The 57,671-nt window shown below is 33.3% G+C and carries 58 protein-coding genes and 1 riboswitch (1 of these 59 only partly in view); of the genes, 50 read left to right on the top strand and 8 right to left on the bottom strand.

The window, feature by feature from the left end:
- The first annotated feature begins 58 nt into the window (after positions 1-58).
- The 13 genes from TD29_RS18275 (at position 59) to TD29_RS13200 (ending at position 13,252) form a co-directional block, all read left to right on the top strand.
- On the top strand, positions 59-223 hold the full coding sequence (locus tag TD29_RS18275; RefSeq protein ID WP_084203479.1) for a DUF2061 domain-containing protein: 165 nt from the start codon (positions 59-61) through the stop codon (positions 221-223).
- A 9-nt stretch (positions 224-232) separates the two neighbouring features.
- A complete protein-coding gene (locus TD29_RS13255) occupies positions 233-853 on the top strand; it encodes a phosphoadenosine phosphosulfate reductase domain-containing protein (protein WP_040281229.1) in 621 nt (206 codons plus the stop codon).
- Positions 854-864: 11 nt separating this feature from the next.
- Entirely contained in the window at positions 865-2,949 is a 2,085-nt protein-coding gene (locus tag TD29_RS13250; RefSeq protein WP_040281228.1) for a HEPN domain-containing protein, read from the top strand.
- Positions 2,950-2,965: 16 nt separating this feature from the next.
- Entirely contained in the window at positions 2,966-3,730 is a 765-nt protein-coding gene (cobA, locus tag TD29_RS13245) for a uroporphyrinogen-III C-methyltransferase (protein WP_040281227.1), read from the top strand.
- Positions 3,731-3,741: 11 nt separating this feature from the next.
- Positions 3,742-4,317 (top strand): precorrin-2 dehydrogenase/sirohydrochlorin ferrochelatase family protein, encoded by a 576-nt coding sequence (locus TD29_RS13240; protein WP_040281226.1) that lies wholly within the window; start codon positions 3,742-3,744, stop codon positions 4,315-4,317.
- Position 4,318: 1 nt separating this feature from the next.
- Positions 4,319-5,368, top strand: coding sequence for an NAD(P)/FAD-dependent oxidoreductase (locus TD29_RS13235; protein WP_040281225.1), 1,050 nt, complete (start codon positions 4,319-4,321; stop codon positions 5,366-5,368).
- A gap of 19 nt (positions 5,369-5,387) precedes the next feature.
- Positions 5,388-5,681 carry a rhodanese-like domain-containing protein gene (locus tag TD29_RS13230; RefSeq protein WP_040281224.1) on the top strand — a complete coding sequence of 98 codons (294 nt, stop codon included), beginning with the start codon at positions 5,388-5,390 and terminating at the stop codon, positions 5,679-5,681.
- A 64-nt stretch (positions 5,682-5,745) separates the two neighbouring features.
- Positions 5,746-5,853: riboswitch (SAM riboswitch) on the top strand.
- A 57-nt stretch (positions 5,854-5,910) separates the two neighbouring features.
- Positions 5,911-6,909, top strand: coding sequence for a homocysteine S-methyltransferase family protein (locus tag TD29_RS13225; protein ID WP_040281223.1), 999 nt, complete (start codon positions 5,911-5,913; stop codon positions 6,907-6,909).
- A 32-nt stretch (positions 6,910-6,941) separates the two neighbouring features.
- On the top strand, positions 6,942-7,301 hold the full coding sequence (locus tag TD29_RS13220) for a four helix bundle protein (RefSeq protein WP_040281222.1): 360 nt from the start codon (positions 6,942-6,944) through the stop codon (positions 7,299-7,301).
- Between the two features lie 2 nt (positions 7,302-7,303).
- Positions 7,304-10,033 carry a methionine synthase gene (gene metH / locus TD29_RS13215; protein WP_084203481.1) on the top strand — a complete coding sequence of 910 codons (2,730 nt, stop codon included), beginning with the start codon at positions 7,304-7,306 and terminating at the stop codon, positions 10,031-10,033.
- A gap of 172 nt (positions 10,034-10,205) precedes the next feature.
- Positions 10,206-11,162 (top strand): methylenetetrahydrofolate reductase [NAD(P)H], encoded by a 957-nt coding sequence (gene metF / locus TD29_RS13210; RefSeq protein ID WP_040281221.1) that lies wholly within the window; start codon positions 10,206-10,208, stop codon positions 11,160-11,162.
- Between the two features lie 243 nt (positions 11,163-11,405).
- Entirely contained in the window at positions 11,406-12,503 is a 1,098-nt protein-coding gene (locus TD29_RS13205) for an acyloxyacyl hydrolase (RefSeq protein WP_040281220.1), read from the top strand.
- Complete coding sequence (locus tag TD29_RS13200) at positions 12,500-13,252, top strand: head GIN domain-containing protein (protein WP_040281219.1); 753 nt, start codon at positions 12,500-12,502, stop codon at positions 13,250-13,252. The genes TD29_RS13205 and TD29_RS13200 overlap by 4 nt, the downstream gene beginning before the upstream one ends.
- Before the next feature lie 76 nt (positions 13,253-13,328).
- Here TD29_RS13200 and gldA read toward each other — a convergent pair whose 3' ends face one another.
- Entirely contained in the window at positions 13,329-14,222 is an 894-nt protein-coding gene (gldA, locus tag TD29_RS13195; RefSeq protein ID WP_040281218.1) for a gliding motility-associated ABC transporter ATP-binding subunit GldA, read from the bottom strand.
- Between the two features lie 378 nt (positions 14,223-14,600).
- Here gldA and TD29_RS13190 point away from each other — a divergent pair, with 378 nt between their 5' ends.
- The 4 genes from TD29_RS13190 to TD29_RS13175 all read left to right on the top strand — a co-directional run bounded on the left by TD29_RS13190 (position 14,601) and on the right by TD29_RS13175 (position 18,699).
- Complete coding sequence (locus tag TD29_RS13190) at positions 14,601-15,428, top strand: prephenate dehydratase (protein ID WP_040281217.1); 828 nt, start codon at positions 14,601-14,603, stop codon at positions 15,426-15,428.
- Complete coding sequence (locus TD29_RS13185) at positions 15,425-16,570, top strand: pyridoxal phosphate-dependent aminotransferase (RefSeq protein WP_040281216.1); 1,146 nt, start codon at positions 15,425-15,427, stop codon at positions 16,568-16,570. The genes TD29_RS13190 and TD29_RS13185 overlap by 4 nt, the downstream gene beginning before the upstream one ends.
- A gap of 88 nt (positions 16,571-16,658) precedes the next feature.
- Entirely contained in the window at positions 16,659-17,510 is an 852-nt protein-coding gene (locus tag TD29_RS13180) for a prephenate dehydrogenase (RefSeq protein WP_040281215.1), read from the top strand.
- A 106-nt stretch (positions 17,511-17,616) separates the two neighbouring features.
- Positions 17,617-18,699, top strand: coding sequence for a bifunctional 3-deoxy-7-phosphoheptulonate synthase/chorismate mutase type II (locus TD29_RS13175; protein WP_040281214.1), 1,083 nt, complete (start codon positions 17,617-17,619; stop codon positions 18,697-18,699).
- Between the two features lie 36 nt (positions 18,700-18,735).
- On the opposite strand, the gene TD29_RS13170 is transcribed toward TD29_RS13175, so the two are convergent.
- On the bottom strand, positions 18,736-19,188 hold the full coding sequence (locus tag TD29_RS13170) for a hypothetical protein (protein WP_040281213.1): 453 nt from the start codon (positions 19,186-19,188) through the stop codon (positions 18,736-18,738).
- Positions 19,189-19,268: 80 nt separating this feature from the next.
- Between TD29_RS13170 and rsgA the strand changes: the two genes are divergently transcribed.
- The 9 genes from rsgA (at position 19,269) to rlmN (ending at position 29,294) form a co-directional block, all read left to right on the top strand.
- On the top strand, positions 19,269-20,219 hold the full coding sequence (gene rsgA, locus TD29_RS13165; RefSeq protein ID WP_040281212.1) for a ribosome small subunit-dependent GTPase A: 951 nt from the start codon (positions 19,269-19,271) through the stop codon (positions 20,217-20,219).
- Between the two features lie 63 nt (positions 20,220-20,282).
- A complete protein-coding gene (gene dtd, locus TD29_RS13160; RefSeq protein WP_040281211.1) occupies positions 20,283-20,735 on the top strand; it encodes a D-aminoacyl-tRNA deacylase in 453 nt (150 codons plus the stop codon).
- Positions 20,735-21,256: a metal-dependent hydrolase gene (locus tag TD29_RS13155; protein WP_040281210.1), complete on the top strand. Its 522-nt coding sequence runs from the start codon at positions 20,735-20,737 to the stop codon at positions 21,254-21,256. The genes dtd and TD29_RS13155 overlap by 1 nt, the downstream gene beginning before the upstream one ends.
- 86 nt (positions 21,257-21,342) lie before the next feature.
- Entirely contained in the window at positions 21,343-23,247 is a 1,905-nt protein-coding gene (locus TD29_RS13150; protein WP_040281209.1) for a DUF3857 domain-containing protein, read from the top strand.
- Between the two features lie 3 nt (positions 23,248-23,250).
- Positions 23,251-25,260 carry a DUF3857 domain-containing protein gene (locus TD29_RS13145; RefSeq protein WP_040281208.1) on the top strand — a complete coding sequence of 670 codons (2,010 nt, stop codon included), beginning with the start codon at positions 23,251-23,253 and terminating at the stop codon, positions 25,258-25,260.
- Between the two features lies 1 nt (position 25,261).
- Positions 25,262-25,588 (top strand): nucleotide pyrophosphohydrolase, encoded by a 327-nt coding sequence (locus TD29_RS13140; RefSeq protein ID WP_040281207.1) that lies wholly within the window; start codon positions 25,262-25,264, stop codon positions 25,586-25,588.
- 50 nt (positions 25,589-25,638) lie between these two features.
- On the top strand, positions 25,639-26,865 hold the full coding sequence (locus TD29_RS13135; protein ID WP_040281206.1) for a 3-phosphoshikimate 1-carboxyvinyltransferase: 1,227 nt from the start codon (positions 25,639-25,641) through the stop codon (positions 26,863-26,865).
- 120 nt (positions 26,866-26,985) lie between these two features.
- Positions 26,986-28,035, top strand: a complete 1,050-nt coding sequence (gene queA, locus TD29_RS13130; protein WP_040281205.1) for a tRNA preQ1(34) S-adenosylmethionine ribosyltransferase-isomerase QueA — start codon at positions 26,986-26,988, stop codon at positions 28,033-28,035.
- 218 nt (positions 28,036-28,253) lie between these two features.
- Positions 28,254-29,294, top strand: coding sequence for a 23S rRNA (adenine(2503)-C(2))-methyltransferase RlmN (gene rlmN, locus TD29_RS13125; protein ID WP_040281204.1), 1,041 nt, complete (start codon positions 28,254-28,256; stop codon positions 29,292-29,294).
- A gap of 65 nt (positions 29,295-29,359) precedes the next feature.
- Here rlmN and TD29_RS13120 read toward each other — a convergent pair whose 3' ends face one another.
- Positions 29,360-30,187: a T9SS type A sorting domain-containing protein gene (locus TD29_RS13120; RefSeq protein WP_040281203.1), complete on the bottom strand. Its 828-nt coding sequence runs from the start codon at positions 30,185-30,187 to the stop codon at positions 29,360-29,362.
- A 22-nt stretch (positions 30,188-30,209) separates the two neighbouring features.
- On the opposite strand from TD29_RS13120, the gene TD29_RS13115 reads away from it, so the two are divergent.
- The 7 genes from TD29_RS13115 to dnaG all read left to right on the top strand — a co-directional run bounded on the left by TD29_RS13115 (position 30,210) and on the right by dnaG (position 38,796).
- A complete protein-coding gene (locus TD29_RS13115) occupies positions 30,210-30,458 on the top strand; it encodes a hypothetical protein (RefSeq protein WP_040281202.1) in 249 nt (82 codons plus the stop codon).
- Positions 30,448-33,057, top strand: a complete 2,610-nt coding sequence (locus tag TD29_RS18015; RefSeq protein WP_052467114.1) for an alkaline phosphatase family protein — start codon at positions 30,448-30,450, stop codon at positions 33,055-33,057. Before TD29_RS13115 ends, TD29_RS18015 begins: the two co-directional genes overlap by 11 nt.
- 50 nt (positions 33,058-33,107) lie before the next feature.
- The gene (locus TD29_RS13105; RefSeq protein ID WP_040281201.1) at positions 33,108-34,085 is read left to right on the top strand and encodes a polyprenyl synthetase family protein; all 978 of its coding nucleotides are present in this window, start codon (positions 33,108-33,110) and stop codon (positions 34,083-34,085) included.
- 106 nt (positions 34,086-34,191) lie between these two features.
- A complete protein-coding gene (locus TD29_RS13100) occupies positions 34,192-34,758 on the top strand; it encodes an RNA polymerase sigma factor (RefSeq protein ID WP_040281200.1) in 567 nt (188 codons plus the stop codon).
- Entirely contained in the window at positions 34,745-35,578 is an 834-nt protein-coding gene (locus TD29_RS13095) for a hypothetical protein (RefSeq protein ID WP_040281199.1), read from the top strand. The genes TD29_RS13100 and TD29_RS13095 overlap by 14 nt, the downstream gene beginning before the upstream one ends.
- Positions 35,579-35,604: 26 nt before the next feature.
- Positions 35,605-36,678 carry a hypothetical protein gene (locus TD29_RS13090; protein ID WP_040281198.1) on the top strand — a complete coding sequence of 358 codons (1,074 nt, stop codon included), beginning with the start codon at positions 35,605-35,607 and terminating at the stop codon, positions 36,676-36,678.
- 144 nt (positions 36,679-36,822) lie between these two features.
- Complete coding sequence (dnaG, locus tag TD29_RS13085; protein ID WP_040281197.1) at positions 36,823-38,796, top strand: DNA primase; 1,974 nt, start codon at positions 36,823-36,825, stop codon at positions 38,794-38,796.
- On the opposite strand, the gene TD29_RS13080 is transcribed toward dnaG, so the two are convergent.
- Both TD29_RS13080 and nadE read right to left on the bottom strand, forming a co-directional pair.
- Complete coding sequence (locus TD29_RS13080; RefSeq protein ID WP_040281196.1) at positions 38,793-39,422, bottom strand: response regulator; 630 nt, start codon at positions 39,420-39,422, stop codon at positions 38,793-38,795. The genes dnaG and TD29_RS13080 overlap by 4 nt on opposite strands.
- A gap of 135 nt (positions 39,423-39,557) precedes the next feature.
- Entirely contained in the window at positions 39,558-40,346 is a 789-nt protein-coding gene (gene nadE, locus TD29_RS13075) for an NAD(+) synthase (protein ID WP_040281195.1), read from the bottom strand.
- Between the two features lie 300 nt (positions 40,347-40,646).
- Here nadE and gldB point away from each other — a divergent pair, with 300 nt between their 5' ends.
- From gldB to TD29_RS13060, 3 genes are all read left to right on the top strand, one after another.
- Complete coding sequence (gene gldB / locus TD29_RS13070; RefSeq protein WP_040281194.1) at positions 40,647-41,606, top strand: gliding motility lipoprotein GldB; 960 nt, start codon at positions 40,647-40,649, stop codon at positions 41,604-41,606.
- On the top strand, positions 41,606-41,941 hold the full coding sequence (gene gldC / locus TD29_RS13065; protein WP_040281193.1) for a gliding motility protein GldC: 336 nt from the start codon (positions 41,606-41,608) through the stop codon (positions 41,939-41,941). Before gldB ends, gldC begins: the two co-directional genes overlap by 1 nt.
- Positions 41,942-42,126: 185 nt before the next feature.
- Positions 42,127-42,741: a DUF4230 domain-containing protein gene (locus TD29_RS13060; RefSeq protein WP_040281192.1), complete on the top strand. Its 615-nt coding sequence runs from the start codon at positions 42,127-42,129 to the stop codon at positions 42,739-42,741.
- Here TD29_RS13060 and TD29_RS13055 read toward each other — a convergent pair.
- Positions 42,736-43,056 (bottom strand): rhodanese-like domain-containing protein, encoded by a 321-nt coding sequence (locus tag TD29_RS13055; RefSeq protein ID WP_241485277.1) that lies wholly within the window; start codon positions 43,054-43,056, stop codon positions 42,736-42,738. The genes TD29_RS13060 and TD29_RS13055 overlap by 6 nt on opposite strands.
- A gap of 32 nt (positions 43,057-43,088) precedes the next feature.
- Between TD29_RS13055 and TD29_RS13050 the strand changes: the two genes are divergently transcribed.
- The 13 genes from TD29_RS13050 (at position 43,089) to TD29_RS12990 (ending at position 55,989) form a co-directional block, all read left to right on the top strand.
- On the top strand, positions 43,089-43,658 hold the full coding sequence (locus TD29_RS13050) for a TetR/AcrR family transcriptional regulator (RefSeq protein WP_040281191.1): 570 nt from the start codon (positions 43,089-43,091) through the stop codon (positions 43,656-43,658).
- Between the two features lie 68 nt (positions 43,659-43,726).
- Entirely contained in the window at positions 43,727-44,800 is a 1,074-nt protein-coding gene (locus TD29_RS13045; RefSeq protein ID WP_040281190.1) for a 2Fe-2S iron-sulfur cluster-binding protein, read from the top strand.
- 250 nt (positions 44,801-45,050) lie between these two features.
- The gene (paaA, locus tag TD29_RS13040) at positions 45,051-46,007 is read left to right on the top strand and encodes a 1,2-phenylacetyl-CoA epoxidase subunit PaaA (protein WP_040281189.1); all 957 of its coding nucleotides are present in this window, start codon (positions 45,051-45,053) and stop codon (positions 46,005-46,007) included.
- A 135-nt stretch (positions 46,008-46,142) separates the two neighbouring features.
- A complete protein-coding gene (paaB, locus tag TD29_RS13035; protein WP_040281188.1) occupies positions 46,143-46,427 on the top strand; it encodes a 1,2-phenylacetyl-CoA epoxidase subunit PaaB in 285 nt (94 codons plus the stop codon).
- Positions 46,428-46,466: 39 nt separating this feature from the next.
- A complete protein-coding gene (locus TD29_RS13030; RefSeq protein ID WP_040281187.1) occupies positions 46,467-46,817 on the top strand; it encodes a four helix bundle protein in 351 nt (116 codons plus the stop codon).
- A 58-nt stretch (positions 46,818-46,875) separates the two neighbouring features.
- Positions 46,876-47,628: a 1,2-phenylacetyl-CoA epoxidase subunit PaaC gene (gene paaC / locus TD29_RS13025; protein ID WP_040281186.1), complete on the top strand. Its 753-nt coding sequence runs from the start codon at positions 46,876-46,878 to the stop codon at positions 47,626-47,628.
- 84 nt (positions 47,629-47,712) lie between these two features.
- A complete protein-coding gene (paaD, locus tag TD29_RS13020) occupies positions 47,713-48,213 on the top strand; it encodes a 1,2-phenylacetyl-CoA epoxidase subunit PaaD (protein WP_040281185.1) in 501 nt (166 codons plus the stop codon).
- Positions 48,214-48,367: 154 nt separating this feature from the next.
- Positions 48,368-49,147 (top strand): enoyl-CoA hydratase-related protein, encoded by a 780-nt coding sequence (locus TD29_RS13015; protein ID WP_040281184.1) that lies wholly within the window; start codon positions 48,368-48,370, stop codon positions 49,145-49,147.
- Positions 49,148-49,243: 96 nt separating this feature from the next.
- Positions 49,244-50,416: a 3-hydroxyacyl-CoA dehydrogenase NAD-binding domain-containing protein gene (locus TD29_RS13010; protein WP_040281183.1), complete on the top strand. Its 1,173-nt coding sequence runs from the start codon at positions 49,244-49,246 to the stop codon at positions 50,414-50,416.
- A 78-nt stretch (positions 50,417-50,494) separates the two neighbouring features.
- On the top strand, positions 50,495-50,902 hold the full coding sequence (locus tag TD29_RS13005) for a PaaI family thioesterase (RefSeq protein WP_040281182.1): 408 nt from the start codon (positions 50,495-50,497) through the stop codon (positions 50,900-50,902).
- A gap of 147 nt (positions 50,903-51,049) precedes the next feature.
- On the top strand, positions 51,050-52,261 hold the full coding sequence (pcaF, locus tag TD29_RS13000) for a 3-oxoadipyl-CoA thiolase (protein ID WP_040281181.1): 1,212 nt from the start codon (positions 51,050-51,052) through the stop codon (positions 52,259-52,261).
- 348 nt (positions 52,262-52,609) lie between these two features.
- Entirely contained in the window at positions 52,610-55,147 is a 2,538-nt protein-coding gene (gene paaZ, locus TD29_RS12995) for a phenylacetic acid degradation bifunctional protein PaaZ (RefSeq protein WP_040281180.1), read from the top strand.
- Between the two features lie 89 nt (positions 55,148-55,236).
- A complete protein-coding gene (locus TD29_RS12990; protein WP_040281311.1) occupies positions 55,237-55,989 on the top strand; it encodes an enoyl-CoA hydratase/isomerase family protein in 753 nt (250 codons plus the stop codon).
- 8 nt (positions 55,990-55,997) lie between these two features.
- Here the strand turns inward: TD29_RS12990 and TD29_RS12985 are convergent, their stop codons facing one another.
- Complete coding sequence (locus TD29_RS12985) at positions 55,998-56,288, bottom strand: hypothetical protein (RefSeq protein ID WP_040281179.1); 291 nt, start codon at positions 56,286-56,288, stop codon at positions 55,998-56,000.
- Positions 56,289-56,394: 106 nt separating this feature from the next.
- On the opposite strand from TD29_RS12985, the gene TD29_RS12980 reads away from it, so the two are divergent.
- Positions 56,395-56,991 carry an acyltransferase gene (locus TD29_RS12980; protein ID WP_040281178.1) on the top strand — a complete coding sequence of 199 codons (597 nt, stop codon included), beginning with the start codon at positions 56,395-56,397 and terminating at the stop codon, positions 56,989-56,991.
- 2 nt (positions 56,992-56,993) lie between these two features.
- Here TD29_RS12980 and TD29_RS12975 read toward each other — a convergent pair whose 3' ends face one another.
- A protein-coding gene (locus TD29_RS12975; RefSeq protein WP_040281177.1) for an AraC family transcriptional regulator crosses the window boundary here: on the bottom strand, positions 56,994-57,671 show its 3' portion. 222 nt of this gene lie beyond the right edge of the window; the window shows 678 of its 900 coding nt (coding positions 223-900); the start codon falls outside the window, past its right edge — the gene reads right to left on this strand; the stop codon is at positions 56,994-56,996.

Genomic DNA, 57,671 nt, shown 5'->3' with positions numbered 1-57,671 from the left:
TTTGCATTATTATCCTACTAACCCGATAGGGTATTAGAAAAATAATTAAATATATTTTATGAATACAATTTTAAATAGAAGTAAAGTTGCCTCTGTAGAAGAACAAACATATGAAGCAATTGGAGATAAAATAAAGAAAATACTGGTGAAAACCATCAGCTGGAGAGTTTTAGGTGCCTTAGTAACAATAGTTATTACCTATTTCATTACTAGAACAAAATAAAACGGGAAGATGATAGATATAGATATTGAGCAATTAAATAAGGAACTTAAATATAAATCACCAAATGAAATTATTGAGTGGGCTTTAACCTTATCAGAGAAAAGAATCGTAACCACAAGTTTTGGCAAGTATTCTGCCATTTTATTAAGTACGATGGCTAAACATGATAAAGACATCAATGTGATTTGGTGTGATACGCTCTACAATCAACCAAGTACGTATAAACATGCTGAGGATTTAATTAAAAATTACAATCTAAATATCAATAAATACCAATCTCTTAAAAGTAAAGCAGAGATAGACGCAACTATTGGTTTACCAAGTATTGAAGACGATAATCATGCTGAATTCTCTGAAGTAGTAAAACTAGAACCTTTTAGAAGAGCATTACAAGAGCACAATCCTGAGATTTGGTTTACTAACATTAGAATTCGCCAAACAGAACTTAGAAATAAGAAAGATATTTTAAGCTATAGTAAGGATGGGATTTTAAAAATTAGTCCGTTTTATTATTGGACAGATGACGATTTAGATAAGTATTTAAATACGCATGATCTCCCTAAAAACTTTGACTATTTTGATCCAATAAAAGCCTTGCAAAATAGAGAGTGTGGTATCCATTTGCAATAAATAAAAAAAGTATGCAAAGTTTTAGAACCGAAATAGAAAATCCTGTTGTTGAGCAAGACATCATAGAATTAGCAAATAAAATTGCATTGTTTCATGATGGCAAAATTGATGAAGAGAAATTTAGAAGCCTTCGTCTCGCTAGAGGTGTTTATGGACAACGTCAACAAGGCGTGCAGATGATTCGTATTAAATTGCCCTACGGAAAAGTGCTAAGCAACCAATTACGTAGAATTGCAGACGTCTCTGATGAGTATTCACGAGGACGTTTACACATCACAACAAGGCAGGATATTCAAATTCATTACGTAGATTTAGATCGTACGCCTCAACTTTGGGAAGAGTTAGAACGCGATAACGTAACACTACGTGAAGCTTGTGGTAACACCGTAAGAAATGTTACCGCAAGTGAAACTGCAGGCATTGATGTTAATGAGCCTTTTGATGTCTCACCTTATGCAGATGCGCTATTTCGTTTCTTTTTACGTAACCCAATTTGTCAAGAAATGGGACGTAAGTTTAAAGTGTCATTCTCAGCTTCTAATGAAGACACGGGTTTGTCATACATCCACGATTTGGGTTTTATCGCTAAAATCCAAAATGGAGAACGCGGTTTTAAAGTGCTATTAGGTGGCGGATTAGGGTCTCAGCCTAGACATGCAGATTTACTTTATGACTTTTTACCTACTAATAAAATCATTCCAGTTATGGAAGGTGTTTTGAGAATTTTTGATCGTCATGGTGAACGTAAAAGTAGAGCCAAAGCCCGAATGAAATTTTTAATTAAAAATATTGGTTTGGAGGCTTTCAAAACATTGGTAGAATACGAGCAACAGGCCATAGAATTTAAAACGGTAGAGATTGATTCTAGCAATTATCCTGTGTCTATTCCTGTTTCCGTAGAAACACCAAAAATTGATATTGATAATGCTATTGATTTTGAATTATGGAAATCTACCAACATCATTCCTCAAAAACAAAAAGGTTTTGTAGCTATTGGAATTAAAGTGTTGTTGGGCGATTTTTACACCGACAAAGCAAGGTTATTAGCAAATTTAGTAGAACAATATGCTGCAGGAGAAATTAGATTGAGTCTTAGGCAGAACATCTTAATTCCGTTTGTAAAAGAAGATTTATTACCTCTTTTTTATACCGAATTAAAAAAATTAGGCTTCACAGAGCTTGGCTATAATAAAGCAATAGATATTACAGCTTGTCCAGGAACAGATACCTGTAATCTTGGGATTTCTAGTAGCACAGGAATTGCAGAGGAGCTAGAACGCGTTATAAAACAAGAGTATCCGCAATACTTAAAAAATGAAGATTTAGTCATAAAAATTAGTGGCTGTATGAATGCGTGTGGTCAACATAATATGGCAAATATTGGTTTTCAAGGTATGACCATTCGAACAAAAGACAAGCTAATCGCACCAGCACTTCAAGTATTGTTAGGTGGCGGAAATAAAGGAAATGGATCAGGTGTTTTTGCAGATAAAGTGGTTAAAATACCTAGCAAACGAGGACCAGAAGCACTACGTAGAATTTTAGATGATTTTGAGACCTATGCAACCAATCTAAAATTTGAAGATTATTACGCTCAAAAAGGCGAAAAGTATTTTTATGAACTCTTAACAGACTTATCAAATAGCGACAATTTAACGCAAAATGATTTTATAGATTGGGGAAGTGATGAGGCTTATGTGAAAGCCATTGGTGTTGGAGAATGTGCAGGTGTTGTCATTGATCTAATAGCAACTTTATTTCTAGAAAGTGAAGAGAAAATTGAAGCAGCAACAATTGCTTTTTCAAACCAAGTTTACTCAAGCGCTATTTATTTTGCTTACAGTTCTATGGTCAATTCTGCTAAAGCAATTTTACTATCATTAGATGTGAAAACAAACACGCAAGCAGGCATCATTAAGCAATTTGATGAGCGTATTGTAGATACTCAAAAGTTAAATTTGGCAGTTTCATTTTCAGATTTAGTATACCAAATAAAAGTGCATGCTCCAACCAAAAAATTTGCAAAAGCTTACATCAAAAACGCTGAAGAATTTTTAACCATAGTAAGAGGTTTAAGAGCAAAAGACCTTCAATAATTAAAAAGATAAAGCCATGAAACCCATAGCAAAATTAACAGTAGTTGGCGCAGGACCAGGAGATGAAGAATTAATTACTTTAAAAGGAATTAAAGCTATTGAGTCGGCAAATGTAATTTTGTATGATGCACTTATAAATACATCTCTATTAGAATATGCTCAGCCAGAAGCAGAACTCATCTTTGTAGGGAAACGTAAAGGTTGTTATGCATATCAACAAGATCAAATTAATGAACTTATTGTGAATAGAGCAACATCTCATGGTCACGTTGTGAGGTTAAAAGGAGGTGATTCTTTTGTCTTCGGAAGAGGAGCAGAAGAGATCGATTACGCCAAAAAGTTCAATATAGAAACCTACGTAGTACCAGGGATTTCATCGTCAATTGCAGTGCCAGCATATCAAGGTATTCCATTGACAAAACGTGGTGCTTCAGAAAGTTTTTGGGTCATCACAGGAACAACAAAATCTCATCAAATTTCTAAAGATATTGCATTGGCTGCGCAATCGTCGGCAACCGTAGTCATTCTTATGGGAATGGGTAAACTAGATGAAATTGTTCAAATTTTTTCTTCGGAAAATAAAAGTGACACAGCTATTGCGATAATTCAAAATGGTACCACACATCGAGAACAAGTTGGTATAGGGTCTATATCAACCATAACATCTATTGTTACTAAAAAACAACTCTCATCACCAGCAATTATTGTTATTGGTGAAGTTGTAAACCAACGTGTAGCACTAAACTCAATCAAGCAAGAAGTCATAACGCAATACGTTTAAATACACCAACTATGGAAAGAAACAATTTATATCCAATTTTCTTAAAAATGCACGAATTACAAGTGCTAATCGTTGGTGGCGGAAATGTAGCTTTAGAGAAATTAACATTTTTATTAAAGTCTAGTCCAACTGCTAATGTAACTATGGTTGCGCCTTTTTTTAGAGAAGATGTAAAAGCGTTAGCACAAACATTTGATATAAAAATGTACAATATGGCGTATCAAGAATCATTTTTATGTGATAAGGATTTGGTGATCGTGGCAACCGATAAATTAAGCGTAAACCATCAAGTTTACAATGACGCAAAACGAAGACATTTATTAGTTAATGTTGCAGATACTCCAGACTTGTGCGATTTTTATTTAGGCGGAATTGTCACTAAAGGCCATGTTAAAATAGCCATTTCAACAAACGGGAAATCACCAACTACAGCAAAACGATTACGACAGTTTTTTGAGTCTGTCATACCAGAGGATATCAATCAAATGGTGAAAAACTTAAACGTTTATAGAAAAACATTAAAAGGCGATTTTGAAGATAAAGTTACTGCCCTAAATAAAATTACCGAAAATCTAATACAAAAGTAAAATGATACAAACAGATATATTAATTATTGGAGCAGGACCAACAGGTTTATTTACAGTTTTTGAAGCAGGTTTATTAAAATTAAGATGTCATTTAATTGATGCGTTACCACAACCTGGTGGACAATGCTCAGAGTTATACCCCAAAAAACCAATTTACGATATACCAGGTTTGCCAGAAATTTTAGCTGGTGATTTAACTAAAAACCTATTAGATCAAGGTAAGCAATTTCAACCAGGTTTTACCTTAGGTGAACGCGCTGATACGATAGAAAAACAAGATGATGGGAGTTTTATTGTAACCACAAATAAAGGCACCAAACACCAAGCGCCAATAGTTGCAATTGCAGGAGGTTTAGGGAGTTTTGAACCAAGAAAACCGCTTATAGAAAACATTGCAAATTATGAAGATAAAGGAGTCGCCTATTTTATTAAAAACCCAGAGGTATATCGAGATAAACGCGTCGTCATTTCTGGAGGAGGAGATTCTGCTTTAGATTGGAGTATTTTTTTAGCAGACATCGCTTCAGAAGTCACCTTAATCCATAGAAGAAATGAGTTTAGAGGCGCTTTAGATTCCGTAGAAAAAGTACAAGAATTAAAATTATTAAATAAAATTAATTTGATAACACCTGCTGAGGTTACTGGCATTCATGGAGATCATCATGTAGAAGCAATCACGGTTAAAAAAGGTGAAGAGGAGTTGTATTTAGAAACCGATTTTTTCATTCCGTTATTTGGGTTATCACCTAAATTAGGTCCAATAGGAAATTGGGGTTTAGACATTGAAAAAAATGCTATTAAAGTGAATACCTTAGATTATCAAACTAATATTCCAGGCATTTTCGCAATTGGAGATGTAAATACCTACGAAGGGAAATTAAAACTTATTCTTTGTGGTTTTCATGAAGCAACGTTGATGTGCCAATCTGCTTATAAAATATTAAATCCAGGAAAAAAGTATGTTTTAAAATATACAACCGTTAGTGGAATAAATGGATTTGATGGCACACGAAAAGAAGCCGAAAAAGCAGTAGTAAAAGCTATCGTTTAATTATAATAAGTATTTAAATATGAGTAATCAAAACCCTGAATTTGGAAATATTAAAGCTTACCTTGATAAAGGCGCTATTGTATTGGATGTTAGAACCGAAGTAGAATATAATCAAGGTCATGTTAAAAATGCGGTTCATATTGTTTTAGATCAGTTAGAATACGAAATAGACCAATTAAAAGCATTGCAAAAACCAATTATCACCTGTTGTAGAAGTGGTGTAAGAAGTGAACACGCTAAAGATTTACTGCTTAACGAAGATGTTGATGCAATAAATGGAGGTTCATGGCAAAATGTAGAATATTATATTTAATAAATAATATTTTTTTATTATAAATTTAATGCGTTAATTTACGTTATCGTTCATATTATTATTGATGTTATCATGAAAGGCAGAGGGAATAGACCCATTGAAGCCTTAGCAACCCTTTATCTTAAAGAAGGTGCTAAATTCTACCAAAAATTATTTTTTGGACAGATAAACAATACACAAGTAAATTCTACTTTACTTTCGTGATGACATTTTTATAAAACAGTATAAAATGTCAGATATTTTAGAAGCCTTACAAAACAGAATTTTAGTACTCGATGGTGCCATGGGAACCATGTTGCAACGTTATAATTTTTCCGAAGAAAACTTTAGAGGAGAACGTTTTAAAAACTACCCAACATCATTAAAAGGAAATAACGACCTATTATCCTTAACACAACCGCAAGCCATTGCTGATATTCATAAACTCTATTTTGAAGCTGGAGCAGATATTATAGAAACAAACACATTTTCTGGCACAACAATAGCTATGGCAGATTATGATATGGAAGATTTGGTTTACGAATTAAATTACGAATCTGCTAAAATTGCCAAATATGTGGCTACAGAATTTACTAATAGAAATCCTAAAAAACCTCGATTTGTAGCAGGTAGTATTGGTCCAACCAATAAAACGGCGAGTATGTCGCCAAATGTTAATAAACCAGAATATAGAGCCATCACTTTTGAGGAGTTACGAATAGCGTATAAACAACAAGTAGAAGCGCTAATTGATGGAGGTGTTGATGTGCTTTTAGTAGAAACCATTTTTGATACGCTCAATGCCAAAGCAGCATTATTTGCTATTGAAGAAGTGAAAGAAGAACGTCAAATTGATATTCCCATTATGGTGTCTGGCACTATAACAGATGCTTCAGGAAGAACATTATCTGGTCAAACTGTTGAGGCCTTTCTAACCTCAATTTCTCATATACCATTATTAAGTGTTGGGTTTAATTGTGCACTTGGAGCAGAACAACTCAAACCGTATTTACAGCGTTTGTCTCATGAAACCGAGTTTCATACCTCTGCACATCCAAATGCAGGTTTACCAAATGCTTTTGGGGAATATGACCAATCACCAAAAGAAATGCAAACTCTAATTGAAGCGTATCTAAAAGATGATTTAATCAATATTATTGGTGGTTGCTGTGGCACAAATCCTGAGCACATTAAAGCCATTGCAGATGTTGCTCAAAATTATAAGCCACGATTGGTTGTTGGTGTTTAGTATTTGGTTGATAGAAAAAATTGAAATTTAGCATGAAGAATTATACAGAGTTAGAAGTTTGGAAGTATTCAAGAAAATTAGTGAAATCAGTATATCAATTAACAAGTGATTTTCCGAATTCCGAATTATATGCTTTAACGAGTCAAATCAATAGATGTGTGATTTCTGTTCCTTCTAATATTGCAGAAGGAATTGGAAGACAAACAAATAAAGATACAATTCATTTCTTGCATATATCCAGAGGTTCTCTTTTTGAATTGGAAACTCAACTTTTCCTTTCTTTAGATTTAAATTATATAACCCAATCGCAATTCGAAATAATATTTGAAGATATAACATCATGCAAAAAATTGCTTAACGGATTCATTAATTATTACAAAAACAAAAATTAATGATGAGTGAAACTAAACCCAATATACCAAAAACCAAACACCAAAAGTATCTAACATTATCAGGATTAGAACCGTTAGTAGTAACTCCAGAAAGTAACTTTATTAACGTTGGAGAGCGAACTAATGTAACAGGATCTAGAAAATTTTTAAGATTAATAAAAGAAGAAAAGTTTGATGAAGCCTTGAGTGTTGCCAGAGATCAAGTAGAAGGTGGTGCTCAAATTCTAGATGTCAATATGGATGAAGGCATGCTCGATGGTAAATATGCCATGGTGAAGTTTTTAAACTTAATTGCATCTGAGCCAGATATTGCGCGTATTCCGTTGATGATTGATAGCTCAAAATGGGATATTATTGAAGCTGGATTACAAGTTGCACAAGGTAAATGTGTGGTTAATTCTATTAGTTTAAAAGAAGGTGAACAAGAGTTTAAACGCCAAGCAAAACTCGTAAAACGCTATGGAGCTGCAGTGATTGTGATGGCTTTTGATGAAAAAGGTCAGGCAGATACTTATCAGCGACGCATAGAAATTTGTAAACGTTCGTATGATATTCTAGTTCATGAGATTCACTTCCCAGCTCAAGACATCATTTTTGATCCTAATATTTTCCCTGTAGCCACAGGTATGGATGAGCATCGTTTAAATGCCTTAGATTTTTTTAATGCCACAAAATGGATTCGCGAAAATTTACCGCATGCAAATGTATCTGGAGGTGTGAGTAATGTCTCTTTTTCTTTCCGCGGAAATAATACCGTACGGGAAGCTATCAACGCTTCATTTTTATATCACGCTATACAACATGGCATGAATTTAGGAATCGTAAACCCAACCATGTTGGAAGTTTATGATGAAATCCCTAAAGATTTATTGCAGCACGTCGAAGATGTTTTATTTAACAGGAGAGACGATGCAACCCAGCGTTTATTAGATTTCGCAGAGACAGTTAAAGGAGACAAAAAAGAAGATGCTACCAAGGTTTTAGAATGGCGAAATGAAGCATTGCAAAATAGAATAACTCATAGTTTAGTTAAAGGAATAGATAAATTTATAATAGAAGACGTTGAAGAAGCAAGGTTAGCTGCAACAAAACCCATAGAAGTCATTGAAGATAATTTAATGACTGGAATGAATGTTGTTGGCGACCTTTTTGGTAGCGGAAAAATGTTTTTACCGCAAGTGGTAAAATCTGCTCGCGTTATGAAAAAAGCAGTGGCTTATCTGCAACCATTTATTGAAGCAGGAAAACACGGTAAACAAGAATTTTCAGGTAAAATCTTAATGGCAACCGTAAAAGGTGATGTGCATGATATTGGTAAAAATATAGTGAGTGTTGTACTAGGTTGTAACAACTACGAAATTATAGATTTAGGAGTTATGGTGCCTCCAGAAAAAATTATTGAAACTGCTATTAAAGAAAATGTAGATGTAATTGGTTTAAGCGGTTTGATTACACCATCACTCGATGAAATGGTTTATGTCTCTCAAGAAATGGAAAAGAAAAATCTAAACATTCCATTAATTATTGGTGGAGCAACTACTTCTCGTGCGCACACGTCTGTGAAAATTGCACCAAAATATAATAACACTGTGGTGCATATCAATGATGCCTCACGAGCAGTCACCGTCGTTGGTAATTTGCTGCAAAAAAACAATAAAATTTACAAAGCGCAAATACGTGAAGAGTACGATAAATTTAGAACACAATTTTTAAAACGAGGCAAACAAAAAGATTACATCTCTATTGATGATGCACGAAAAAATAAATTTAAAATAGATTGGAGTACTTCGGAAATTGTAAAACCCAAAAAACTAGGCATCCAAATTATAGATGATTTTAACATTACAGCATTAGAGCCTTTTATTGATTGGAGTCCGTTTTTTAGAAGTTGGGACCTTCATGGGAAATATCCAGATATTTTAACAGATGAGGTTGTTGGTACACAAGCTCAAGAATTATTTAAAGATGCGCAGGAGTTACTCAAACGTATATTTGATGAGAAATTATTAAAAGCAAAAGCTGTTTTCGGCTTGTTTCCTGCTAATACAATTAATGACGATGATATTGAGATTGTACTATCACCTCAAGCAGAATCGAGAGATCACATTGAAGATAAAAGAGTTACTTTTTTAACCCTTCGTCAACAATTAAGTAAAAGAGAAGGCGTTCCAAATTTGGCGTTATCAGATTTTGTAGCACCAAAACAATCTGGAGTGCGAGATTATATGGGAGCTTTTTGTGTGTCTACAGGTTTTGGTACCGCAGCTTTAGCAAAACAATTTGAAACGAATCATGATGATTATAATGCTATCATGATTAAAGCGCTGGCAGATCGTTTGGCAGAAGCCTTTGCTGAATACTTGCACAAAGAAGTGCGCACAAAGTTTTGGGGCTATGCTTCCGAAGAAAACTTAACAAACGACGATTTAATTAAAGAAAGTTATAAAGGCATTCGTCCTGCTCCTGGTTATCCTGCATGTCCAGATCATTTAGAAAAGAAAACTATTTGGAAATTACTTAATGTTGAAAAAAATATAGGTGTAATACTAACAGATAGTTTGGCCATGTGGCCAGCAGCTAGTGTGAGTGGTTATTATTTTGGACAAACAGAAGCCAAGTATTTTGGACTCGGTAAAATTTCCGAAGATCAACTAAAAGATTATGCAAAACGTAGGCGTATTAGTGAAGATGAAGCTAGAAAATGGCTAAATCCTAACTTAGCAGAAACTTAACAATTTCTTAGAATAGACAACATAAATAATACACAGTTAAATAGTAATCTTGCGCTATATTTTAAAACCAAGATTATGAAAAAATATAAAGAAGAAATAAGGTTTGCTTTTCATTTATTCCTGTTAACAACAGTGTCTTTATTAGCAGCTTATTTCGTATCAACATGATACTATGAAAGTAACAGATCATATAAAAAATGCGAATGGAAAAACGTTGTTTTCTTTTGAAATGATTCCACCAAAAAAAGGAAATAACATTCAAGAATTGTATAATAATATCGATCCCTTAATGGAATTTAAACCACCATTTATTGATGTAACAACATCAAGAGAACAATATGTGTATATTGATAAAGGTAATGGTTTGTTAGATAGAAAAATTACAAGAATGCGTCCTGGTACGGTTGGTATTTGCGCAGCAATTAAGCATAAATATGATGTTGATACAGTTCCTCATGTATTGTGTGGAGGTTTTTCTAAAGAGGAAACAGAATACCTCTTAGTAGATTGCCATTATTTAGGTATTGATAATGTAATGGCTTTGCGAGGTGATGCGATGAGCCATCAAAAGTATTTTGAAGCTACAAATGGTGGTCACCAATATGCTAGCCAATTAGTGGGTCAAATACAAAATCTAAACTGTGGTAAATATTTGCATGATGTTCTAGAGGCAGATCATAAATCAGATTTTTGTATTGGTGTAGCTGGCTATCCAGAAAAACATATTGAAGCCCCTTCTTTACAAACAGATTTAAAACGTCTGAAAGAAAAAGTAGAAGCTGGCGCAGATTATGTGGTTACTCAAATGTTTTTTGATAATGCCAAATATTTTGAATTTGTAAAAGCCGCAAAAGATTCTGGAATTCATGTGCCTATAATTCCTGGTATTAAACCAATAGCCGTAAAACGTCATTTGCAATTACTACCACAGGTTTTTAAAATTGATTTACCAGAAATCTTAATAGATGAAATAGAAAAATGTGACAATAATGCTAAAGTAAGACAAGTTGGGATTGAATGGGCCATACAACAATCTAAAGAGCTATTAGATGCAGGTGCTCCTGTGTTACATTATTATTCTATGGGAAAAAGTGATAATATTGAGGCGATTGCTTCAAAGTTGTTTTAATTTTAGCTTAAATGTAGCGGTACTGTAGTCTCAAAAAATGTTATTAAACGTTGTTGTAGTTCTATATCATTGTAATAATTGTACTTCCAATCTCGATGATGACGATACACAAGTATCGTTTTGTACTTTAGAAAAACACATATTGCAAATTAGGCTATTGCAGTTAAAACTAAATATTTGATTTTTGCGTATAGATTTTAAGTTGTAATTGGTAATACATACATTTACGCACTAACTAAATTTATGAATCGTTTTTTAGCCTACATGTTTTGTCTGTTTTGTGTAACTGCATTTGCACAAGAGGAAGATCCTAATCTTTTTACTTTAGATACCGATGTTTTCTACGGAACAATTTTAGAACACAATCCAGATATTTCTCATTTAATTACAGGTCATCCTAGCGGATTAATTTTAAGCTACAATAAAAAAACCTACGGATTTAAAGACTGGGAAAGTAGATTTAATTATCCAGATTGGGGTTTTTCATTCATTTATCAAGATATGAAAAACACGTATTTAGGAGAAAATTATAGCTTATACGCTCATTACAATTTTTATTTCCTAAACCGAAATCTTAACTTTAGAATTGGTCAAGGTATGGCTTATACTACCAATCCTTACGATAAAAACACCAACTTTAGAAACAATGCCTATGGGTCAGATTTGCTGAGTTCTACGTATTTAATGTTGAATTATAAAAAAGAGAATATCATAAAAGGCTTTGGTTTGCAGGCAGGTATTTCGGTTATTCACTATTCTAATGCCAATTTTAGAGCGCCAAACACATCTACAAACACCTTTGCATTTAATGTTGGAGCAAACTATATGTTTAATTCAGATAAAGAACCTGAGTATATACCAACTTCCGAAGAAAAAAAATATAAAGAACCCATTGCATTTAATTTCGCATTTAGAAGTGGTGTTAATGAAAGTGATATTATTGATGTTGGTCAGTATCCTTTCTATATTATTTCGGCATATGCAGACAAACGCATCAATAGAAAAAGTGCTATTCAATTAGGAACAGATGTTTTCTTTTCTAAATTTTTAGAAGAATTGATTCATTTTTATGCGGTTGCATTTCCAGAACTTAATGTTAAAGGTGACGAAGATTGGAAACGAGTAGGTGTTTTTGTAGGTCATGAGTTATTTATAAATAAAATGTCATTTGTAACACAATTAGGTTATTATGTCTATTATCCTTACGATTTTGAAGGACAAGTTTATAATAGAATTGGGTTAAAACGTTATTTTGGTGATAAAATCTTTGGAGCCATAACACTAAAATCACATGGTGCGAAAGCAGAAGCTGTAGAATTTGGAATAGGTGTAAGATTATGAGAAAATTAATAGGTGTCATATTTACAATGGTGTTGTTGTCGTGTAATGGCGAGCATGTGCCAGACTGTTTTCAAAACGCAGGAGACCTCATTGAAAGAGAATTTGAAGTTGATGTATTTACCCAAATAACTGCTTATCCTAGAATTGAATTAATTATTACAGCAGGAGAAACTCAAAATGTTATGGTGCAAACAGGTGAATATTTAATGAATGATATTGAGGTGAAAGTCGTCAATGGTCGCCTCGAATTGTACAATAATAATGGATGCAATTTAACTCGCGATTATGCACTTACTAAAGTTTTTGTAACGACGCCTAATCTTAGCGAAATTAGAAATGGATCAGGACGAACCGTAAGTAGTCTAGGGGTTTTAAATTTTGATAATTTAACATTGATTTCAGAAGATTCTAACGACGAAGATGCTTTCTCTACAGATGGAAATTTCGACCTAGAAGTCGATGCTAACTTTTTGAGAGTTGTTGTTAATAATCTTTCAAATGTAGTTGTTGATGGAGAAGTTAACAATTTAAAACTCGAATATTATTCTGGTGACGCACGTTTTGAAGGTCGAGACCTCATGGCTCAAAACGTTACTATTTTTCAGCGTAGTAGTAATGATATGATTATAAATGCACAGCAATCTATAACCGGAGAAATTAGAAGTACAGGTGATGTTATTCTAGTCCATACACCTCCAATCATTGATGTTGAGCAGTTTTATACAGGACAACTTATTTTTGAGGATTAATACTTCGGAAATCTTAAGTTTAAACCTTTTACATAGTTTTACAGCACATAGAACTTTATAGATTGATCACTTAAAACTAACTCGTCAACTCCCTAAACAAACTCTCTAAACTTGCATTTTTTTGATTCAACTGAAGAATCTTTAATTCATTATCATGTGCAAAATCAAACACATGAGAACGCATATCTTCTCCTGTAGAGAATGTGATTTCATAAATAAAATCGTGTGTGTTTTTAACGGTTTTGGCGTTAGGAAGTTTCAGTAAAAAAGCATCTTCAACACGATAATCAAACTCTACAACTACCGTTTGTTCTTTCTCGTCTCGTAAATCTTTAAGTTTTTTATCTGCAACAATTTCCCCTTTATTAATAATAATCACACGGTCACAAATAGCCTCAACTTCTTGCATAATATGGGTTGATAAAAACACTGTTTTATCTTTGCCAATATTTTTAATTAAATGTCTAATATCTACTAATTGATTAGGATCTAAACCTGTAGTAGGTTCATCTAAAATTAAAACCGAAGGGTCATGAAGCAACGCATTAGCCAAACCTACACGTTGTCTATAACCTTTAGATAACTCACCAATTTTTTTGTGAGACTCTGGTGTTAAACCCGTAAGTTCAATAACATCATCGATTCTAGTTTTTGACGTTTTATAAATACCTGCATTAAAAGTAAGGTATTCTTTAACATACATTTCTAGATATAATGGGTTATGCTCAGGCAAATAACCAACACTTTTTTGTACGTCTTGTTTATGAGTTTCAACTTGAAAACCACTAACCTTAGCAATACCTTCTGTAGCATTAATGTAGGTGGTTAAAATTTTCATTAACGTAGATTTTCCTGCACCATTAGGTCCCAAAAATCCAACAATTTCTCCTGTATTTACTGAAAATGAAATATTGTTTAGCGCTTTTTGCTCGCCATAAACTTTAGAAATGTTTTCAACTTCGATAGACATAAATCAATTTATTTATTCAAAAATAGTAATAATTGCTAATGCCTTAGTTTAAATTGTGAAATCTTTAATTCTGAAATGTAAAACCTAAAAAAATTGTCTAACAATTTTGATTTATTAAAAATATAAGTACATTAGCATCATAATAACGACATGAATACATCAAATCATACATATTTTAACTGGTTTTATTTCTTTTTTAGCGAAAAGAACGAGGCATTGTATGTATAATTTATAGTAATAAATATAATATGAGTCTCGATGAAAATCGAGACTTTTTTTTTGATTTAATATTTTGGTAAGTACTTAATAATCATATTGAAATAATACATTGAATTGGTCCTAAATAGGTTTTGGGATGTCATAATTAAAAAGAAAAAATTGATAAAATCAGTAGCCATACAAGGAGTTAAAGGATCATTTCATCACATTGTGTCACAGCAATATTTTGATGAGCGTGTGTTGGTAGATGAATGTATGACATTTGATGCTGTAATTGAAAGTATTTTAAACCGTAATTGTGATGCAGCTATAATGGCTATTGAGAATTCTATAGCAGGTTCTATAATTCCAAATTATGCATTGATTGATACTCATAATTTACATATTGTAGGAGAACATTATCTAGATATTCAACACCATTTAATGGCATTGCCAAACCAAACTATAGATGATATTAAAGAAGTATATTCTCATCCTATGGCATTATTACAATGTAAATCGTTTTTTAAACACTATCCTCATATTAAATTAATTGAAGATATTGATACTGCTCAAGTAGCCCAGAGGATTCAGGAAAATCAAACAAAAAATGTTGCAGCTATTGCATCGCGTTTAGCTGCCCAATTGTTTGAGCTAGATATCATTTCAGAAAGCATTCAAACCATCAAACACAATGAAACACGTTTCTTTATTGTAAAAACTAAAAATGCTGAAATACCAGTACATGAAATCAATAAAGCATCAATAAAATTTGAATTAGACCATAAAAGAGGAAGTTTAGCGACTATTTTAAACGTATTAAGTGATTGTAAGTTAAATTTAACAAAGATTCAATCTCTTCCTAAAATTGAAACACCTTGGAAATATGCCTTTTTTGTAGATGTGACTTTTGAGTCGTTTAAAGACTATGATAAAGCTAAATCCATAATGAAAATTATGGCACAAGACTTTAAGGTTTTGGGAGAATATAAAAACGCAAGACTATGATTAAGGTTGCCAACCGTTTACAAAATGTAGAAGAATACTACTTTTCAAAAAAGTTAAGAGAAGTGCGATTGCTTAAATCTCAAGGTAAGCCCATTATCAATTTAGGTATTGGAAGTCCAGATTTGCATCCTCCAGAAGCTGTGCTAAATGCACTAGTTGAGACTTTTGAAGACGAAACAGTACATAAATATCAAAGTTATCAAGGGATACCTGAGTTGAGAGAAGCTATTGCCAATTTTTATAAATCTCATTTTGATGTCAACCTTAGTGCGCATACAGAAGTGCTTCCATTAACGGGAAGTAAGGAAGGGATTTTACACATTTCTATGGCATTTTTAAATCCAGGAGATGAAGTTTTAATCCCTAATCCTGGCTATCCAACTTATAAATCGGTTACCAATTTGGTAGGAGCCGTTCCTGTTTTTTATGATTTAACGCAAGCGTCTAATTGGTGTCCAGATTTGATAGCTCTAGAAAAAAGAGGCGTTGAAAATGTGAAAATTATGTGGGTGAATTATCCACATATGCCTACTGGAGAAAAAGGCTCGGTTAAATTATTTGAAGACTTAATTAAATTTGGAAAACGTCATAATATTCTAATTGTTAATGACAATCCCTATAGTTTTATTCTTAATCGCTTCCCTAGAAGTATATTAAAATATAAAAATGCCAAAGATGTATGTTTAGAGCTAAACTCTATAAGTAAAACTTTTAATATGGCAGGTTGGAGAGTAGGTATGTTGCTAGGTAAGCATGAATATATAGATGCAGTATTACGTGTAAAAAGTAATATGGATTCTGGAATGTTTTTAGGCCTCCAAAAAGGAGCAATTGAAGCATTAAAATGTTCAGACATGTGGTTTTCGAGTTTAAATAGCGTGTATGAACAGCGTCGTAAAATTGTATGGAAAATTGCAGATGCACTTAAGTGCACCTACAATAAAGGAGCCTCAGGATTGTTTGTTTGGGCTAAGTTGCCTGAACATATTAAAGCAGAAGATTATATCGATTTAATACTAAAAGAAAAATCAATTTTTATCACTCCAGGAACCATTTTTGGTAGTAATGGAATTGGCTATATACGGTTTTCGCTTTGTGCATCTATTGATGAATTAGAGGAAGCATTGGAGAGATTAACATAAAAACTATCTTTTTTTTGATAGACCGTAAGTGGTTGGGAAGAATAGAAATGAATGAATTATAAAATTTCCGTAGAAACGGAATATAAACATGAATAACATACACATCATAGGCATTGGATTAATTGGAGGAAGTTTAGCAATAGACATCAAGTCTAAATACACAAATGCTAAAATTTTTGGGATAGATTCTAACGACAAACACTTAGATGAGGCTTTAAATTTGAATTTAATTGATGCCAAAGCAACGTATGATGATTTGCAACAGGCAGATGTAGTCATCCTTTCTATTCCTGTAGATAAAGCCATTGTTGAGCTGCCTAAAGTTTTAGATAAGATTGGAGACCAAACACTAGTGATAGATGTAGGATCTACGAAATTACCGGTTTGTAAGTCGGTAGAAAATCATAAAAAGCGTCGTAATTTTTTAGCAACACATCCCATTGCAGGAACAGAGTTTTCTGGTCCAAAAGCAGCAATAGCTCATTTGTTTGAAAAAAAAACGAATATCATTTGTGAGGTAGAAAAAACAACTTTTAAACTTCAAGAGAAAGCTTTGAAGCTTTTTACAGACTTAGGAATGCGTATTCGATATATGAATCCTGAAGCTCATGACAAGCATATCGCTTATGTGTCTCATTTGTCACATATTAGCTCGTTTATGTTGGGTAAAACCGTAATTGAAAAAGAGAAAAATGAGCGCGATATTTTTGATATGGCTGGAAGTGGCTTTGAGAGTACTGTGCGCTTAGCAAAAAGTTCACCAGCCATGTGGACACCAATTTTTAAGCAAAATAGAGATAATGTGATTGAAACTTTAGATGAATATATAACCAATCTCAAGCAATTTAAAGCTTTGATGGAAGCCGATGATTTTAATGCCATTTATACCGAAATGGAAAATACAAACCACATCAAAGACATATTAAAAGGATTGATTTAAGTGTAAAACAAAATAAGTAAAAAGAGGAGACTAATAATTCCTTCCCTTTTTTTGGGGAAGGTGGATTTTGATGAGAATTAAAATTCGGAAGGATAAAAAAAGTATTATGGAAAACAAAAAAGAAATGAGAACATGGTTAGATAAATTAGGGTTAAATCACCCATTAGTTATCGCAGGACCATGCAGTGCAGAAACTGAAGAGCAAGTATTAAAAATAGCACACGAGCTAAAAGATACTGATGTTAACTATTACAGAGCTGGTATTTGGAAGCCGAGAACACGTCCAGGAAATTTTGAAGGTGTTGGTGCTCTAGGTTTAAAATGGTTGCAAAAAGTAAAAGAAGAAACAGGTATGAAAACCTGTACTGAAGTTGCTAATAGAAACCACGTAGAATTAGCTTTAGAACATGATGTAGATTTATTATGGATTGGTGCACGATCTACGGTAAGCCCTTTCATTATGCAAGAAATTGCAGATGCTCTTAAGGGAACAGATAAGGTAGTTTTAGTTAAAAATCCAGTCAATCCAGATTTAGCCTTGTGGTTAGGTGGTATAGAAAGATTATATAGTGCAGGAGTTAAAAATCTAGGTGCAATTCATAGAGGATTTTCAACCTATGAGAAAACGAAGTATAGAAACATTCCAGAATGGCAATTAGCTATTGAGTTTCAAAATAGATTTCCAGACCTACCATTAATTAATGACCCATCACATATAACTGGAAAAAGAGATATGATTTTTGATGTATCACAAACTGCATTAGATCTAAATTTTGATGGTTTAATGATAGAAACTCATTTTGATCCAGATAATGCATGGAGTGATGCTGCACAACAAGTTACTCCTAAAACTTTGGTTAACATTATGGAAGATTTAAAAATTAGAAAAGAATCTGATCCTGAAGCCGAGTATAACTCAGAGCTTAATAATTTAAGAGCTCAAATAGATGTTGTAGATAGCCAACTTATAGAGTTATTAGGAAAACGAATGAAAGTTGCCGATGGTATTGGGAGTCTTAAAAAACAAAAAAATGTTGCTGTTTTACAAAGCAAACGTTGGAACGAGATCTTAGGTAAAATGGTTTTAGATGGTGATGAAAAAGGACTAAGTGAAGAGTTTATTTTACGCATGTTTAAGGCTATTCACCAAGAATCTATTAATCATCAAGAGAAGATTATAAACGGATAAAAAAAAAGACCATCAATTGATGGTCTTTTTTTTAGTTTATTTAGTTCTTTTAAAAATAAATCGGGTTATAAAAATACCATTGTTGTCACCTTTGCCTGCGCTTTCTACAGCACTAGTCACAAAGGCTAATTCCCAACCTTCTTGAATCATTGTGTTTACTTTTGAAGTAATAACAGCGTCATTAGCAGCAATGTTTTGAAAACGTATTCCTCCTAAATTGAAAAAATTTAAAAGTTTAGTCTCTTCAAAATTCTTAACTCTTATCTCACTTCTGTCTGATTTATTTCGTTTATCTTCTTTTTTATCCTCACTTCTAACAGAGGTGAATTCTTTATAATCACGCTCGTCTGAAGCAGAAATAAGCCTTGAGCGTCCCAAACCATTTGGCACAATAGATTCTACACTTGTAATGATTTTATATTCTACTTGAGCAAAGGCATCAGTAAGTGTTAAAAAAACTACGGCAAATAAGAGTACTAATTTTTTCATGTTGTTATATTTTAAAATTTAAGTTAGCAATTTAAGATATCATAAAAATTAAAATCGTTATTTTGTTAAATATTTTTTCAATGACAGGACTCGTTTACAAATCTACAGGAAGCTGGTACACAGTTAAAACCGAATTAGGTAAAACTTACCAATGCAGAATTAAAGGTAAATTTAGATTAAAAGGAATTAAAAGCACTAACCCAATTGCAGTAGGAGATCATGTAGATTTTGAAATTGAAACCAATAATGATAATGAAACAGGTGTTATTCACAATATTCATGAACGTACCAATTATATTGTTCGTAAATCGGTTAACTTATCAAAACAAACCCATATCATAGCCTCCAATGTAGATCAAGTATTTTTACTTGTAACCATTGATAATCCTCCAACATTTACAAGTTTTATAGATCGTTTTTTGGTCACTGCCGAAGCCTATCAAGTCAAAACCATACTACTATTTAATAAAGTAGATACCTATAGTGAAGAGACTTTAGATGAAGTGCGTTATTTAGCTCACGTCTATAGAAAAATTGGGTATGATTGTATTGGTATCTCTGCGGAAACAGGAAAAAATGTAGATAAAGTAAAAGCTTTAATGACAAACAAGGTGAGCATGTTCGCAGGGCACTCTGGCGTTGGAAAATCAACATTAGTAAATGCCATAGAGCCTGGTTTAGATCTAAAAACTAAAGCCATTTCGTCTCAGCATAGTCAAGGACAACATACAACGACATTTGCCGAAATGTTTGATTTAAGCTTTGATGCAAAAATCATTGATACACCTGGTATTAAAGGCTTTGGTATTGTAGATATGGACAAAGAGGAAGTTGCAGATTATTTTCCTGAATTTTTTGAACTTAAACAAGACTGCAAATTCAATAACTGTTTGCATACCGAAGAACCTAAATGTGCAGTAAAAACCGCCTTAGATAATGATGAAATATCTTACTCGAGATATCGTAGTTATCTGCAAATTTTAGAAGGCGAAGATGAACATTATCGAACCGATAATTGGGAAGAGAAATAACATAATCTTCCAGTGTGTAGTCTTTAATTTTAAGTCACTTTAACTATTAAATTTTAAACTATTTTGAAAGCAGTCATTCAGCGTGTCACAAAAGCATCAGTTACTATTGAAGGAGAAAAAGTAGCTCAAATCAATTCTGGATTGCTAGTACTTCTTGGGATTGTTAATGAAGATACACAAGAAGACATTAAATGGTTGTCTAACAAAATTTCTAATCTTCGTATATTTTCAGATGACGATGGTGTGATGAACACCTCATTACTTCAAAACCAAGGGGATGCCATTGTTGTAAGCCAGTTTACACTTCAAGCAAGCACAAAAAAAGGAAATCGCCCTAGTTATCTACTAGCAGCCAAACCAGATGTTGCCATTCCGCTATATAAAACATTCGTTAAACAGCTAGAAAATGATTTAGGTAAAACAGTGCAAACAGGTCAATTTGGAGCAGATATGAAAGTAGAATTACTCAACGATGGTCCTGTTACTATAATTATAGATACTAAAGATAAAAAGTAATGGCTTCAATTTTTAGTCATGGTTTGGTAGCTTACACATTAACTAAAGTTGTAGATGCTAAGTCTAGTAAATTATTAGTTTTTCTGGCTATTGGGTCTTCAATGCTGCCAGATTTAGATGTTATTGGCTTTGCCTTGGGTATCGATTATTTAGATCCTTTTGGGCATCGCGGTTTTTCACATTCTATTGTGTTTGCCGTAATTTGGACGACATTACTTACTTTTTTCTTCGGAAATTCTAGAAAACTAGTAGTTGCTGTTGTATTATTTTTATCAACCATATCTCATGGTATATTAGATGCCATGACAAGTGGAGGAAAAGGCGTTGGGTTTTTTATACCATTTGATAACTCACGATATTTCTTCCCTTTTAGAGGGATTAAAGTATCACCAATTGGCGTTGAGAAGTTCTTTTCAGAATGGGGAATTAGAGTTATTATGAGTGAGATTCAGTACATCGCTATGCCATGCATAATCATTTTATTACTACACTATTTTATGTCAAAAAAATCTGACGTCTAATTAATTATCATGTTTTGAGGTTTTTATAGTAAGCTATAGAGTAAAAATACTATATTTGATAACCAACTTAACTAAATCGCTTTCAAATGCCTATAAAACCATACATTATAGTGTTCATGCTATGCTGTGTTTTTAATCTCCATGCTCAAGACGAAGCACTCCTTAAATCATCAACAGTACCTTTACAATTAAGAGTTAAAGCTAATGCAGTAGTTCGGTACGATCATACACTCATAGAGGTTAAAGCATACAATAATTTTATATATAGAAATAAACGGATCGTAACCGTTTATAATGAAAATGGAATTTCAGATCAAGGTGCAGTTGCAGGTTATGATGATAACAGAAAAATTAAATCGTTAGAGGCCCGAATTTATGATAGCAATGGTAAAGAAATAAAGAAATTTAAAGCAAAAGATTTTGAAGATGTAAGTGCAGTAAGTGGAGGAACGCTTTATGATGATAATCGTGTGAAATACCTCAATTATACACCAACAAGTTATCCTTATACTATAGTTTATGAGGTAGAAGTAGATTTTAAAACCACAGCATTCGTACCATCTTGGAGACCTATAAGTGGTTTTTATGTAAGTACAGAGAATTCAGAATATAAAATCGTTAATAACTCAAAGACTCAAGTTAAAATAAAAGCGATCAATCTAGACGATTTTCCAATTGAAAAACATAATGATTTTCATTATACCGCTAAAAACATAAAATCTATAAAACCAGAAGCGTTTAGTCCGTCATTTGAAAGCTATGCGCCAAAAGTAAGAGCAGCATTAATAAATTTTGAAATGGAAGGCGTTATAGGTTTAAATAATAACTGGGAAGATTTTGGGAAATGGATGCATGATGAACTTTTAATGGGTACAGAAATTATTCCAGAGCATATAAAAGAAGAAGTTAAAAACTTAACAGCACACGCCAGTACAGATGCCGAGAAAGCTAAAATTGTCTATAACTATATGCAAGAGAAAACACGCTACATTAGTGTGCAAGTTGGTATTGGAGGTTGGAAACCAATGTTGGCAGATGATGTAGAGCGTTTGGGTTATGCAGACTGCAAAGGCTTATCTAATTATACAAAAGCACTATTAGATGAGGTTGGTGTCGTATCACATTATGCTGTGATTTATGGAGGTCGAGATATTACAAGTTTTGATACAGAGTTCTCAGCTACAGAGGGTAATCATGCTGTAATTTGTATTCCTAATGAGACTAAAGATATTTGGTTAGAGTGTACAAGTCAAACCAATCCGTTTGGTTTTATAGCTGGTTTTACTGATGATAGAGATGCGCTTTTAATTACTCCAGAAGGTGGTAAAATAATTCACACTACAGTATATGAAACAAACGATAATTTAAAAACCACCAATGCAACTATAGCGATTGTAAACGATGGATCAATTGCCGCAGATGTAACAATTAAAACTCATGGTTTTCAATATGCAATACATGAAGGTATTCAAACTAAGCCTTTACGAGAGCAAGAATTGTATATTAAAGATTATTGGGACTATATTAATAACATTTCCGTAGAAAATATACAATTCATAAATGATAAAGATGCTGTTGTTTTTACTGAAAATGTAAAGGTTAAAGCCGCTAGTTTTGCTACAAAAAGTGGTAAACGTTTATTGTTTCAGCCTAATGTTTTTAATAAAGTAACCCGAATACCTACGCGCTATAAAAAACGAACTCTAGATTTTGAAATCGATAGAGGTTATAAAAATGTTGATGAATTTGTGATCACCATAGATTCAAATTTTCATATTGAAGCGATGCCAAATGCAGTTGAGATTACTAATAAATTTGGAAGCTATTCATTTACCATTAAAAAATTATCTGACACTAAATTAGTGTACAAGCGAACACAAATTTTAAATAAAGGCTTCTATCCAAAAGAAGCGTATGACGATTTTAGAACCTTTATGTCTACTATGGTAAAACATGATGAGTCTAAAATTGTATTGATTTCTAAAACCTAAACTATGAGAATTATTATTGCAGTATTTTTACTTTTTATGTCCTTTAATGTACAGGCTCAAAATTTTAAATTTGGTAAAGTTTCAAAAGAAGAATTAGCAGAGAGCGTACATCCTAAAGATGCATCAGCAAATGCAGCCGTTTTATTTAAAAGAGAAAGTGTGCGATTTGTATACCGACAAGGAGAAGGGTTTATTCAAAATAGAACCATACACGAACGTATAAAAATATATAATAAAGATGGGTTTGATTGGGCAACAAAGCGAGTAAAAACCTACACTGGTAGTTCTAGTAAAGAACAAATAAATAATTTAAAAGCCTATACTTATAATTTAGTTAATGGTAAAGTAACAGATGATAAGCTTAAAAAAGATGGTATTTTTGAAGAGGAAGCTAATAAATATTGGGATATTACGTCTTTTACAATGCCAAATATAAAAGCAGGATGTATTGTGGAATTCTCATATATGATTTCATCTCCTTTTTTAGCCATTGATGATTTGGAACTTCAATATACTATTCCTATTAATGTTTTAGAAACAAAAATAAGCACACCAGAGTATTTTATTTATAATAAACTCTTAAACCCTAAAGCGAGTTACCTGCCAAAATTTGAGTCGTCTAAAGATAATAGAGTTACAGTGATTAGAAGTAAATCTAGATCTGGTACTTTTTCTGTAAATAAAACAGAGTTTAGTCAATCTAATCTAGATTTTGTTGATAATGTATACAAGTCTAATGAAGTGGATATTCCTGCTTTAAAAGATGAACCATTTATAGATAATTTGAGTAATTATCAAGCCAAGCTAGAACTAGAATTAACAGCAGTTAAATATCCTGATGAACCCTATAAAAATTTAGCAAATACATGGGATAACGTAACCAAAACAATTTATGAGTCTGATGGTTTTGGAACTCAATTAAAAAAATCGGGTTACTATGAAGATGATATTAATGCATTAATTAGTGATTTAGATAGTGATGCTCAAAAGGCATTTATGATTTATAATTATGTAAAACGAAAAGTAAAATGGAATGGTTATAATGGCTATTCTACAGAAGCTGGTGTAAGAAAAGCATATAAAGAAGGTGTAGGTAATGTAGGCGATATAAATTTGATGCTGGTGTCTATGCTAAGGTATGCTGGGATAAATGCAAACCCTGTATTAATTAGTACAAAAAGCAATGGAATACCATTATTTCCAACTCGTAAAGGCTTTAATTATGTGATTTGCTTTATCGAAAATCAAGACATCATGTCGTTGTTAGATGCCACAGATAAAAATGCAACATTTAATACATTACCTGTAAAAGATTTAAATTGGCAAGGTCGTGTAATTAGAGAAAACGGTAGTTCTTCATGGATAGATTTAGCACCTCGTTCATTATCAAAAGATATAATAGGTTTAAATATTAAAATAAATCCTGATTTATCTGCGGAAGGAAAAGTGAGGTCTCAAAAGTTTGATTACGTGGCAAAACGCTATAGAGATAAGTATGGTGATGTTAGCCCAGAAACTTATATAAAAGCTATCGAAAAAGATAAAGCCGATTTATTAATTTCTAATTTAAAAGTTGAAGGTGAAGATAATTTATTGGAGCCTATTAAAATAACCTATGAATACACAATGGACAATGCCATTGAACAGATTGGTGATAATTTATATTTTTCGCCATTACTCTTTTTAAGTTCACAAGAAAATCCGTTTAAACAAGATGAACGTACTTTACCTATTGATCTTATGTACCCAATGTCTGATAAATATATGATTTATATTATGCTTCCAGAAGGTTATGATGTAGACACATTACCAGAAAATAAAGCGTTAGATTTTTCTAATAAAACAGGAGAATTTAAATATATGATAAATCAAAACGGACGCTTTTTACAAGTCAATGTAGAGTTAAATATTAATTCTTCTTTTATACTTTCTGAAAATTATGCGTTCTTTAAGGAGTTTTTTGCTCAAGCCCTTGAGAAACAAACAGAAAAAATAGTACTTAAAAAGATTTAAAATGGATATTAAAAACGCACAATTAGAAGTTGACACTTGGATTAAAGAACATGGTGTACGTTACTTTAACGAACTTACTAATATGGCACAACTTACTGAAGAAGTTGGAGAAGTCGCTAGAATAATTGCCAGACGCTATGGTGAGCAAAGCGAAAAAGAAAGTGATAAAAATAAAGACTTAGGAGAAGAGCTAGCAGATGTGGTTTTTGTAATTTTGTGTTTAGCAAACCAAACAGGTATTGATTTGCAAAGTACCTTTGATAAAAAATTAGATTTAAAAACTAAAAGAGATCACGATAGGCATCACAATAATGATAAATTAAAATAAAACTTACGTTTTTGAATGATTAACATTTCAAAACGTGGTTGTCACTAGTTATGACCATACAACTTCACAAATCTACAATACAAAAACTATCAAACATTACAATTACGGGTTCTAAAAGTGAATCTAATAGATTGTTGTTACTTCAGGCTTTATATCCAGAACTAGAGGTCGAGAATGTGTCTAATTCAGATGATTCTAAAGTCATGCAAAGGGCTTTAGCCTCCAAAGCGCCTATAATAGATATACATCATGCAGGTACTGCAATGCGTTTTTTAACAGCGTATTTTGCAAGTAAAGCAGGTCGAGATGTGGTGCTAACAGGTTCTAGCCGTATGAAAGAACGACCTATAGAGATTTTGGTAGAGGCTTTAAACCAATTAGGAGCAGAGATTACTTATAAAGAGTCACACGGTTGTCCACCAATTAATATAAAAGGGAAAACACTTTCCAAGCATAAGGTGACTTTAAATGCTAATGTGAGTAGCCAGTACATTTCAGCATTATTGTTAATAGCATCTCGTTTAGAAAACGGATTAGAATTAACCCTTGATGGTAAAATAACATCTGTTCCATATATCAATATGACGCTAGATTTGTTAAATCAGGTAGGTATTCAAACAACGTTTAAAGGTCAAGTGATCACTGTAAGTACAAAACAGGATGCGCTTAAAACAAATAAGCTTACAGTGGAGTCAGATTGGTCATCGGCATCTTATTTTTATAGCATTGTGGCATTAAGTGCTGTAGGTACAGAAGTTAAATTATCATCATATAAAGAGAAATCATTACAAGGTGATTCTGTTTTAGCAGAAATTTATAAATCATTTGGAGTAGAAACAGTGTTTCAAAATGAGTCTATGGTAATACAAAAAACCGAAGATTCATTAACTGATTCCGTAGAATTTCAGCTTAATAATTCGCCAGATATTGCACAAACAATTGCAGTAACTTGTTTAGCTTTGGGTATAAAGTGTCATCTTACGGGTTTACATACACTTAAAATTAAAGAAACAGATAGATTAGTTGCGCTTCAAAATGAACTTCAAAAACTTGGAGGTCAAATTGATATAACAGGAGATACATTAACAGTTAATAAAACACCAAAGCTTATCAAAAACGTTGCTATAGCTACATATAATGACCATAGAATGGCTATGGCTTTTGCACCATTAGCTCTAAAAACCGATCTGTTTATTGAAGATTATATGGTGGTTTCAAAATCATATCCTACATTTTGGGACGACTTAAAAACACTAGGTTTTAAAATTTCTAAATAAATACTGCGTTTTACTTGACAAGGCCTATGTTGAGATTGTATATTTGCGACTTGTAAAAACGAAAGCAATGTTATAATGTATAAACCGCTTTCAGCATAAAAAATAAATAAAAAATCACTTATGAAATTATCACACTTCAATTTTGACCTTCCAGATGAATTATTAGCAGAGCATCCTTCAGAGCATAGAGATGAGTCTAGACTAATGGTTTTGGATAGAAAAAATCAAACTATCGAGCACAAACTATTTAAAGATGTTATCGATTATTTTGAAGAAGATGATGTGATGATTTTAAATAACACCAAAGTGTTTCCTGCACGTTTATTTGGTAACAAAGAAAAAACTGGTGCAAGAATTGAAGTATTCTTATTAAGAGAATTAAATGAAGAGCAACGTCTTTGGGATGTTTTAGTTGATCCAGCACGTAAAATTAGAATTGGTAACAAATTATACTTTGGTGATGATGAAACATTAGTGGCAGAGGTTATTGATAATACAACATCAAGAGGTAGAACATTACGTTTTTTATATGATGGGTCTTACCATGAATTTAGAAGAAAATTAACCGAACTCGGTCAAACACCACTTCCAAAATATATTCAAAGAGACGTAGAGCCAGAAGATGCAGAGCGTTACCAAACTATATTTGCTAAAAATGAAGGTGCAGTAGCAGCTCCAACAGCAGGATTACACTTTTCTAAGCATTTACTAAAACGTTTAGAAATAAAAGGAGTTGAATTACCAGAAGTAACACTTCATGTTGGTTTAGGTACGTTTAACCCAGTTGAAGTAGAAGATTTATCTAAGCATAAAATGGATAGTGAAGAAATTTATGTCACTAAACCAGCAACCGATATTATTAATAAAGGTATTGCCGAAAAAAGACGTATTTGTGCTGTAGGTACAACTGCAATGCGTGCTGTAGAAAGTTGCGTATCGTCTAGCGGAACATTAAATGAGTTTACAGGATGGACAAATAAATTTATTTTTCCACCTTACGATTTCAGTATAGCAAACAGTATGATTACTAATTTTCATACGCCAAAATCTACACTATTAATGATGGTTTCAGCATTTGCAGGTCATGATTTCATGAAAGAAGCATACGAACAAGCGGTTAAAGAAAAGTACCGTTTTTACACCTATGGTGACGCCATGTTGATAATATAACACAGCATTAAAAAATAGAAATGGAAGCCTTATGTCACAATAAGGCTTTTTTTTGTTTTGGGCATTACCCTAAAGGGTCGTGCTTTCCGTTATATCTTTTGTAGCTAAAAAAAAGCTACAAAAGGATGCCACTTCAATCACTAATGCAACCTCAGAAATTTTAAAATCATGAGGTAAAATTGATTAACAATCACCCTTTCATTACCTTTGCAAAACTTATGGATATTAAAAAGAAAGACATACGAGCATTAACAAAAGAACAATTAAGAGCATTTTTTGTTAAAGAAGGCGACAAAGCATTTCGTGGTAACCAGGTTTATGAGTGGTTGTGGAGTAAAAGTGCCCATACGTTCGAAGATATGACTAACATCTCTTTAGAAACAAGAAATATGTTAGAGCAAAACTTTGTTATCAATCATATCAAAGTAGATCAAATGCAAAAAAGTAGTGATGGCACTATTAAAAATGCTGTGCGACTCCACGATGGTTTAATTGTAGAGTCCGTTTTAATTCCTGCTAAAAATAGAACAACAGCTTGCGTATCCAGTCAAGTAGGATGTAGTTTAGACTGTAGATTTTGTGCCACAGCAAGGTTAAAACGTATGCGTAACCTAAATCCAGATGAGATTTATGATCAAGTCGTTGCCATTGATAATGAAAGTCGATTATATCACAATAGACCATTAAGTAATATCGTGTTTATGGGTATGGGAGAACCACTCATGAATTACAATAACGTGCTCAAAGCCATAGATAAAATTACATCACCAGAAGGTCTGGCAATGTCGCCAAAACGAATTGTTGTGTCAACATCAGGAGTGCCAAAAATGATAAAAAAAATGGCAGATGATGAGGTGAAGTTTAAACTCGCAGTCTCTTTACATTCTGCAATAGATGAGATTAGAACTTCCATAATGCCATTTAATGCCACATTCCCTTTAGCCCATTTAAGAGAAGCTTTGGTGTATTGGTATGAGAAAACTAAAAATAGAATTACCTATGAGTACGTTGTTTGGGATGGTATTAATGATACTAAAAACGATGTGGAAGCCTTAATACAATTTTGCAAATTTGCACCAAGCAAAGTAAATTTAATAGAATATAACCCAATTGATGATGGCGAATTTCAGCAAGCAAGTTCAAAAGCCATTGATATGTATGTGTCTATGCTAGAGAAACATAATATAACTGTAACGGTAAGACGATCGCGAGGTAAAGATATTGATGCAGCTTGTGGGCAATTAGCAAATAAAACATAAAAAAAGCGACCATTTGTTACTGTACGTAATCAAAGTATGGTCGCTTTTTTTTAAGTATATTTTAATTATTGTTTTATAATCTTTATGGTTTGTGTCTGTCCTTTAACAGATACTTTTGCTATGTACATACCATCTTGTAAATTAGACATTCCAATAACTTCATTACTCTGAGATAAAGATTGATTGATCACGCGTTGTCCAAGAATATTAAACACTTCAATACTGCTTAATGGTAATGACGAGTTCAATGTTAAGTTATTCGTGTCTTTGTTGTAAGAGTGAGTAAACGTGTTGTTTGCAAATTCATCAACACTTAAAAGACCATCACCAGCATTTATTGATGCATCAGCCGTTTGCTCATAAGCAAAATCCTTAACGGTGAAGTTTGAACTACTAGAGCCCATTTCAAGTCTTACCCAACCATAATGAGTACTTCCACTAATATCAAAAGCTACGCCTACATATGAATCAGCTGTTGTGCCGCAAAAACCACTGTTGGTGTATCCGCCTGCTTGGCACATATCTCCAAAAGATGCAACTGTTGTTGTAGAACCTATTGCAGATCCATAAGGGACATTAACACCATAGGTGTAGTTTCCTACAATGTTCGCTGCAATACCATTGCCTACGGGAGCTATTGCTCTCATAAGTTGTATGTTGCCACCACCAGAACTAGAAAAACTTGTTTGTTCAATGACTGCATCAACAATCGTATCACCATTAAAATCCACATCAAAAGAGCTTTGAAGCGTACCAACAAAGTCAGGATCTACATCAGTATATTGAATTTGACCATTAGCTTCTGAAACACCAGCAATTGCTAATGAAAGAACCCCATATTGAGCCAATCTTTTACTTAAATTATTAGAATGTTTTAAAGTAGTTTTTTTCATAATATACTAGGTTTTGATTAATATGTTTTGTTGTTTTACATCACATCCTGAAAAAGGAAACGTGCAACAAGTTATTAATTATTGCTTTGTAAAACAAATTACACTTCTTAAAATGACGAATAAAAATAAAATTTTAACAAATAATCAATCTTATACTATTACGATCGAAGGGTCCTTAGGTTTATTAGCTTATGGAGATATTGGTTTAAGAGCTTGGCGAGAAGTGAAGAACAACAATAATATCAATAAGATCGATAATCATGTCAAATAAAAAAAACAAAACACTGTTAATTGGTTGGGATGCAGCTGATTGGGAAATTATTTGGCCTTTGATTTCAAAAGGTGAAATGCCAGCATTAAAAAAATTGATAAGTAGAGGTGTGTATGGAAATATGAGCACCATGAACCCTCCATATTCGCCAATGTTATGGTCATCAGTCGCTACCGGAAAAACACCAGACAAACATGGTGTTTTAGGTTTTATAGAGCTCATGCCAGATATGAAAGGTGTTCGACCTGTAACTGCCAATTCAAGAAAGGTGAAAGCAATTTGGAATATTCTTCACAACCAAGGTTTTAAAAGCAACTTGATTGGTTGGTGGCCAAGCTTTCCGGCCGAACCAATAAACGGTGTAGTGGTTACAGATAAGTTTCAAAAAGTGAAAGCAGATCCTGATAAAAAAAACCCAATGTTAAAAGGGACAATACATCCAGAGTCATTAACACAAGAGCTTGAGGACTTGAGAATGTTTCCCTACGAGATTACTAAAGCTCATATTTTGCCCTGTATTCCTAAAGCAGCAGAGATTGATCAGGAAAATGATAAAGGGCTTCGTACTTTTGCTAGAATTTTAGCAGAGAATACTTCTGTTCATGCTGCGGCTACAAATTTGATTCGAACTACCAAATGGGATTTTACAGCAGTGTATTATGATCTCATTGATCATTTTTGCCATGCCTTCATGAAGTTTCATCCACCAAAACTTAATGCAGTGCCGCAACATTTGTTTGAGATTTATAATCAAGCTGTAGTGAGCGCTTACAAGATACAAGATATGATGTTGGAACGCACCATGAGTTTGATTGATGATGATACAACAGTAATTGTGATGTCTGACCATGGATACGAATCGGGATATAAGCGCATTTTAAAAATGCCTAAATATCCAGCTGCTCCTGCTCTAGAACATCGCCAATTTGGAATCTTCGTAGCTGCTGGGCCAAATATTAAACAAAACGAAAAAGTGTTTGGGCTTAGCTTAATAGATGTGGCACCAACCTTACTTCATATGTTTGACTTGCCAATTGGTAAGGACATGGATGGAAAAGTAGCATTAGATATATTTAAAGAGCCAACTAAACCTAAATACATTGATAGTTGGGAAACTTTAGAAGGCGATTTTGGACAACATAAAGAGGTCGTTGAAACAGATCAATTGAACGAACAAGAAGCTTTGCAACAATTGATTGATCTAGGATATATTGATAAGCCTGATGAGGATATAGGAATCGCAATTTTAAAGACCAAATGTGACTTAAAACATAATTTAGGTCGCGTATATCTAGGGAAAAAAGATTTTGAAAAAGCGAAGAAAATCCTTCTTGAACTCATAAATGATACTTATCCAAAATACCAAAAAAGTGATTTTGAAGGTGAGAAAAAAGAAGAATTAGAGAAGCAAGGCTATAAAGAGGGAGATTCGGTTGTTGATATCATTCCATACTATATGGATTTATTGTCAATAAGTATTGCGCAAAACGAAATAGAAAATGCCGAACATTATTTAAGTCAACTACGAAGATTAGATAAACGATTTGATATCAATACCTATTTTTCTGAAGCAAAAATTTTGGTCGCTAAAGGAAAAATCCATCAGGCACTTAAAGTATTACAAGCAGCTAAAAACAATAAACCTAATGCAGAAGTGTGGTATCAAATAGGAAAAATTCATATGCAATTATTCCAATTTGAAAAGGCTAAAGAAGCTTTTGAAAATGCCCTCAATTTTGAAGTTGATAGAGCTAAATTTCATCAGGCATTGGCTGCTACTCTTATACATTTAAAAGATTATGAAAATGCTGCAGAACATGCTTTAATATCTATTGAGCTGGTTAAGTATTATCCCGAAGCACATTACACTTTAGGTGAAGCTTTAGAAAAATTAGGCGATTTAGAAAATGCTAAAATTGCTTATGAAACAGCTAATAGTTTAAAGCCGGTTAAACATGTGAAAGCAGAAAAAGCAATTGAAAATATTGATGATAAACTGGTTAATAAAACCAATTTAAAAGATAAAGCAGTTTATAAATATCGAAAGGATCAAATAGTTATCGTTTCAGGATTACCAAGATCTGGTACATCTGTAATGATGCAAATGCTAAATAAAGGAGGTGTTGAGGTGTTAACTGATGCCAATCGAAAAGCAGATGCATCAAATCCAAAAGGATATTTTGAGTACGATCCTGTGATGTCTATACATAAGGATAACAAATGGCTAGATTTAGCACAAAACAAATCAGTTAAAGTCGTTGCACCTTTACTAAAATTTTTAGACCCTAAGTACCGCTATAAAGTGATTTTTATGAGTAGAGATTTAAACGAAATCGTAAAGTCGCAACAAAAAATGATAGGTAAAGATCCAGAAACACTACCAACAAGGCTTTTTGAAACCTATAAAAAACACCTCCATCAGGTTGATGTTTGGAAAGATAAGGAACCAAGTGTAGAACTTATTTATGTTGATTATAAAGATGTGATTAATGATTCTAAAACTGTAGTTGATAAAGTAACTTCATTTGTTGGTGTTGATATGAATAAAGATGAGATGTTAAAATGTGTAGATAAATCATTATATAGAAATAAATTGTAGCTATCATACAAATCCAATAGCTTATTTTTGCAAAGAATTAAACGCTCAATTTGAAAATTACCGAACAAATAAAACAACCTATTGCCTACGAGATGGAACTCTTCGAACAGAAGTTTCTCCTCTCTATGTCTAGTAAAGTTGCATTATTAAACCGTATTACACATTATATTGTTAACCGAAAGGGTAAGCAAATGCGACCAATGTTTGTGTTTCTTGTTGCTAAAATGGTAGATAATGGTCAGGTTAGTGAACGTACTTATAGAGGAGCATCGGTTATTGAGTTGATACATACAGCAACCTTAGTACATGATGATGTAGTTGATGATAGTAATCGTCGTAGAGGGTTTTTCTCTGTTAATGCCCTTTGGAAAAATAAAATAGCAGTCCTCATTGGTGATTTTTTATTATCTAAAGGTTTGTTACTATCTATAGATAATAATGATTTTGATTTATTAAAAATTATCTCTGTAGCGGTTCGAGAAATGAGCGAAGGAGAATTACTGCAAATTGAAAAAGCAAGACAACTAGATATTACAGAAGACGTTTATTACGAAATCATAAGACAAAAAACAGCAACACTCATTGCGGCATGTTGTAGCTTAGGAGCTGCTTCGGTAAAACCAAATTCTGATGACGTAGAATCCATGCGTAAATTTGGAGAACTTATTGGTATGGCTTTTCAAATAAAAGATGATTTATTTGATTATGGAGATGAGGCTATCGGTAAACCTACAGGTATTGATATTAAAGAACAAAAAATGACCTTGCCATTAATTCATGTGCTTAATAACTGCTCAAAAAAAGAAAAGTCATGGCTCATTAATTCCATTAAAAATCATAATAAAGATAAAAAGCGAGTTAAAGAAGTTATTGCTTTTGTTAAAGATCATAACGGACTCGATTATGCGATCTCTAAAATGAAAGCATTTCAAGCAGAGGCATTGCAAATTTTAAACACGTATCCAGATTCTCAATACAAAACCGCATTGGAATTAATGGTAAATTACGTGATTGACAGAAAAAAATAAATTATACACGTCTTATTTTCAATGGGTTGTAAATTCATTTAAACTTCAGGCAACCATTTGTGTAACTATTGCGTCTTTATAAATAGAAGACCAAACTAAAGTTATTTTGAAAGTAATTCAATTACATCATAAAAATAATACGACGCTCATTAAACGAGCAGCAAAAGGTAAGCGTGATGCGCAACATACATTGTATGAAGTTCATGCGCCAAAAATGCTTAGTGTTTGTCGCTATTATATAAAAGACATGCAAAACGCAGAGTCTGTGATGTTAAAAGGTTTTTTTAAAGCGTTTACCAACCTTAAAAGTTTTAAAAACAATGGTAGTTTTGAAGGTTGGTTGAGACGTATCATGGTGAGAGAATCTATTTCTTTTTTAAGACAAGAAAAGCATGTAGAATTTTCGGTTGAAGATGAAATCATTCATCAAGTGCATTATAATAATGTCGATTCACAAATTGAGGTGGCTCAAATTCAACACATCATTGATAAACTTCCAGAAGGATATAAAATGGTATTTGTTATGTATGCAATTGAAGGCTACAAACATCAAGAAATTGCAGAGATATTGAATATTTCTTTAGGGACTTCAAAATCACAATTATTTAAAGCACGACAAATGCTTCAGAAAAAAATTAAGGACATAAATACAACAAGTTATGGCACCAATTAAGTTTGAAGAAAATATAAAAGAAAAGTTAGAGAAAAGAACCATACAACCATCAATTGATGCATGGGATACATTGTCGGCAGATCTTAATACTCACAACAAAAGAAATAAAAAAAGCCTCATATTTTATATAGGTATAGCTGCAAGTGTTATAGGTGTTTTGTTTGTGACGTCTGTACTATTTAATGCTTCGGAAAATCAACTTGGAGAACCAACTATAGTCGAAACAAATACCAAAGAGATTCAAAATAATGTAGCGTTAGAAGCTACTCAAAATTCAACAGTTGAAAAGGAAGTGGTCGCTAATATTTCCGAAGAGAAAAACACTCAAGAAAACAATAAAAAAGACATTAAATCATCAATCAAAAACGAACCTAAGTTAGCAACGGCTTCTAAGCAATCAATTCATAAAAAAGTCAAGCATAACAACCAACCACTAATTGAAGAGCCGCTTACTATTGTTAAGGATACTAAACATGCTGTTGCTGCTTTAAATTCGGTTAACACTCAAAAAGAGAAATCATCTGCCAGTGCATTAACTTTTGAAGAAGTAAAGGTAGACGAGGTAATCAACCAAATTAAAACGTTAGAACTTAAAAATGGAACAGTTACAGATGCCGAAATTGAAAACCTATTAAAACAGGCAGAACGAGATATTTTAAGAGACCGAATATACAATGAAACCACAAGAACGGTAGATGCAGATGCATTACTTCAAGACGTTGAAGATGACCTGGAACAATCGTTTAGAACCCGAGTATTTGAAGGCTTAAAATCAGGTTTTGAATCAGTCAAAACTGCAGTGGCTGAGCGCAATAATTAAATAATCATCAATTTAAAACAAACATTATGAACACTATCACAAAAACAGTAGTGCTGCTACTCCTATGCTTAATTGTTAACAAAGTAAACGCACAAGAAACACAACAAGACTCAACAAAAGTAGGCATTGATTACAAGGAAAACGGCTTGCAAATAGATCGGCTTATTGAGCTTAAAAAAACCATAGAAACCGAAGAGCGCGAGTTCTTAAAAAAAGAAGTTGAAAATATAAATAAAAGACAAGAATCTGGAGAAATCACCGAAGCCGAAGCTCAAAAACTAAAAAAAGAAGCTGCAAAAAAACGTGCTTTGAACATTGAAAACCGCCTGGCCATTGTAGATAATAAAATTGAATTACTAGAGCGTAATGATTATGGCTATAACGATGGCACAGAAACTGCGACTTTTAATCTTAATTTCTCTGGACTTAAAATAACCTCAGGAAATAGACCTGTAGTGTATGACAAACGCACAACGAGCGACCTCGTTTTTGCAGCAGGTTTTAATAATGCTATAGGTGAAGGTCAAGATATTGGAGACGAGTATTCTTTTGCAGGATCTGGATTTGTTGAGCTAGGTATTGCCTGGAAAACAAGGTTGTTTAAAGAGTCTAATGCAGTACGATTAAAGTATGGATTATCTTTTCAATGGAATAAATTAACTCCAAAAAATGACCGTTATTTTGTTCAAGACGGAAATGTAACCACTTTAGAGTCGTTTCCAAGTGATTTAAAAGAGTCTGAATTTAGAATTACAAATCTCGTGTTTCCGTTACATTTTGAATTTGGACCTTCAAAAAAAGTAGAACGTAAAAACTATTTTAGATATAGCACAGAAAATCATTTTAAAGTTGGTATTGGTGGCTTTGCAGGTTTTAATATTGGTACACAACAAAAATTAAGATATGAGGAAAATGGAGATCGTGTAAAACAAAAAATTAGACGTAATTATAATGCGTCACCATTTGTATATGGTGTGAGTGCTTATGTAGGTTATGGAGGGTTAGGTGTTTATGCAAAATATGACTTAAGCCCAATGTTTGAAGACCAAACATTTGATCAACATAACTTATCAATCGGATTGCGATTTGATTTAGATTAGTCGAGTTAATTAACCAATAAAAAGCTTCATTTACTTAAGTAATGAAGCTTTTTTTTTACTTTTACATTTCGTTCCCACGTAAGTGCGAATCGCATCAAATGAATGTTAAATCTTAAATAGATTCCTGCTTTCGTAGGAAATGTTATGATATCAAAATCCTCCATTGAACAAGTATTTGAAACCGCTCGCGTAGAGGAGGTAATTGGCGACTTTGTACAATTAAAAAAATCGGGAAGTAACTTTAAAGGATTAAGTCCGTTTAGTGATGAACGCTCACCAAGTTTTATGGTGTCACCTGTTAAGCAAATTTGGAAAGATTTTTCTAGCGGAAAAGGTGGTAATGCTGTCACTTTTTTAATGGAGCACGAACATTTTACGTATCCCGAAGCCATTAAATATCTTGCCAAGAAGTATAATATTGAAATAGAAGAAACAGAGCAAACAGATGAGCAAAAGCAAAATGCTAATGAGCGTGAAAGCCTATATTTGGTTAATGAGTTTGCAAAAGATTACTTTGAACGTATTATGTTTAAAACCGATCAAGGTCAGGCCATTGGCTTAAGCTATTTTAAAGAACGTGGTTTTACAAACGAAACTATTAAACAATTTAATTTAGGGTATTCACTAGATGAATGGCAAGGATTTACAGATGAGGCTATAAAGCAAGGTTATAAACTTGAGTTTCTAAACAAAACAGGTTTAACCATTGTGAAGCCAGACAAAAAGTTTGATCGCTTTAAAGGTCGTGTCATGTTTCCTATTCATAGCATGAGCGGACGTATTTTAGGATTTGGAGGTCGAATTTTAAAAATAGATAAAAAAGCAGCCAAATACATGAACTCGCCAGAGAGTGAAGTGTATCATAAAAGTAAAATTCTCTACGGAATTTTTCATGCAAAGCAATCTATAGCTAAAGAAGATAATTGTTATCTGGTTGAAGGGTATACAGATGTCATACAATTTCATCAAACCGGAATTAAAAACACAGTGGCATCATCTGGTACAGCATTAACACCAGAGCAAATTCGACTTATTAATCGTTTAACAAATAATATTACGGTACTTTTTGATGGTGATGCGGCAGGAATTAGAGCGTCTATACGTGGTATAGATTTAATTCTTGAGCAAGGTATGAATGTAAAAGTTTGTAGCTTTCCAGAAGGTGAAGATCCAGATAGTTTTGCCAAACAAAATACACTCGAAGAGTTAACAGACTATCTCAATGAGAATTCTAAAGATTTTATTCAATTTAAAGCGTCCTTATTAGTAAAAGAAGCTGACAATGATCCTATAAAAAAAGCAGAAACCATACGAGAAATTGTAAATAGTATCTCTAAAATTCCTGATCAAATTAAAAAGGAAATTTATATTCAAGAATGTTCTCGTATTATGGATATTAGTGAAGATGTTTTATTTACAACACTAGCTCAAATTAATAAAAAAGGTGTTCAAGAGGCTAATAAAAACTATAAGAATGAGCAAAAACAAAACGCTTTTCAGGTAGTAAAGGCTGAGCCTAAGGCAAAAAAAATTGATCTACAATATGAATTAGAACGTAAAATCATTGAAATTTTGTTGCTCTACGGAACAGAAATTGAGGACTTTGAAGATTTGGTTTTAAAAGAATCTGATGATGGTGAACTACAATTAGAACCTGTAATTCATAATGCTAAAGTATTTGAAAAAATATATTTGGATTTGCAAGAAGATGAGATGCAATTTACAAACCCTAACTTTAAGACTTTGTACTATTCTATAATAGATACATTGCATCAAGAACCAGAATTCTCTACACGAAATTTTGTTAATAGGTTAGATCAAGACTTGGCTAGTGATGTCACAACAATACTCATGAATGATGAACGTTACTCGTTGCATGATTGGGAGCGTAATAATATTATTCCGAAGGAAAAACAACATTCTATTGGGCAGTTGGTAACACAAACCATCTTAACGTTACGATGTTATTTAATAGATAAAAAAGTGTCAGAATATCAAAATGATACTTTGCGAGAAGATGCAAATGCTAGAAGTATTCTAGAAGATGTAAAAGATTATTTAGGTCTAAAAATGTTACTTTCTAGAAAGCTAGGTAAGGTAGTTGGCGGTAAAATTTAAGTTAAATCCATATGCTTACCTTGGTTTACTAAATCGATAAGGTTAGTTACATTTAATTTTTTGAAAAGCCGCGCTTTATAAGTGCTTACTGTTTTTTCATTAATGTTAAGTTCTTGAGCTATTTCTTTATTTTTTTTACCAGAAGATAATAATTTTAATACTTCAACTTCACGAGTTGACAATCGCTTATAAATTCTACTTTTAGATTGTTTAGTGTCATTATATTTTAAATGCTTAGACATCTTTTCGCTCAAATAAATGTCACCTTTGTGAGCCGTATTAATGGCTAACGTAATAACATCTGTCGATTCAAATTTAGAGACATAACCAGAAGCTCCTGCCTTTATCGAACTTATAGCATATATTTCTTCAGGATGATAGCTAAACATAATGATATTAATATTATTATGTTCTTTTTTTATAGCTCTTAGAGCGGTAATTCCATTAAGTTCAGGAAGTTCAATCTCAGAAACAATAACATCAACATCATTATTTCGTACAAATTCAAAAATCTCAACACCACTGCCCACGGTTCCAATTACATGAATATCTCCATGGTTTTTGAACAATAATTCAAAGCCAGTAGTTACGATAGGATGGTTGTCAACAACTAATACCTTAATCATAATACATATTTAATTGGTTTAATTAGTATAGAGCACCAAAACTTATAACAAATAAATTTAGGAGTGTGGAGATTTGCTTAACAAAGCTACGAAAAATTTCAATATACCTATGTGATTTAATGAAATTATCAGTGATTATTTTAAATTTTTAGGGATTTCGCAAATTGGTATTGGTATCATTTTGTGCGTGTTAGAGCGATTGTATCTCATAAATATTTGAAAAGCCTCCTTTTCACGACCCTCAAAATCGTTAACCGTTTTTCCTGCGTCTTTCATGCGCATTGCCCACTCTAATTCTGGATATGTGGCGCCAATTTGATCTTCATCACTTCGAGCATCTCCAAATAATCCATCACTTGGTGCAGCGTTCATAATTGATTCAGGTACATTTAAAAAGTTTCCTATATCATATACTTCAGATTTCATTAAATCCGCAATCGGACTTAAATCAACTCCTCCATCGCCATATTTAGTGTAAAAACCTACACCAAAATCCTCAACCTTATTTCCTGTGCCTGCAACTAAAAGTCCGAGAAGTCCGGCATGATAATACAAAGTCGTCATTCTAAGTCGCGCTCGAGTATTAGCCAGTGCCATATCTACAGTGGTTTGTTTACCATCTAAAGGTACTTCGGTTTTAAATTCTTCAAAAACTGGCGTTAAATCAATTCTAGAGTCTTTAACATTAGAAAAACGTTCTTTAAGTTGTGCAATGTGTTCTTGAGCACGAGTAACATGGCTTTCCGCTTGGTGTATAGGCATTTCTATGCATAGCAGGTCTAATCCTGTTTTTGCACATAATGTTGAAGTCACAGCAGAGTCGATACCTCCAGAAATACCAATAACAAATCCATTTACACCTGCCTTTGTAGCATAATCTTTAAGCCAATTTACGATATGGTCAATAACTTTTTCCGTCTGCATTATGATGAGATTTTTTTAAACTGAATTCAGTTTTTATATTCAAGCGAAAATTAGGGCTTTTGAATTTAAATAAAAACTTTTTTAATACACAAAGTGTTGTTGTGTAGAGTTAACTGGTCAATTTAATGTTGAAATCAACTTTTTTTTAGCAATTTTAAAAATTTAAAAGAGTTCATTTAAAAGAATAGTACCTTTGTCAACCATTAATAAGATAAGTTCAAAAATCACGTTAGTAAAACACATTTGCTCTAGATATTGAAATTGTAAATACGTTTTAGTACGTTTTTGAAAGCCTAATACATGAAAAAAATACTATTATTAATTCTAATATTTATTGCTTTTTTTAGCTGTGATAATGAAGATGCTTTAGAAGAAGAAATTGCAAAAATTGACATAAATGTTACTGTAGAGCGTTTTGACCTGGCTTTCGCAGAAGCAAAACCATCAGATCTTGGGAACTTGAAAACAACTTTTCCTTTTTTCTTTTCTTCAAGAATTCCAGATTCCGTTTTTGTAGAGCAAATGAAAGATTCTTTTCAAATAGAACTTAATAATGCTACCAAAGCGAAGTTTGGTGATTTTAAAACAGAAACAAATGAAATCAAAAGCCTATTTCAGCATTTAAAATATTACGATAAAACATTCAAAACGCCACGTATTATTGTTTTTACAAATTATGTGCACTATAGAGAAAAATTGGTAGTAACAGATTCGATTGCGCTTTTGGCAGTAGATAATTATTTAGGTGAAAATCACAAGTTTTATGGTAGTTTCCCTAGATATATAGCTCAAAATCTCAAGCCCTCACAATTGGTTGTTGATCTTGCTAAAGAATATGCGCAAAAACAGATGTTTCAATCTCAAAAAAAGACGTTTTTAGATGAGATGATTTTCTTCGGAAAAGAGCTGTATTTTAAAGATAAAGTCATTCCGTTTAAAACAGATGCTGAAAAAATTGGCTATACACAACAGCAATTGGAGTTTGCTAATAATAACGAAGCCATGGTGTGGACTGAATTTGTAGAAAACGAAATGCTTTACAGTACTAATAGTTCTTTAGTATCACGATTTATTGCAGATGCACCTTTTTCTAAATTCCAATTAGAACTAGATAGTAAAACTCCAGGACGATTAGGACAATATATAGGTTGGCAAATTGTGAAAGCATACATGAGAAATAATGATGTAACGCTTCAAGAAATGCTACAAACCGAACCCATAGAAATTTTTAATAAATCAAATTATAAACCAGCTAAATAATGGCAAACCATACTTCAAAAATAGAGCTTAATGTAGAACTTGATGAAAACAAAGTTCCAGAAAAATTACATTGGACAGCAAAAGATGGCGGCATTTCAAACGAAGAAGCAAAAGCAATGATGCTAGCCGTTTGGGATGCAAAAGCAAAAGAAACACTTCGTATAGATTTGTGGACAAAAGATATGCCAGTTGACGAAATGAAACAGTTTTTTCATCAAACACTTGTTGAAATGAGCAATACCTTTCATAGAGCAACTCAAGATGAAAAGATGACAGCCACAATGAAAGATTTCTGTGATTACTTCGCCGAAAAATTAGAGCTTGAACAGAAATAGTGATTTAATGATTGGTTAATATTTAGGTAACCTATCTAGAAAATAATCCCTTTACATTTGTATTGCTGTCAATTCAATAGAAAACGTTAGTTAGGCTTCATATGTCGAAGAAAACTAATGTTTTTTTATGTTAAATAGTCACCAATACTATACGTTTGCACATAACTTTTTCGTTATTTTAGCCTATGAGAAAAATTCTTTTTGGTGTCATTGTTACATTAATTGTACTCTTTACTTTTAAATACTGTGAAGATATTAAAGAAGATAAAATTACGCTTCAAGAAAATACAGCACTCATACAAGAACAAATAAAAAATGTTGGTAAACTTGTTGTGACTGAAGGGCATTTTAGCGAAGTCTTCACTTATAAAAACTCAAAAGCTGTTTTTGGTAATTTAATAGATGCTAAAAAAAGAGCAATTGTTATTGTTAATGCAGATGTAACTATAGGTTACGATTTAAGCTTAATAGATTATGAGGTTGACGAACTCACCAAAACCTTACGCATTAAAAATATTCCTAAAGAAGAGATAAAAATTAATCCCGATTTTGAATATTATGACATACAAGCCGATTTTTTAAATCAGTTTGAAGCCAAAGATTATAATGAAATAAAAAAAACGGTGAATAAGTCACTAATGAAAAAAATTGAAGTATCAGATTTAAAATCTAATGCGCAAAATAGACTTATAAGCGAGCTGGCTAAGTTGTTTATACTTACCAATACAATGGGTTGGACGCTAGAATATAATGAAAACCGTATAGAGTCACCCGAAGCCTTTCAAGATATGAAGTTATAGTTGCTTCTTTAAATTTACCCATCCACCACCATTTGTAGCTTCAATATTATTTAAGTTCAAAAACTTTGCAGCCTTAGCAGACCTAACACCACTAGCGCAACATGCAATTACAGGTTTATTAAGGCTTTTAATTTCATCAACACGATTAATTAAATCATCAATTGGAATGTGAATTGCATTTTCTATATGTCCTGAATCCCACTCTCGTTGTGACCTCACATCTAAAATTACTGCACCATTATTTAAATACGTTTCAACCTGGCGTTTTTTAGCGCCAAAAATAAAATCTAAAAATCCCATAATTTCTTTTTTCATTAAATTTACGAATAATAATAAAACTAGTCTACTTGAAACCAGAAACACGCAAAGAGGAAATCATTAGAGTCGCAGCAAAACTATTTAAAGAAAAAGGCTTTAGTGCGGTAACTATGCGAGATTTAGCCACAGCAATGGGAATAAAAGCAGCGAGTCTTTACAATCATATCAATTCTAAACAAGAAATCTTAAAAGAAATAATAATCTCTCTTGCCGAAGATTTTACAGAAAGTATCAAGATTATCTATAACTCTAAAAATAACAGCTTAGAAAAACTGAGTAATATTATTGAGCTTCATGTGAGCTTGACCACGAAAAACACCTACCACATGGCATCCTTAAATAATGATTGGATGCATTTAGAAGATCAATTAGAATACTATTTAAAATTACGAAAGGATTACGAGTCTTATTTTCTTAAAATTTTAAATGAAGGTATGGATGCTTCAGAAATTAAAAATGTAAATCCGCAAATTATAATGTTTACCATGCTTTCTACTTTACGTTCTCTATATCTTTGGATTCCTAAAAAAGAAGATTTAAATATTGATGAGCTAGCAAATAACCTGAGTGTAGTGCTTATACAAGGAATTAACAAATAGTTTTGAAATAATTTTGTAGCTTTGTAACACAAACTAACAAGTGTTAGTTTAAGGATTAAGAAATAATAATGGCGCAATTCTATAAACTAAAAATACAAGATATATATAAAGAAACCGACGATACTTCGCTGGTTTCTTTCGCAGTACCAAACGAGCTTAAACAAGAATTTAAATTCCGTCAAGGTCAGCATTTAACATTAAAGGCAGATATTAATGGCGAAGATGTTCGTCGTTCATATTCACTCTGTTCAGGCCCAAACGATAACAAATGGCAAGTAGCAGTAAAGCTAATTTCTGGAGGAAAATTTTCAACACACATCAACGAGAATTTAAAAGCCGGAGACGAGCTAGAAGTTATGGTGCCAAGTGGTACATTTGGTGTAGAAGTACAACCAGAAGCCTCAAAAAACTATCTGTTTTTTGCAGCAGGAAGTGGTATTACGCCAGTGCTTTCCATGTTAAAAGCACATTTATCGGCAGAGCCAAACGCAACATGTAAATTGTTTTACGTTAATAAAACAGCAAAATCAATTATCTTTAAAGAAGCGTTAGAGCAATTGCGAAACAAATACTTTGGCAGACTAGAAATCTATTATTTCTTAACCAAAGAACGTCGTGATATTGAATTGTTTAATGGACGTTTCGACGATGAGAAAATGCAAGTCTTAACCAAGACTTTTATCGATATTCCAGATACTAGCGAAGTTTTCCTTTGCGGACCAGAAAAAATGGTACACTACGTAAGCGACTATTTAATAAACGCAGGTTTACCTAAAGAACTTGTGCATTTCGAGCTATTCGTAACAGGATTGTCAGACGAAGATATTAAAAGAGCCGAGCGTCTAGCACAACAAAACGTAGAAGGAACAGAAGTAACCATAGTCGATGGCGGAAAAGAATTTGCTTTCACCATGACTAAAGAGTACGATAATATTCTCGATGCAGCCTTAGGCGCAGGAGCAGATTTGCCATTCGCCTGTAAAGGTGGCGTTTGCAGCACTTGCAAATGCGAAGTCATAGAAGGAAGCGTAGAAATGAAAATAAATTACGCGCTAGACGATAAAGAAGTCGCGCAAAACCTGGTGCTAAGCTGTCAAGCAGTACCAACAACAGATAAAGTAATCGTCGATTTCGACGTGTAAAATTCCTGCGAAGGCAGGAATCTTAAATAAAAAATGTCATTCAGAGCAATAGCGAAGAATCTCATTAAATAATAATTTTAGCGTTACCCAAAAGGGTCAGGCTTTCCACTATATCTTTTTTGAGAAAAACAAAAAAGGATGTCGTTGCAATCCTTAACGCGCCAACAGCAAAAGGCCAACAGCCAACAGCTAATAAAAAAGAAGTTCAACAAGCTAAAAGCCAAAAGCTAGTAGTTAAAAGCTTAAGATTATGAGTGAAGAACAAATAAAAAACCTAGAAGAACAATTCGAAGCACGTATCGCAAGAGACGAGAAAATCGAACCTAAAGATTGGATGCCAGAAAAATACCGTAAAACGCATATTAGGCAAATGTCGCAACACGCACATTCCGAAATTGTAGGTATGCTTCCAGAAGGAAACTGGATTACTCGTGCACCATCCTTACGTCGTAAAGTGGCATTGTTAGCAAAAGTACAAGACGAAGCAGGTCATGGTTTATATCTATACTCAGCAACCGAAACTTTAGGAATTTCTAGAGAAGAAATGTATGAGCAATTACATACAGGCAAAGCAAAATATTCTTCTATTTTTAACTATCCAACAATCACATGGGCAGATATGGGAGCCATAGGTTGGTTAGTTGATGGCGCAGCAATAATTAATCAAGTGCCATTATGTAACACCTCTTATGGACCATATGCGAGAGCAATGATTCGTGTATGTAAAGAAGAAAGTTTCCACCAACGTCAAGGTTATGAAATCATGATAAAGTTGGCAAATGGTACACCAGAACAAAAGGAAATGGCGCAAGATGCTTTAAACCGTTGGTGGTGGCCAAGTTTAATGATGTTAGGTCCAACAGATGCAGAGTCAATTCATACAGAACAATCTATGAAATGGAAACTAAAACGTAAGTCTAACGACGATTTACGTCAGCAGTTTATAGACCAAACCGTTCCACAAGCAGAATTAATTGGTTTAACCATTCCAGATCCAGATTTAAAATGGAATGAAGAACGCGGAAGTTATGACTTTGGCGAAATCAATTGGGACGAATTCTGGCAAGTGGTCAAAGGTCACGGACCAATGAATAAAGAACGAATGAAAGCAAGAGTAAATGCTTGGGATAATGGAGAATGGGTTCGTGATGCAGCAATGGCACATGCCAAGAAGAAACAAGAAAGAAAAGAGAAACAAGCAGTATAAAAACTTGAAATTGAATTTGAAAATGAAATCGAAGAGCTTTCAATTTCAGATGTAATTTCAAAATATAAAATAGTAATAAAATTTGATGCTGGACTTTCAACTTCAACTTCAAATTCAACTTCAAATTCATTTCAAATGAGTAAAAATTGGCCCTTATGGGAAGTCTTCGTAAGAAGTAAAAACGGATTAGAACATAGGCACTGCGGAAGTTTACACGCAGCAGACGAAGATATGGCTTTAGAAAATGCACGCGATGTCTACACAAGACGAAGCGAAGGCGTTAGTATTTGGGTTGTAGAATCTAAAAATATCACAGCATCCAATCCAGAAAATAATGGCGAAATGTTTGAGCCAGCTCACGATAAAGTATATCGTCATCCAACATTTTACGATTTACCAGACGAAGTGAAGCACATGTAACGTCGAACTTGAAGTCGAATTTGAATTTGAAAAAGAAGAATGAAAGAAAATAAATTTGATTTAACAGAGCGACTAGAAGATTTTGCAGCAGCAATTATTATTTTGTACGATAAAAAACCATTGTCTTATGCTGGAGATTATTTAGCAAAACAACTTATTCGTTCCTCCTGTTCTTCCGCTTTAAATTACGGAGAAGCTTTAGTAGCAGGAACAAGTAAGGATAAAATAAATAAACTAAGAATTTCTTTAAAAGAATTGAGAGAGAGTCAAAGAAACTTGAATATTCAATCTAAGGCTCAATTGTTTTCAGAAGAAAGTCTTTCAAATTTAAAAGACGAAAATGACCAATTAATAAGAATCATGGTCACAAGAATAAAAAACATTAATTAGATTTTTTTGATTTCGAGTGCGTTTTCAACTTCGACTTCAATTTCAAGTTCAATTTAATATGAAACAAAACTTATACAAATACATCCTAGGCATCGCAGACAACAGTCTAATCCTTGGTCAAAGACTAGGAGAGCTTACAGGTCATGGACCAAGCTTAGAAACAGATATTGCTTGTACTAATATTTCTCTAGACTTTTTTGGTCAAGTACGAAGCTATTACCAATATGCAGCAAAAATTGCTGGAGATAAGAGAACGGAAGATGATATTGCAATGCTTCGCAAAGAAAGAGAATATGTAAACGTATTATTGGTAGAACAACCCAATACCAATTTTGCATATACTATAGCGCGTCAGTTTTTATTTGATGTGTATCATTTTCTGTTTTTAACGGAATTAGAAAAAAGTAAGGATTTAACGCTTTCAGCAATTGCAACAAAATCGCTCAAAGAAGTAAGTTATCATCAACGTTTTTCTACCGATTGGTTAAAGCGTTTAGGAGATGGAACAGCAGAAAGTAAAGAAAAAATGCAGGAAGCAATAGATGGTTTATGGACGTATACCGACGAGCTTTTTCATCAAACCGAAGCAGATAAAGCTATGGTTTTAGAAGGTATTGGAGTAGATGTAACAAAACTAAAAGAGGCATATTACAAAAAAGTAGATGAAGTTTTAAGCGAAGCAACCTTAGAAACACCAGAATCAAAATGGTTTCAAAAAGGAGGAAAACAAGGTATTCATACAGAGCATTTAGGATACTTATTAAGTGATTTACAATACATGCAACGTACCTATCCAAATATGGAATGGTAGAAAATAAAAGAAAATGAAATAGAACTTGAATTTGAATTTGAAAGAGGAACACTTCAAATTCAGTTTCAGTTTCAACTTCAAAAAATGACAACAACAGAGCAAAACATAGAATCAATATTAATTCCAATCTTAGAAAAGGTTTCAGATCCCGAAATCCCAGTATTATCAATAATGGATATGGGAGTTGTGCGTTCTGCTGTTATCGAAAATAACAGTGTCAAAGTTCAAATTACACCAACCTATAGTGGTTGTCCAGCAATGGATGTGATTGGTGACGATATAAAAGCTGCTTTAAAAATAGCAGGATATGATTCTGAAATCGAACTGATTTTAGCACCAGCTTGGACAACCGATTGGATTACACCAAGAGGACGAAAAGCATTAGAAGATTATGGTATAGCAGCACCTTTAACCGCAGAAGCAGATAAAGACGTGCTATTAAACGGAAAACGATTAGTAAAATGTACTAATTGTGGTTCCACAAATACAAGATTAGTAAGTCAGTTTGGTTCTACAGCATGTAAAGCACAATTTCAGTGTGACGATTGCCAAGAACCATTTGATTATTTTAAATGTTTAAAGTAAAATAATTTGGGCGTTACCCAAGGGTCAGGCTTTCGGCAGTCGCTCTCTGCGAGGAGCTTCAACAAAGCCTCAATCCTTAACGCGAAAACAAATATTTAAATGCACAATTGTCTCTTTGATGGGACTTTAGGTGTGTTTTTAAAATGACACAAATATGAGTTCAATTCTATTAAAAATAGAAAATAAAATAGCGTACATCACGCTAAACAGACCAGAAGTATTCAATAGTTTCAATCGTGAAATGGCATTTTTGCTTCACGATACTCTAGATGCTTGTGAAACAAATGAAGAAGTGAGAGCAATCGTTCTTACAGGAAACGGAAAAGCATTTTGCGCTGGACAAGACTTAAAAGAAGTTACAGATCCAGACTTAAATCCTGGTTTTAAAAAAATATTAGAGGAACATTACAATCCAATAATTACAAGAATACGCGCTATAAAAAAACCAATTATTGCAGCTGTTAATGGTGTGGCAGCAGGAGCAGGAGCAAATATAGCCTTAGCTTGTGATATTGTTGTAGCACACGAAAAAGTAAGCTTTATACAAGCTTTTAGTTTAATAGGGTTAGTTCCCGATAGTGCAGGAACGTATTTCTTACCAAGATTAATCGGCTTCCAAAAAGCTTTAGCATTAGCTATGTTAGGAGATAAGATTGGAGCAGGCGACGCAGAAAAAATGGGAATGATTTATAAAATGATTCCACTAGAAAATTTTGAAGAAGACGTAAACAAGCTCGCTTTAAAATTAGCAAACATGCCAACGTTAGCACTCGGGAAAATTAAAGAAGCATTCAATGCGTCATTAACCAATACTTTAGAACAACAACTGGCTTTAGAGTCTAAATTACAGATAGAAGCAGCGAGTACAAACGATTATGCAGAAGGCGTTGCAGCATTTATTGAAAAAAGAAAACCAAATTTCAAAGGCAATTAAAATTGTCTTTGTCCCGAACTAGTTTCGGGATCTCATCAAAATAAGTAATCAGTTTTGTCATTCCGCACTTGATGCGGAATCCATAAAAAAAAATATATGAACATAGGAATTATAGGTTCAGGAACCATGGGAAGTGGTATTGCTCAAGTCGCAGCAACTTCTGGTTGCACAGTTAAATTATACGATACTAATCAAGCAGCTTTAGATAAAGCAAAAGCGAGTTTGGAGAAAATATTAAATCGTTTAATTGAAAAAGGAAGAATAGATACTGAAGAAAAAAATAGAATCCAAGGTAATATTCAATATGTAGATAGTTTAAGAGGTTTAGCAGATTCTAATCTAACTATCGAAGCCATTATCGAAAATTTAGAAATCAAACAAAAAGTGTTTTCAGAATTAGAAACTTATGTTGCAGACGATTGTATCATCGCATCAAACACATCAAGTTTATCGATTGCTTCCATTGCAGCGTCATTACAAAAACCAGAGCGATGTGTCGGAATTCATTTTTTCAATCCTGCGCCTTTAATGAAATTGGTGGAAGTTATTCCAGCCATTCAAACTTCAAAAAAAGTTCTTGAGAAATCAATACAAACAATTTCAGACTGGAAAAAAGTAGTAGCAGTTGCTAAAGACACACCAGGATTTATTGTAAACAGAGTCGCAAGACCTTTCTATGGCGAAGCATTAAGAATATATGAAGAAGGATTGGCAGATTTTGCAACCATAGATTACAGTTTAAAAAGTTTAGGTGGTTTCAGAATGGGACCATTTGAGTTGATGGATTTTATTGGTAACGATGTTAATTATACTGTAACAGAAACCGTATTTACTGCCTTTTATTTCGATCCAAGATATAAGCCAGCATTCACACAAAAACGCTTTGCTGAAGCAGGATATTTAGGACGTAAATCAGGAAAAGGTTATTACGATTATAATGAAAATGGAAAGCGTGTCATTCAGAGCGATAGCGAAGAATCTCATGATGCCAACGTGTCTCAATTAATTTTCAACAGAGTTTTAGTCATGCTAATAAACGAAGCAGCAGACGCACTATTTTTAAATATCGCATCCGCAGAAGACATCGATAATGCCATGACTAAAGGTGTCAATTACCCAAAAGGCTTATTAGCTTGGGCTAACGAAAAAGGTATCGATTGGTGTGTAACTAAGTTAGACGAATTATATAATGAATATCACGAAGATAGATACCGTTGCAGTCCGTTATTACGAAAACTAAACAGAGAAAATAAAATGTTTTTTAATTAAACTGTCATTCAGAGCGAAGCGAAGAATCTCTTGATGAGATTGCCACGTCCTTCGTCCTCGCAATGACAACTTAAAAATATGAAACCAGACCAAATCCCACATAAAATGCTATCCCAAGATGCGTACAGCACTTGGCTAGGAATAGAAATTCTAGAATGCGAAATAGGTCGCTGTAAAGTAGCAATGACCATTAGAAAAGAAATGCTAAACAGCATGAACAAAGCGCATGGTGGAATCAGTTATTCATTAGCAGATACAGCATTCGGATTTGCAGCAAACACACATGGTAAATATGCGGTTTCTATAGAAACAAGCATTAATCATATTGAAGCATTGGAAGAAGGCGATTATATTACAGCAGAATCTGTAATAGAAAACGTAAAAAATAAATTAGGCTTCAATATTATTGAAGTCAAAAGAAGAGAAGAATTAGTGGCGCTTTTTAAGGGCGTTGTATATAGAACTCAAAAAGAGTGGGAAGAATAAACTAATTATCCTGCAAGGTTTTAAAAACCTTGTAGGTTTAAAAAAGGTAAGTCCAACCTTTAAGTAACGTTAAATAAATAAAATATTAATTTGAAAAAGAAGTTTCAATTTTTGACTTCAATTTCAATTTCAATTTCAATTTTAAATATGGAAGCATACATAATAGACGGAATTAGAACACCAATAGGAAACTATAAAGGCACATTATCTGCTGTTCGTACAGATGATTTAGGAGCATTAGTAATCTCAGAAGTTGTAAAACGTAATCCAAACATCCCAAAAGAAGCATACGACGATGTTATTATGGGTTGCGCCAATCAAGCAGGAGAAGACAACCGTAATGTAGCGCGTATGTCTTCACTTTTAGCAGGATTACCATTTACAGTTCCTGGAGAAACAGTGAATAGATTGTGTAGTTCAGGATTATCAGCAATCATTCACGCAAATAGAGCTATAAAGGCAGGAGATGGAGATATTTTTATTTCTGGTGGAGTGGAGAACATGACGCGTGGACCATACGTTATGGCAAAACCATCAAGCGCTTTTGGAGGCGATTCTAAAATGTATGATTCTACTTTCGGATGGCGTTTTATTAATCCGAAAATGAAGGAAATGTATGGAACAGATGGCATGGGAATGACTGCTGAAAACCTAGTCGAAAAATATAATATCTCTCGCGAAGACCAAGATAAATTCGCACTTTGGAGTCAGCAAAAGGCAACCAAAGCACAAGAAAACGGACGACTAGCAAAAGAAATTGTAACAGTCGAAATTCCACAACGTAAAAAAGACCCTATCCAATTTTCAAAAGATGAGTTTATAAAACCAAGCTCATCCTTAGAAGTTTTAGGAAAACTAAGAGCAGCATTCAAAAAAGAAGGCGGAAGCGTAACCGCAGGAAATTCTTCTGGATTAAACGATGGAGCAGCAGCAACCATTATCGCATCCGAAGATGCAGTGAAAAAGTATAATTTAAAACCTATAGCAAGAATTGTGAGTTCTGCTGTGGTTGGTGTCGAGCCAAGAATTATGGGTATTGGTCCAGTGCAAGCCTCAAATAAAGCATTAGAAAAAGCTGGTCTAACCATGGACGATATCGATATCATCGAGCTTAACGAAGCCTTTGCCGCACAATCTTTGGCTTGCATTCGTGCTTGGGGATTGGCAGATAACGACCCAAGAATTAACCCAAACGGAGGCGCAATCGCTATTGGTCATCCACTTGGAGTTACTGGAGCCAGAGTTGCGTATTCGGCAGCTTTAGAATTACACGAACAAAATAAAAAATATGCATTGGTAACCATGTGTATTGGTGTTGGACAAGGCTACGCAGCGGTTATTGAACGTGTAGATATGTAAAATAATTTGGGCGTTACCACAAGGGTCGCGCTTTCACTACTCGCTCTTTTTTAGAAAAACAAAAAGGAGCTCAAACAAACCGTTCAATCGCTAACGCAGCAATCCGCTAAGATTAGTGATTAATTAAAGTTTTGTCATTCTTGCGTAGGCAGGAATCTCTTAGTAAAAAGGAAATAAATTTTGACTAAGAAAGAACATAGCAAGTAAGTGCGTTAGGGATAGAGGCATTTGTTGAAGCTCTTTTTTGTTTTTCACAAAAAAAGCGACTGCCGAAAGCCCGACCTTTAGGTAACGCAAAAAAAATATAGAAGTCTAATTTAATAGATACCCACTTTCGTGGGCATTAAGATGGAAAAGATAAAACATTACGTTCAAGGTTCTTGGACAACAGGAAAAGAAGAAGGAACACCGATTTTAGATGCAGTAACAGGTGAAGCATTCACTAGCGTTGCAATTGAAGGATTAGACGTTCCCGAAATTTTAAACTACGGACGAACAAAAGGAGGAGAAGTACTTCGTAAAATGACTTTTCAAGAGCGTGGAAACATGCTTAAAAAATTAGCATTATATCTTACCAAAAGAAAAGATGCGTTTTACGATTTAAGTTACAGAACAGGAGCTACTAAAGTAGATAGTTGGATAGATATTGAAGGTGGTTTTGGTAACCTGTTTGCAAATGCGTCGTTACGAAAATTGTTTCCTAATCAACCGTATCATGTAGAAGGCGATGCTATCGATTTATCTCGTGGCGGACGCTTTATGGCACATCATATTATGGTGCCTAAAAAAGGAGTTGCAGTACATATTAATGCATTCAACTTTCCAGTTTGGGGAATGTTAGAAAAATGCGCAGTAAACTGGATGGCTGGAGTTCCTGCTGTCGTTTTACCAGCACCTTCGTCATCTTATTTAGCAGAAGCCGTTGCAAGAACCATTATAGATTCTGGAATATTACCAGAAGGCGCTTTGCAAATCATAAACGGAACGGTTAAAACTATTCTAGACACCGTAGAATCTCAAGATGTAGTCACTTTTACAGGTTCTGCACAAACGGGAAGATTACTTAAAGCACATCCAAGATTAATTCAAGAATCTGTACCTTTTACCATGGAAGCCGATTCATTAAATGCTTCAATTTTAGGAGAAGATGCCGTTCCTGGAACACCAGAATTCGACTTGTTTATTAAAGAAGTAAGAAAAGAAATGACCGTAAAAGCAGGACAAAAATGTACTGCTATACGTAGAATCATTGTTCCTGAAAAATTAGTAGACGATGTGCAAACTGCATTAGCAAAACAACTAGATAAAGTAACTATTGGAGACCCAAGATTAAAAGAGGTTAGAATGGGTTCTTTAGTCAGTCATCAACAAGTACAAGCAGTTCGAGATTCGGTAAACGATTTATCTAAAGAAGCACAAATTGTGTATGGTAATTTAGATGAAATTAATACCATTGGAGCAGATGCCAAAAAAGGCGCATTTATTAGTCCGATTTTATTACGAGCAGATCATCCATTTCAAAATACCGTTATTCACGAACGTGAAGCATTTGGTCCAGTAAGTACCATAATGCCTTATAAAAACCTTGATGAAGCCATTACTTTAGCGCAAATGGGAAAAGGATCTTTAGTATCTTCTATTGCAACCAATGATGATAAAATTGCTAAAGATTATGTAATAAATGCAGCATCTCATCATGGTAGAATTTTAGTTTTAAACAGAGAAAGTGCGAAGCAAAGTACAGGACATGGTTCGCCATTACCTTATTTAGTACATGGTGGTCCAGGACGAGCAGGTGGTGGTGAAGAAATGGGAGGAATGCGTGGTATTAAACACTATTTACAACGTACAGCCATTCAAGGTTCACCTACAACTATAACCGAAATTACTGGAATTTACCAGCAAAATGCAAAATATAAGGAAGCAGAAGAGCATCCGTTTCAATACCATTGGGAAGACATTCAACCAGGAATGTCCTTAAAAACACATAAGCGAACTTTAACCGATAATGACATTCAGAATTTTGCCAATTTAACTTGGGATCATTTTTATGCACATACCGATATTACCTCGTTAGATGGAAGTATTTTCGAAAAGCGAACAGCACATGGATATTTTATTATTTCTGCAGCTGCAGGATTGTTTGTATATCCAAATAAAGGACCTGTAGCGGCCAATTATGGTTTAGATAGTATCCGTTTTTTAAGACCTTTATATCATAACGATACTATTTATGTACGCTTAACTTGTAAAGAAAAAGTAGATAGAGATGTTGCTTCCGCAGAACACCCAAGCGGCATTGTAAAGTGGCACGTTGAGGTTTTTGATGCTAATTTTGAAAACCGTCCAGAAAGTCAGAAAACAGAAAAGGATAGTCCGTTAGTAGCTGTTGCAACCATATTAACCATGGTTGAGAAAAAGCAAGAGACCTTTGTTGAAATTACAGAAGATAAAATAAACGAATGTCTTTCAAACCTAAAAGAAAATGCCAAGCCTAAATGGGGAATCATGACACCACAACACATGATAGAGCATTTAGAGTATACTTATAAAATTGCTTCAGGAGAGATTCAAGATTTTGATGTCAATACACCAGAAAAGATTTTAGAGAAAGTACATCACAGTTTATATAACTATGATAAGTTTCCAAAAAACAGCCAATTTCCGCAGTTAGAAAAAGATACATTAGATGATTTAATGCATAGTGATTTAGAAACTGCCATTGAAAAATTTAAAGAACAAAGAGCAAAATATATAGACTATCATAAAGAGAATCCAGAGGCAAAATTGAAAAATTTGGTGTTCGGAGAGTTGAATAGATATGAAGCGTATCTTTTAGAACGTAAGCATTTGAATCATCATTTTGAGCAATTCGGATTAATTTAAAAAAATAATCGTCATTCCGAACTTAGTGAAGGAATCTCTTAATGAGATTGCACGTCCTTCGTCCTCGCGATGACAAAAAAAATAAAAGTATGAGTGAACCTTATGTTAAGTTAGAAATAAAAAACGAAGTAGGATATATAGAATTCTTTCATCCAGCACATAACTCTCTTCCTGGAGATGTTTTAGCAGAATTAGCACAAACAATAACTGATGCAGGAGCTAACGATGCTATAAAAGTTATCGTACTTAAAAGTGGAAAAGACAGAACCTTTTGTGCTGGAGCAAGTTTTAAAGAATTAATAAATATTGATGATGCAGCAACAGGAAAAGTATTCTTTTCTGGCTTTGCTAATGTCATTAACGCTATGCGTAAATGCCCAAAATTTATCATTGGTCGCATACAAGGTAAAACCGTTGGTGGTGGTGTTGGATTAGCAGCTTCAACCGATTATTGTATGGCATCAAAATATGCAGCTATAAAATTAAGCGAGTTAAATATTGGTATTGGACCATTTGTTGTTGGACCAGCAATAGAGCGTAAAATAGGTTTAAGCGGAATGTCGCAAATCGCAATAGACGCCAATACTTTTTATTCTGCAGAATGGGCTAAACAGAAAGGCCTATTCACGCATGTTTTTGAAAGTAATGAAGAATTAGATGAAGCTGTTAAAACAACAGCAGAGCATTTATGTACATACAATACAGATGCTATGCGCGAAATGAAAAAAGTCTTTTGGCAAGGTACAGATCATTGGGATGCTTTATTGGCTGAGCGCGCTGCAACAAGTGGAAAGCTTGTGCTTTCCGAATTTACAAAAGAGAAGCTAAAAGGGTTTAAATAAACTTTTTGTTATTCAATATAAATAATACTATGTTTTGGGATTGTAATGCCTTGTTTTAAAACTACAAAATGAGAAGTTACAGCCCAAATAGTTGTATTTACGCTTATTAGTTTATTGGTGCTGTCTCTAAAGTATATTTTTACTTTAGTTTTTAATAAATTTCCTAATTGAGAAGCGCGTTCTAAATAATGAGATCTAAGTTTTCTCTTTTTTGAACTTAGTAAAGTTTCTGTTTTAGAAAATTTTATTTGAGGTATGTCCTCTTTTTGTATAGTAAATGATGATGTTGGGTGATTCATAAATTAAAGTTTATTGTTAGGGAATAGTATGTTTAGATATACAAAACCTTACATTTTATTGTCATTTTTATAAGTATTTAACATTTTTTAAAAATTTTGTATCGCTATGGTTTATAGTTATAATGGGTTTATTCCAGTTGTTCACGAGTCAAGTTTTGTACATCCATTGGCTGCAGTTACGGGAAATGTTATTATAGGTAAAAACTGTTATATCGGTCCAGGAGCTGCAATTCGTGGAGATTGGGGACAAATTATTTTAGAAGATGGAGTAAACGTACAAGAAAATTGTACAGTTCATATGTTTCCAGGTAAATCAATTACGTTAAAAGAAAGCGCTCATGTTGGACATGGCGCCATAATTCATGGAGCAAACCTAGGTCGTAATTGCCTAATTGGGATGAATACTGTTATTATGGATGATGCCCAAATTGGAGATGAAAGTATTGTAGGCGCCATGGCATTTGTAAAGGCAGAAACTATAATCCCAAAACGTAGCTTAGTCGTTGGTAATCCAGCAAAAGTAATAAAGCAAGTAAGTGATGAGATGGTTGCTTGGAAAACGAAAGGCACACAATTATATCAACAACTGCCTAAAGATTGTCATGAAAGTTTAAAAGCTGTAGAGCCTCTAAGAAAAGTACCGGAAAATATGAAAACGCAAGAAGATGTTTATAAAACGCTTCGTGAAACCTTCAAAAAATAGATTTAAATAATAACGTTTTCATTAGAGATTTTTTTCTTTTTGTAAGCCATTGGTGAAATACCTTCTATCTTTTTAAACGATTTACAAAAATGCTCATAAGTATTAAATCCACTTTGAAAAGCAACACTTTGCAAACTATCTATGCTTTTTATAATTTTTAATGAATATTTAATGCGTTCTTTCATTATGTAATTCACAGGTGTTACTCCAAAGGTTTCTTTAAACCGGTTGAAGAGTTTCGTTTTTCCAAATCCAGAAATACCCACTAAATCATTTATAGTAATTTTGTTTCTTAAATTCATTTTAATAAACCGTATCGTTTTTTCTAAATTCCTATCTTTTATTTTACTCTTTACATTTTCAATTAATAATGATCCAGCTTCGGTTTGTAACACTCTCAAAATTAACTCATGTAAAATAACATTGTTAATTCTAGAATTAAGTCCAGTATTACCTAATTTTAAATATTTGTAAAAGCGTTCGAAGCTTTCAATGGTGTTAGAATCATTAGAAATAAAATGTGTATGTTTTTCATTTAAAGTATATTCAAAATTCGCTTTCCAATCATCATCTTCTAATAATTCAAGCACCAATTTTTCTATAAATTTTGGTTCAACATCAAGTACTAAGCACTTTGTAGGATTAGAAAAACTAGCATTGCTAATTTCTACAGTTTGTAC

It is taken from the genome of Psychroserpens damuponensis (genome assembly GCF_000826655.1).
In the GTDB taxonomy this organism is placed as follows: Bacteria; Bacteroidota; Bacteroidia; order Flavobacteriales; family Flavobacteriaceae; genus Psychroserpens; species Psychroserpens damuponensis.
This window is presented reverse-complemented; position numbering and strand designations above follow the sequence as displayed.

What these genes read in the sequence shown, in the direction of transcription:
- metH (WP_084203481.1), top strand. Translation starts at nt 7,304, where the DNA reads ATGAGTGAAACTAAACCCAATATACCAAAAACCAAACACCAAAAGTAT.
- paaA (WP_040281189.1), top strand. Translation starts at nt 45,051, where the DNA reads ATGAGTGAAGAACAAATAAAAAACCTAGAAGAACAATTCGAAGCACGT.
- TD29_RS13185 (WP_040281216.1), top strand. Translation starts at nt 15,425, where the DNA reads ATGATTAAGGTTGCCAACCGTTTACAAAATGTAGAAGAATACTACTTT.
- metF (WP_040281221.1), top strand. Translation starts at nt 10,206, where the DNA reads ATGAAAGTAACAGATCATATAAAAAATGCGAATGGAAAAACGTTGTTT.
- paaC (WP_040281186.1), top strand. Translation starts at nt 46,876, where the DNA reads ATGAAACAAAACTTATACAAATACATCCTAGGCATCGCAGACAACAGT.
- TD29_RS13055 (WP_241485277.1), bottom strand. Translation starts at nt 43,056, where the DNA reads ATGAAAAAAGAAATTATGGGATTTTTAGATTTTATTTTTGGCGCTAAA.
- TD29_RS13170 (WP_040281213.1), bottom strand. Translation starts at nt 19,188, where the DNA reads ATGAAAAAATTAGTACTCTTATTTGCCGTAGTTTTTTTAACACTTACT.
- paaZ (WP_040281180.1), top strand. Translation starts at nt 52,610, where the DNA reads ATGGAAAAGATAAAACATTACGTTCAAGGTTCTTGGACAACAGGAAAA.
- TD29_RS13155 (WP_040281210.1), top strand. Translation starts at nt 20,735, where the DNA reads ATGGCTTCAATTTTTAGTCATGGTTTGGTAGCTTACACATTAACTAAA.
- paaD (WP_040281185.1), top strand. Translation starts at nt 47,713, where the DNA reads ATGACAACAACAGAGCAAAACATAGAATCAATATTAATTCCAATCTTA.
- TD29_RS13015 (WP_040281184.1), top strand. Translation starts at nt 48,368, where the DNA reads ATGAGTTCAATTCTATTAAAAATAGAAAATAAAATAGCGTACATCACG.
- TD29_RS18015 (WP_052467114.1), top strand. Translation starts at nt 30,448, where the DNA reads ATGTCAAATAAAAAAAACAAAACACTGTTAATTGGTTGGGATGCAGCT.
- dnaG (WP_040281197.1), top strand. Translation starts at nt 36,823, where the DNA reads ATGATATCAAAATCCTCCATTGAACAAGTATTTGAAACCGCTCGCGTA.
- TD29_RS13235 (WP_040281225.1), top strand. Translation starts at nt 4,319, where the DNA reads ATGATACAAACAGATATATTAATTATTGGAGCAGGACCAACAGGTTTA.
- gldA (WP_040281218.1), bottom strand. Translation starts at nt 14,222, where the DNA reads ATGTCTATCGAAGTTGAAAACATTTCTAAAGTTTATGGCGAGCAAAAA.
- nadE (WP_040281195.1), bottom strand. Translation starts at nt 40,346, where the DNA reads ATGCAGACGGAAAAAGTTATTGACCATATCGTAAATTGGCTTAAAGAT.
- pcaF (WP_040281181.1), top strand. Translation starts at nt 51,050, where the DNA reads ATGGAAGCATACATAATAGACGGAATTAGAACACCAATAGGAAACTAT.
- TD29_RS13080 (WP_040281196.1), bottom strand. Translation starts at nt 39,422, where the DNA reads ATGATTAAGGTATTAGTTGTTGACAACCATCCTATCGTAACTACTGGC.
- TD29_RS13180 (WP_040281215.1), top strand. Translation starts at nt 16,659, where the DNA reads ATGAATAACATACACATCATAGGCATTGGATTAATTGGAGGAAGTTTA.
- TD29_RS13145 (WP_040281208.1), top strand. Translation starts at nt 23,251, where the DNA reads ATGAGAATTATTATTGCAGTATTTTTACTTTTTATGTCCTTTAATGTA.
- TD29_RS13225 (WP_040281223.1), top strand. Translation starts at nt 5,911, where the DNA reads ATGTCAGATATTTTAGAAGCCTTACAAAACAGAATTTTAGTACTCGAT.
- TD29_RS13250 (WP_040281228.1), top strand. Translation starts at nt 865, where the DNA reads ATGCAAAGTTTTAGAACCGAAATAGAAAATCCTGTTGTTGAGCAAGAC.
- TD29_RS13090 (WP_040281198.1), top strand. Translation starts at nt 35,605, where the DNA reads ATGAACACTATCACAAAAACAGTAGTGCTGCTACTCCTATGCTTAATT.
- gldC (WP_040281193.1), top strand. Translation starts at nt 41,606, where the DNA reads ATGGCAAACCATACTTCAAAAATAGAGCTTAATGTAGAACTTGATGAA.
- queA (WP_040281205.1), top strand. Translation starts at nt 26,986, where the DNA reads ATGAAATTATCACACTTCAATTTTGACCTTCCAGATGAATTATTAGCA.
- TD29_RS13230 (WP_040281224.1), top strand. Translation starts at nt 5,388, where the DNA reads ATGAGTAATCAAAACCCTGAATTTGGAAATATTAAAGCTTACCTTGAT.
- TD29_RS13240 (WP_040281226.1), top strand. Translation starts at nt 3,742, where the DNA reads ATGGAAAGAAACAATTTATATCCAATTTTCTTAAAAATGCACGAATTA.
- TD29_RS12980 (WP_040281178.1), top strand. Translation starts at nt 56,395, where the DNA reads ATGGTTTATAGTTATAATGGGTTTATTCCAGTTGTTCACGAGTCAAGT.
- TD29_RS13030 (WP_040281187.1), top strand. Translation starts at nt 46,467, where the DNA reads ATGAAAGAAAATAAATTTGATTTAACAGAGCGACTAGAAGATTTTGCA.
- TD29_RS13140 (WP_040281207.1), top strand. Translation starts at nt 25,262, where the DNA reads ATGGATATTAAAAACGCACAATTAGAAGTTGACACTTGGATTAAAGAA.
- paaB (WP_040281188.1), top strand. Translation starts at nt 46,143, where the DNA reads ATGAGTAAAAATTGGCCCTTATGGGAAGTCTTCGTAAGAAGTAAAAAC.
- TD29_RS13010 (WP_040281183.1), top strand. Translation starts at nt 49,244, where the DNA reads ATGAACATAGGAATTATAGGTTCAGGAACCATGGGAAGTGGTATTGCT.
- cobA (WP_040281227.1), top strand. Translation starts at nt 2,966, where the DNA reads ATGAAACCCATAGCAAAATTAACAGTAGTTGGCGCAGGACCAGGAGAT.
- TD29_RS13205 (WP_040281220.1), top strand. Translation starts at nt 11,406, where the DNA reads ATGAATCGTTTTTTAGCCTACATGTTTTGTCTGTTTTGTGTAACTGCA.
- TD29_RS13115 (WP_040281202.1), top strand. Translation starts at nt 30,210, where the DNA reads ATGTTTTGTTGTTTTACATCACATCCTGAAAAAGGAAACGTGCAACAA.
- rlmN (WP_040281204.1), top strand. Translation starts at nt 28,254, where the DNA reads ATGGATATTAAAAAGAAAGACATACGAGCATTAACAAAAGAACAATTA.
- TD29_RS12985 (WP_040281179.1), bottom strand. Translation starts at nt 56,288, where the DNA reads ATGAATCACCCAACATCATCATTTACTATACAAAAAGAGGACATACCT.
- TD29_RS13060 (WP_040281192.1), top strand. Translation starts at nt 42,127, where the DNA reads ATGAGAAAAATTCTTTTTGGTGTCATTGTTACATTAATTGTACTCTTT.
- TD29_RS13255 (WP_040281229.1), top strand. Translation starts at nt 233, where the DNA reads ATGATAGATATAGATATTGAGCAATTAAATAAGGAACTTAAATATAAA.
- TD29_RS12990 (WP_040281311.1), top strand. Translation starts at nt 55,237, where the DNA reads ATGAGTGAACCTTATGTTAAGTTAGAAATAAAAAACGAAGTAGGATAT.
- TD29_RS13095 (WP_040281199.1), top strand. Translation starts at nt 34,745, where the DNA reads ATGGCACCAATTAAGTTTGAAGAAAATATAAAAGAAAAGTTAGAGAAA.
- TD29_RS13135 (WP_040281206.1), top strand. Translation starts at nt 25,639, where the DNA reads ATGACCATACAACTTCACAAATCTACAATACAAAAACTATCAAACATT.
- rsgA (WP_040281212.1), top strand. Translation starts at nt 19,269, where the DNA reads ATGACAGGACTCGTTTACAAATCTACAGGAAGCTGGTACACAGTTAAA.
- TD29_RS13200 (WP_040281219.1), top strand. Translation starts at nt 12,500, where the DNA reads ATGAGAAAATTAATAGGTGTCATATTTACAATGGTGTTGTTGTCGTGT.
- TD29_RS13220 (WP_040281222.1), top strand. Translation starts at nt 6,942, where the DNA reads ATGAAGAATTATACAGAGTTAGAAGTTTGGAAGTATTCAAGAAAATTA.
- gldB (WP_040281194.1), top strand. Translation starts at nt 40,647, where the DNA reads ATGAAAAAAATACTATTATTAATTCTAATATTTATTGCTTTTTTTAGC.
- TD29_RS13120 (WP_040281203.1), bottom strand. Translation starts at nt 30,187, where the DNA reads ATGAAAAAAACTACTTTAAAACATTCTAATAATTTAAGTAAAAGATTG.
- TD29_RS13005 (WP_040281182.1), top strand. Translation starts at nt 50,495, where the DNA reads ATGAAACCAGACCAAATCCCACATAAAATGCTATCCCAAGATGCGTAC.
- TD29_RS13175 (WP_040281214.1), top strand. Translation starts at nt 17,617, where the DNA reads ATGGAAAACAAAAAAGAAATGAGAACATGGTTAGATAAATTAGGGTTA.
- TD29_RS13150 (WP_040281209.1), top strand. Translation starts at nt 21,343, where the DNA reads ATGCCTATAAAACCATACATTATAGTGTTCATGCTATGCTGTGTTTTT.
- TD29_RS18275 (WP_084203479.1), top strand. Translation starts at nt 59, where the DNA reads ATGAATACAATTTTAAATAGAAGTAAAGTTGCCTCTGTAGAAGAACAA.
- TD29_RS13045 (WP_040281190.1), top strand. Translation starts at nt 43,727, where the DNA reads ATGGCGCAATTCTATAAACTAAAAATACAAGATATATATAAAGAAACC.